Annotated in this window: 49 protein-coding genes and 1 pseudogene (1 of these 50 running past the window's edge); 27 read left to right on the forward strand and 23 right to left on the reverse strand. The window is 72.0% G+C overall.

Annotation, left to right across the window (positions count from 1 at the left end; all coding sequences use genetic code 11):
* Positions 1 to 179 precede the first annotated feature (179 nt).
* Positions 180 to 1,619: an NAD(P)H-quinone dehydrogenase gene (locus tag OG472_RS27640; RefSeq protein WP_401607098.1), complete on the forward strand. Its 1,440-nt coding sequence runs from the start codon at positions 180 to 182 to the stop codon at positions 1,617 to 1,619.
* A gap of 175 nt (positions 1,620 to 1,794) precedes the next feature.
* Entirely contained in the window at positions 1,795 to 2,742 is a 948-nt protein-coding gene (locus OG472_RS27645) for a DeoR/GlpR family DNA-binding transcription regulator (protein ID WP_401607096.1), read from the forward strand.
* A 122-nt stretch (positions 2,743 to 2,864) separates the two neighbouring features.
* Here the strand turns inward: OG472_RS27645 and OG472_RS27650 are convergent, their stop codons facing one another.
* Entirely contained in the window at positions 2,865 to 3,443 is a 579-nt protein-coding gene (locus OG472_RS27650) for a hypothetical protein (protein WP_405942176.1), read from the reverse strand.
* A gap of 194 nt (positions 3,444 to 3,637) precedes the next feature.
* Entirely contained in the window at positions 3,638 to 5,401 is a 1,764-nt protein-coding gene (locus OG472_RS27655; RefSeq protein WP_383565422.1) for an acetyl/propionyl/methylcrotonyl-CoA carboxylase subunit alpha, read from the reverse strand.
* A 539-nt stretch (positions 5,402 to 5,940) separates the two neighbouring features.
* Between OG472_RS27655 and OG472_RS27660 the strand changes: the two genes are divergently transcribed.
* Positions 5,941 to 6,417, forward strand: a complete 477-nt coding sequence (locus tag OG472_RS27660; RefSeq protein ID WP_401607091.1) for a hypothetical protein — start codon at positions 5,941 to 5,943, stop codon at positions 6,415 to 6,417.
* Here OG472_RS27660 and OG472_RS27665 read toward each other — a convergent pair.
* The 4 genes from OG472_RS27665 to OG472_RS27680 all read right to left on the reverse strand — a co-directional run bounded on the left by OG472_RS27665 (position 6,398) and on the right by OG472_RS27680 (position 9,101).
* Positions 6,398 to 7,027: a nucleoside triphosphate pyrophosphatase gene (locus tag OG472_RS27665; RefSeq protein ID WP_383565426.1), complete on the reverse strand. Its 630-nt coding sequence runs from the start codon at positions 7,025 to 7,027 to the stop codon at positions 6,398 to 6,400. The genes OG472_RS27660 and OG472_RS27665 overlap by 20 nt on opposite strands.
* Before the next feature lie 43 nt (positions 7,028 to 7,070).
* Positions 7,071 to 7,205: a morphogenic membrane protein MmpB gene (gene mmpB, locus OG472_RS27670; protein ID WP_257789492.1), complete on the reverse strand. Its 135-nt coding sequence runs from the start codon at positions 7,203 to 7,205 to the stop codon at positions 7,071 to 7,073.
* Positions 7,206 to 7,286: 81 nt separating this feature from the next.
* Positions 7,287 to 7,496, reverse strand: a complete 210-nt coding sequence (locus OG472_RS27675; RefSeq protein ID WP_319725115.1) for an acyl-CoA carboxylase epsilon subunit — start codon at positions 7,494 to 7,496, stop codon at positions 7,287 to 7,289.
* Positions 7,497 to 7,514: 18 nt separating this feature from the next.
* Positions 7,515 to 9,101, reverse strand: a complete 1,587-nt coding sequence (locus OG472_RS27680; RefSeq protein ID WP_401607089.1) for an acyl-CoA carboxylase subunit beta — start codon at positions 9,099 to 9,101, stop codon at positions 7,515 to 7,517.
* 131 nt (positions 9,102 to 9,232) lie between these two features.
* Between OG472_RS27680 and OG472_RS27685 the strand changes: the two genes are divergently transcribed.
* The 5 genes from OG472_RS27685 (at position 9,233) to hutH (ending at position 15,323) form a co-directional block, all read left to right on the forward strand.
* On the forward strand, positions 9,233 to 10,099 hold the full coding sequence (locus OG472_RS27685) for a biotin--[acetyl-CoA-carboxylase] ligase (protein WP_401607087.1): 867 nt from the start codon (positions 9,233 to 9,235) through the stop codon (positions 10,097 to 10,099).
* A 229-nt stretch (positions 10,100 to 10,328) separates the two neighbouring features.
* Positions 10,329 to 11,495: an adenylate/guanylate cyclase domain-containing protein gene (locus OG472_RS27690; protein ID WP_401607084.1), complete on the forward strand. Its 1,167-nt coding sequence runs from the start codon at positions 10,329 to 10,331 to the stop codon at positions 11,493 to 11,495.
* Between the two features lie 148 nt (positions 11,496 to 11,643).
* Positions 11,644 to 12,444 carry an enoyl-CoA hydratase-related protein gene (locus OG472_RS27695; protein WP_361770138.1) on the forward strand — a complete coding sequence of 267 codons (801 nt, stop codon included), beginning with the start codon at positions 11,644 to 11,646 and terminating at the stop codon, positions 12,442 to 12,444.
* A gap of 82 nt (positions 12,445 to 12,526) precedes the next feature.
* The gene (locus tag OG472_RS27700) at positions 12,527 to 13,642 is read left to right on the forward strand and encodes a diguanylate cyclase domain-containing protein (protein ID WP_401607079.1); all 1,116 of its coding nucleotides are present in this window, start codon (positions 12,527 to 12,529) and stop codon (positions 13,640 to 13,642) included.
* Between the two features lie 139 nt (positions 13,643 to 13,781).
* Positions 13,782 to 15,323, forward strand: coding sequence for a histidine ammonia-lyase (gene hutH, locus OG472_RS27705; protein WP_401607078.1), 1,542 nt, complete (start codon positions 13,782 to 13,784; stop codon positions 15,321 to 15,323).
* A gap of 83 nt (positions 15,324 to 15,406) precedes the next feature.
* Here hutH and OG472_RS27710 read toward each other — a convergent pair whose 3' ends face one another.
* Complete coding sequence (locus OG472_RS27710; RefSeq protein ID WP_405831742.1) at positions 15,407 to 15,757, reverse strand: hypothetical protein; 351 nt, start codon at positions 15,755 to 15,757, stop codon at positions 15,407 to 15,409.
* A gap of 146 nt (positions 15,758 to 15,903) precedes the next feature.
* On the opposite strand from OG472_RS27710, the gene OG472_RS27715 reads away from it, so the two are divergent.
* The 3 genes from OG472_RS27715 to OG472_RS27725 all read left to right on the forward strand — a co-directional run bounded on the left by OG472_RS27715 (position 15,904) and on the right by OG472_RS27725 (position 18,729).
* Positions 15,904 to 16,206: a hypothetical protein gene (locus OG472_RS27715; protein ID WP_327415975.1), complete on the forward strand. Its 303-nt coding sequence runs from the start codon at positions 15,904 to 15,906 to the stop codon at positions 16,204 to 16,206.
* A gap of 145 nt (positions 16,207 to 16,351) precedes the next feature.
* Positions 16,352 to 17,611, forward strand: a complete 1,260-nt coding sequence (locus OG472_RS27720; protein ID WP_401607075.1) for an Ig-like domain-containing protein — start codon at positions 16,352 to 16,354, stop codon at positions 17,609 to 17,611.
* 158 nt (positions 17,612 to 17,769) lie between these two features.
* Positions 17,770 to 18,729, forward strand: a complete 960-nt coding sequence (locus OG472_RS27725; RefSeq protein ID WP_405831744.1) for a GNAT family N-acetyltransferase — start codon at positions 17,770 to 17,772, stop codon at positions 18,727 to 18,729.
* Here OG472_RS27725 and OG472_RS27730 read toward each other — a convergent pair.
* Positions 18,719 to 19,636, reverse strand: coding sequence for a helix-turn-helix domain-containing protein (locus OG472_RS27730; RefSeq protein WP_405831746.1), 918 nt, complete (start codon positions 19,634 to 19,636; stop codon positions 18,719 to 18,721). The genes OG472_RS27725 and OG472_RS27730 overlap by 11 nt on opposite strands.
* Positions 19,637 to 19,800: 164 nt before the next feature.
* Here OG472_RS27730 and OG472_RS27735 point away from each other — a divergent pair, with 164 nt between their 5' ends.
* Complete coding sequence (locus OG472_RS27735) at positions 19,801 to 20,847, forward strand: NAD(P)-dependent alcohol dehydrogenase (protein WP_401607069.1); 1,047 nt, start codon at positions 19,801 to 19,803, stop codon at positions 20,845 to 20,847.
* A 41-nt stretch (positions 20,848 to 20,888) separates the two neighbouring features.
* On the opposite strand, the gene msrA is transcribed toward OG472_RS27735, so the two are convergent.
* The 4 genes from msrA to OG472_RS27755 all read right to left on the reverse strand — a co-directional run bounded on the left by msrA (position 20,889) and on the right by OG472_RS27755 (position 25,692).
* Positions 20,889 to 21,551, reverse strand: a complete 663-nt coding sequence (gene msrA, locus OG472_RS27740; RefSeq protein WP_401607066.1) for a peptide-methionine (S)-S-oxide reductase MsrA — start codon at positions 21,549 to 21,551, stop codon at positions 20,889 to 20,891.
* Positions 21,552 to 21,622: 71 nt separating this feature from the next.
* On the reverse strand, positions 21,623 to 22,777 hold the full coding sequence (locus tag OG472_RS27745) for a hypothetical protein (RefSeq protein WP_405831748.1): 1,155 nt from the start codon (positions 22,775 to 22,777) through the stop codon (positions 21,623 to 21,625).
* A complete protein-coding gene (locus OG472_RS27750; RefSeq protein WP_405831750.1) occupies positions 22,774 to 24,378 on the reverse strand; it encodes a M48 family metalloprotease in 1,605 nt (534 codons plus the stop codon). Before OG472_RS27750 ends, OG472_RS27745 begins: the two co-directional genes overlap by 4 nt.
* 207 nt (positions 24,379 to 24,585) lie before the next feature.
* Positions 24,586 to 25,692 carry a hypothetical protein gene (locus OG472_RS27755; protein ID WP_401607060.1) on the reverse strand — a complete coding sequence of 369 codons (1,107 nt, stop codon included), beginning with the start codon at positions 25,690 to 25,692 and terminating at the stop codon, positions 24,586 to 24,588.
* A gap of 75 nt (positions 25,693 to 25,767) precedes the next feature.
* On the opposite strand from OG472_RS27755, the gene OG472_RS27760 reads away from it, so the two are divergent.
* Complete coding sequence (locus OG472_RS27760; protein WP_401607059.1) at positions 25,768 to 26,925, forward strand: cystathionine gamma-synthase; 1,158 nt, start codon at positions 25,768 to 25,770, stop codon at positions 26,923 to 26,925.
* 324 nt (positions 26,926 to 27,249) lie between these two features.
* On the opposite strand, the gene OG472_RS27765 is transcribed toward OG472_RS27760, so the two are convergent.
* The 3 genes from OG472_RS27765 to OG472_RS27775 are packed head-to-tail and all read right to left on the reverse strand — an operon-like array spanning position 27,250 to position 28,502.
* Complete coding sequence (locus tag OG472_RS27765) at positions 27,250 to 27,504, reverse strand: hypothetical protein (RefSeq protein WP_401607057.1); 255 nt, start codon at positions 27,502 to 27,504, stop codon at positions 27,250 to 27,252.
* Positions 27,501 to 27,923 carry a sigma factor-like helix-turn-helix DNA-binding protein gene (locus OG472_RS27770; RefSeq protein WP_401607054.1) on the reverse strand — a complete coding sequence of 141 codons (423 nt, stop codon included), beginning with the start codon at positions 27,921 to 27,923 and terminating at the stop codon, positions 27,501 to 27,503. The genes OG472_RS27765 and OG472_RS27770 overlap by 4 nt, the downstream gene beginning before the upstream one ends.
* A gap of 57 nt (positions 27,924 to 27,980) precedes the next feature.
* Complete coding sequence (locus OG472_RS27775; protein WP_401607052.1) at positions 27,981 to 28,502, reverse strand: MarR family winged helix-turn-helix transcriptional regulator; 522 nt, start codon at positions 28,500 to 28,502, stop codon at positions 27,981 to 27,983.
* Positions 28,503 to 28,766: 264 nt separating this feature from the next.
* Between OG472_RS27775 and ilvA the strand changes: the two genes are divergently transcribed.
* The 3 genes from ilvA to OG472_RS27790 all read left to right on the forward strand — a co-directional run bounded on the left by ilvA (position 28,767) and on the right by OG472_RS27790 (position 32,009).
* A complete protein-coding gene (gene ilvA, locus OG472_RS27780) occupies positions 28,767 to 29,999 on the forward strand; it encodes a threonine ammonia-lyase (RefSeq protein WP_401607051.1) in 1,233 nt (410 codons plus the stop codon).
* A 133-nt stretch (positions 30,000 to 30,132) separates the two neighbouring features.
* Positions 30,133 to 31,155 (forward strand): ATP-binding cassette domain-containing protein, encoded by a 1,023-nt coding sequence (locus tag OG472_RS27785; protein ID WP_405942177.1) that lies wholly within the window; start codon positions 30,133 to 30,135, stop codon positions 31,153 to 31,155.
* Entirely contained in the window at positions 31,152 to 32,009 is an 858-nt protein-coding gene (locus OG472_RS27790) for an ABC transporter permease (protein ID WP_401607047.1), read from the forward strand. Before OG472_RS27785 ends, OG472_RS27790 begins: the two co-directional genes overlap by 4 nt.
* 143 nt (positions 32,010 to 32,152) lie before the next feature.
* Here OG472_RS27790 and greA read toward each other — a convergent pair whose 3' ends face one another.
* Positions 32,153 to 32,650 (reverse strand): transcription elongation factor GreA, encoded by a 498-nt coding sequence (gene greA / locus OG472_RS27795; protein ID WP_030009952.1) that lies wholly within the window; start codon positions 32,648 to 32,650, stop codon positions 32,153 to 32,155.
* Positions 32,651 to 32,779: 129 nt separating this feature from the next.
* A complete protein-coding gene (locus tag OG472_RS27800; protein ID WP_401607044.1) occupies positions 32,780 to 33,193 on the reverse strand; it encodes a DUF4307 domain-containing protein in 414 nt (137 codons plus the stop codon).
* Positions 33,194 to 33,470: 277 nt separating this feature from the next.
* Between OG472_RS27800 and OG472_RS27805 the strand changes: the two are divergent.
* The 3 genes and pseudogenes from OG472_RS27805 to OG472_RS27815 all read left to right on the forward strand — a co-directional run bounded on the left by OG472_RS27805 (position 33,471) and on the right by OG472_RS27815 (position 35,681).
* A pseudogene (locus tag OG472_RS27805) lies at positions 33,471 to 34,476 on the forward strand (RNA-guided endonuclease InsQ/TnpB family protein).
* Between the two features lie 87 nt (positions 34,477 to 34,563).
* On the forward strand, positions 34,564 to 35,445 hold the full coding sequence (gene mca, locus OG472_RS27810) for a mycothiol conjugate amidase Mca (RefSeq protein ID WP_401607041.1): 882 nt from the start codon (positions 34,564 to 34,566) through the stop codon (positions 35,443 to 35,445).
* A gap of 2 nt (positions 35,446 to 35,447) precedes the next feature.
* Positions 35,448 to 35,681 (forward strand): hypothetical protein, encoded by a 234-nt coding sequence (locus OG472_RS27815; RefSeq protein ID WP_383565472.1) that lies wholly within the window; start codon positions 35,448 to 35,450, stop codon positions 35,679 to 35,681.
* Between the two features lie 612 nt (positions 35,682 to 36,293).
* Here OG472_RS27815 and OG472_RS27820 read toward each other — a convergent pair.
* Positions 36,294 to 39,560 (reverse strand): tetratricopeptide repeat protein, encoded by a 3,267-nt coding sequence (locus tag OG472_RS27820; RefSeq protein WP_405831754.1) that lies wholly within the window; start codon positions 39,558 to 39,560, stop codon positions 36,294 to 36,296.
* Positions 39,561 to 39,752: 192 nt separating this feature from the next.
* Between OG472_RS27820 and OG472_RS27825 the strand changes: the two genes are divergently transcribed.
* The 6 genes from OG472_RS27825 to OG472_RS27850 all read left to right on the forward strand — a co-directional run bounded on the left by OG472_RS27825 (position 39,753) and on the right by OG472_RS27850 (position 49,597).
* Positions 39,753 to 40,541: a DUF4344 domain-containing metallopeptidase gene (locus tag OG472_RS27825; protein WP_405942178.1), complete on the forward strand. Its 789-nt coding sequence runs from the start codon at positions 39,753 to 39,755 to the stop codon at positions 40,539 to 40,541.
* Between the two features lie 27 nt (positions 40,542 to 40,568).
* Positions 40,569 to 42,623, forward strand: a complete 2,055-nt coding sequence (locus tag OG472_RS27830) for a thioredoxin domain-containing protein (protein WP_405831756.1) — start codon at positions 40,569 to 40,571, stop codon at positions 42,621 to 42,623.
* 256 nt (positions 42,624 to 42,879) lie between these two features.
* Positions 42,880 to 44,217, forward strand: a complete 1,338-nt coding sequence (locus OG472_RS27835; RefSeq protein ID WP_405831758.1) for a glycosyltransferase — start codon at positions 42,880 to 42,882, stop codon at positions 44,215 to 44,217.
* Positions 44,214 to 45,923, forward strand: coding sequence for an ArnT family glycosyltransferase (locus OG472_RS27840; protein WP_405831760.1), 1,710 nt, complete (start codon positions 44,214 to 44,216; stop codon positions 45,921 to 45,923). The genes OG472_RS27835 and OG472_RS27840 overlap by 4 nt, the downstream gene beginning before the upstream one ends.
* Positions 45,924 to 45,929: 6 nt before the next feature.
* Positions 45,930 to 47,159: a glycosyltransferase gene (locus OG472_RS27845; RefSeq protein WP_405831761.1), complete on the forward strand. Its 1,230-nt coding sequence runs from the start codon at positions 45,930 to 45,932 to the stop codon at positions 47,157 to 47,159.
* 23 nt (positions 47,160 to 47,182) lie between these two features.
* Entirely contained in the window at positions 47,183 to 49,597 is a 2,415-nt protein-coding gene (locus OG472_RS27850; RefSeq protein ID WP_405831763.1) for a galactose oxidase-like domain-containing protein, read from the forward strand.
* A gap of 54 nt (positions 49,598 to 49,651) precedes the next feature.
* Here OG472_RS27850 and trhA read toward each other — a convergent pair whose 3' ends face one another.
* Complete coding sequence (gene trhA / locus OG472_RS27855; protein ID WP_401607018.1) at positions 49,652 to 50,365, reverse strand: PAQR family membrane homeostasis protein TrhA; 714 nt, start codon at positions 50,363 to 50,365, stop codon at positions 49,652 to 49,654.
* 220 nt (positions 50,366 to 50,585) lie between these two features.
* Between trhA and OG472_RS27860 the strand changes: the two genes are divergently transcribed.
* The gene (locus OG472_RS27860) at positions 50,586 to 52,406 is read left to right on the forward strand and encodes a phosphoenolpyruvate carboxykinase (GTP) (RefSeq protein ID WP_383565490.1); all 1,821 of its coding nucleotides are present in this window, start codon (positions 50,586 to 50,588) and stop codon (positions 52,404 to 52,406) included.
* Between the two features lie 225 nt (positions 52,407 to 52,631).
* Here OG472_RS27860 and OG472_RS27865 read toward each other — a convergent pair whose 3' ends face one another.
* From OG472_RS27865 to OG472_RS27880, 4 genes are read right to left on the reverse strand one after another with little or no spacing between them, the layout of a single operon-like run.
* Positions 52,632 to 53,249 (reverse strand): hypothetical protein, encoded by a 618-nt coding sequence (locus OG472_RS27865; protein WP_405831764.1) that lies wholly within the window; start codon positions 53,247 to 53,249, stop codon positions 52,632 to 52,634.
* Positions 53,236 to 54,864 (reverse strand): substrate-binding and vWA domain-containing protein, encoded by a 1,629-nt coding sequence (locus OG472_RS27870; protein WP_405831765.1) that lies wholly within the window; start codon positions 54,862 to 54,864, stop codon positions 53,236 to 53,238. The genes OG472_RS27865 and OG472_RS27870 overlap by 14 nt, the downstream gene beginning before the upstream one ends.
* The gene (locus tag OG472_RS27875; protein ID WP_405831767.1) at positions 54,861 to 56,048 is read right to left on the reverse strand and encodes a toxic anion resistance protein; all 1,188 of its coding nucleotides are present in this window, start codon (positions 56,046 to 56,048) and stop codon (positions 54,861 to 54,863) included. The genes OG472_RS27870 and OG472_RS27875 overlap by 4 nt, the downstream gene beginning before the upstream one ends.
* A gap of 11 nt (positions 56,049 to 56,059) precedes the next feature.
* Positions 56,060 to 57,139, reverse strand: coding sequence for a hypothetical protein (locus OG472_RS27880; RefSeq protein ID WP_401607009.1), 1,080 nt, complete (start codon positions 57,137 to 57,139; stop codon positions 56,060 to 56,062).
* Between the two features lie 143 nt (positions 57,140 to 57,282).
* Between OG472_RS27880 and OG472_RS27885 the strand changes: the two genes are divergently transcribed.
* Positions 57,283 to 57,398, forward strand: partial view of a hypothetical protein gene (locus OG472_RS27885; protein ID WP_383565500.1) — the 5' end (the start) only. It continues 325 nt past the right edge of the window; only the first 116 of its 441 coding nucleotides appear in the window; its start codon is at positions 57,283 to 57,285; the stop codon falls past the right edge of the window.

Here is a 57,398-nt window from a genome sequence, read left to right on the forward strand (position 1 = left end):
CGAGGGTACGGGAGGGGTGGCCGTGACCGCGTGCCCGGATGGCGCACGGATGACGGGACCGGGCGCGAAGCACCTTGAACCGTGCGGGACAATGGGGCACGGAATGCATCCCCCGGGGAGACCCCCCGGAACACCGGCCGGGGCGGCAGCCGGCCGGGTAGACGTGAGGCGGACTTTTCGTGACCCGGATCGTGATCATCGGCGGCGGACCCGGCGGGTATGAGGCTGCGCTGGTAGGGGCCCAGCTCGGCGCGGAGGTGACCGTCGTGGACTGCGACGGCCTGGGCGGGGCCTCGGTCCTGACCGACTGCGTACCCTCCAAGACTCTGATCGCAACCGCCGAGGTGATGACCACCTTCGATTCGTCGTACGAAGAGCTCGGCATCGTCGTCGCGGACGACACCCCGCCGCTGGAGCAGGCCGCGCGCGTCGTCGGCGTGGACCTCGGCAAGGTGAACCGGCGCGTCAAGCGCCTCGCGCTCGCCCAGTCGCACGACATCACCGCCTCCGTCACCCGGGCCGGCGCCCGCGTCGTACGGGGCCGCGGCAAGCTCGGCGGCCCGCAGGGCATCGACGGCACGCGCGACGTCATCGTCACCGCCGCCGACGGCACCGAGACGATCCTGACGGCCGACGCGGTGCTGATCGCGACCGGCGGCCACCCCCGCGAGATCCCAGACGCCATGCCCGACGGCGAGCGGATCCTGAACTGGACCCAGGTCTACGACCTCGACGAGCTCCCGGAGGAGCTCATCGTGGTCGGCTCCGGTGTGACCGGCGCCGAGTTCGCCGGCGCTTACCAGGCCCTCGGCTCCCGGGTGACCCTCGTGTCCTCCCGCGACCGCGTGCTGCCCGGTGAGGACCCGGACGCCGCCGCCGTCCTGGAGGACGTCTTCCGGCGCCGCGGCATGAACGTCGTCGGCCGCTCCCGCGCCGAATCCGCCAAGCGGGTGGGCGACCGGGTCGAGGTCACCCTCTCCGACGGCCGCGTCCTGACCGGCACGCACTGCCTGATGGCGGTCGGCGCGATCCCCAACACCACGAACATGAACCTGGAGGAGTCCGGGGTCCGGCTCAAGGACTCGGGGCACATCTGGACCGACAAGGTGTCGCGCACCTCCGCGCCCGGCGTGTACGCGGCGGGTGACGTCACCGGGATCTTCGCGCTCGCGTCGGTCGCGGCGATGCAGGGCCGCATCGCGATGTACCACTTCCTCGGTGACGCGGTGGCCCCCCTGAACCTGAAGACGGTGTCCTCGAACGTCTTCACCGACCCCGAGATCGCCACCGTCGGCTACACCCAGGCGGACGTGGACGCCGGCAAGATCGACGCCCGCGTCGTGAAGCTCCCGCTGCTGCGCAACCCGCGCGCCAAGATGCAGGGGATCCGGGACGGCTTCGTGAAGCTGTTCTGCCGTCCGGGCACCGGCATCGTCGTCGGCGGCGTGGTCGTCTCCCCGCGCGCGAGCGAGCTCATCCACCCCATCTCGATCGCCGTCGACAACAACCTGACGGTGGAGCAGATCGCAAACGCGTTCACCGTGTACCCCTCGCTGTCGGGCTCGATCGCCGAGGTGGCGCGCCAGCTGCACACGCGGAAGGCCGCCGGGGAGGCGTAATCGGCCCCAACCGCCCCACACCTCAAGGGTGTTGGGGCGGTGCGCCGCCGCGTGGCCGGACGTTCACCCAGAGCTCGGGCCGCGTATACCACTAGTCGCCCTGCCATATGGACAACTTCGGTATTCCGGCGCAAAGAGCTGAAAGCAGACGGTCGTTGGGGTTACTGTCAGTTTCGTGTTCGCTGCAGAACGTCGCCAATTGATCCTCGAAATGGTGCGGGCCAACGGAGCGGTATCGCTCCGGGAGCTCGCCCGCGTCGTCCAGACCTCCGAAGTGACCGTACGGCGGGACGTGCGGGCACTGGAGGCAGAAGGACTCCTCGACCGCCGACACGGCGGTGCGGTCTTGCCGGGCGGTTTCACGCGGGAGTCCGGCTTTCCGCAAAAGTCCCATCTCGCGACGGCGGAGAAGACCGCCATCGCCGATGTCGCGGCCTCCCTCGTGGAAGAGGGCGAGGCCGTCGTCGTAGGCGCGGGCACCACGACGCAGGAGCTGGCCCGCCGGCTCGCCCGCGTGCCCGGACTGACCGTCGTCACCAACTCGCTGCTCGTCGCCCAGGCGCTGGCGCATGCCAACCGGGTGGAGGTGGTGATGACCGGCGGCACCCTGCGCGGGTCCAACTACGCCCTCGTCGGCAGCGGAGCCGAACAGTCCCTCCAGGGGCTCCGGGTCTCCCGCGCCTTCCTCTCGGGCAGCGGCCTGACGGCGGAACGCGGCCTGTCCACGTCCAACATGCTCAGCGCGAGCGTGGACCGGGCACTGGTGCAGGCGGCGGCGGAGGTGGTCGTCCTCGCGGACCACACGAAGCTCGGCACGGACACCATGTTCCAGACGGTGCCGACGGACGTGATGACCCGACTGGTCACGGACGAGCCCCCGCCGCACGACGACCGCGCGGCGACGGAGCTCCAGGCCCTGGCGGACCAGGGAGTCCAGATCACGGTGGCGGGCGCCGCCGCGGCCTCCGGCGGCGACGGCATGCATCCCCGTCGCCCCCGCCGCGACTCCCCCCTCCCGGTCCAGCGCCGGGGCGGCCCGACGGCCCAACTCCGCAGCGCGTCCCCCCTGTCGGACCCGGGCGAACGGGAACGGGCGAGGGTGGCGGACATGCGGCGGCGGTAACCCGCCGGAGGCTCGGGCGCGCCCCGGAAGGAAGAGAGGCCCTGCCGGAAACCGGCAGGGCCTCGATTCGTACCGGCCCCACCGCGAAAATCCGGTGGGGCCGGTGCGCTGTCCCTGCACCTCTACTTGCCGCCCACGCCTCCAAGTACCGTCATGACGGCGTTGCCGCGCACCTTGACGATGCAACCGTCATCCTGAACGACGATGACGAACCCAGTGGCAGGCGATACGACGAGCACGTCGGTCCACATGGAGTAGTCGCGGACGCGAGTGTCGAACGCCTTGACGAAATCGCGGAGATTCGAGGCTTCGACGAAATACGGACCCTGATCCGGGTAGAAGCTCGTGCTGTTCACCACGATGAGGGGGCCTTCGAGGTCGTCGCAGTACGACAGGAAGTCATCCTCGATGGCATCGGCGTCGCGTTCTGTGAGGTCGAAAGGCCTCCAGTCGTCGAGGGGAATGCCGGTCATTCTGTCCGGGTTGTATGCCGTCGATCCGGGGAGGACCGCATCCAGTACCCGTTCCGCGAAGTCCCAGTTGACGTGCCTCGGTGCTGTGGTCATCGTCTTCCCATCGGGGAGGGTTCCGCGCCAAAAATCCGGCTCCCGCACAAGGAAGTCGTCCAGACTGCCGCCGGCGAAGTGGGCGGCGACCTCCAGGAGATCATCTTCATTGGCCACGAGGAAGCGCTCTACCATTGGCGACAGTGAGGTTGCGGACCTGCTTCTGCTGAGCCCAGTTCCGAACCTCGCTGACCTGAACCCATGTACCCGACGAGGTCCTCTGAGGAGCCGGCAGGCGACGCCGGGCACCTGGTAGCGGCTCGCCCCGCACATGACACCGGCCCCCGGGACCCGAAAGGGTCCCGGGGGCCGGCTGCGTCGTGCGGACGTCAGTCCTTGATCTCGCAGATCGTCGCGCCCGAGGTGACGGAGGCGCCGACCTCGGCCGTGAGGCCGACGATGGTGCCGGAGCGGTGCGCGTTGAGCGGCTGCTCCATCTTCATGGCCTCCAGTACGACGACCAGCTCGCCCTCGGTGACCTGCTGGCCCTCCTCGACCGCGACCTTGACGATCGTGCCCTGCATCGGGGAGGCGAGGGTGTCGCCGGAGGCGGCCGGGCCGGACTTCTTGGCCGCGCGGCGCTTCGGCTTGGCGCCGCCCGCGGCGGCCGTGCGGGCCAGGGTCATGCCCAGGGACGACGGCAGGGAGACCTCGAGGCGCTTGCCGCCGACCTCGACGACCACCGTCTCGCGGCCCGGCTCGTCCTCGGTGTCCTCCGCGGCCGGAGCCGTGAACGCCGGGATCTCGTTGACGAACTCGGTCTCGATCCACCGGGTGAAGACGGTGAACGGGCTGCCGTCCGTGGGGGCGAACGCCGGGTCGGCGACGACCGCACGGTGGAAGGGGATGGCCGTGGCCATGCCCTCGACCTCGAACTCGGCCAGGGCGCGGGCGGCGCGCTGCAGGGCCTGCTCGCGGGTGGCGCCGGTGACGATGAGCTTGGCCAGGAGCGAGTCCCAGGCCGGGCCGATCACGGAGCCGGACTCGACGCCCGCGTCCAGGCGGACACCGGGGCCGGTGGGCGCGTTGAACTTGGTGACCGTGCCGGGGGCCGGGAGGAAGCCGCGGCCCGGGTCCTCGCCGTTGATGCGGAACTCGATGGAGTGACCGCGCAGAACCGGGTCGCCGTAGCCGAGCGCCTCGCCGTCGGCGATGCGGAACATCTCGCGGACCAGGTCGATGCCGGCGACCTCTTCGGTGACCGGGTGCTCGACCTGCAGGCGGGTGTTGACCTCCAGGAAGGAGATCAGGCCGTCGGCGGAGACGAGGAACTCGACGGTGCCGGCGCCGACGTAGCCGGCTTCCTTCAGGATGGCCTTGGAGGCGGCGTACAGCTCCGCGTTCTGAGCCTCGGTCAGGAACGGCGCCGGGGCCTCCTCCACCAGCTTCTGGTGGCGGCGCTGCAGGGAGCAGTCACGGGTCGAGACGACGACCACGTTGCCGTGGGAGTCGGCCAGGCACTGGGTCTCGACGTGGCGCGGCTTGTCGAGGTAGCGCTCGACGAAGCACTCGCCGCGGCCGAAGGCGGCGACGGCCTCGCGGACGGCGGAGTCGTAGAGCTCCGGCACCTCCTCGAGGGTGCGGGCGACCTTCAGGCCGCGACCGCCACCGCCGAAGGCGGCCTTGATGGCGATCGGCAGGCCGTGCTCCTTGGCGAAGGCGACGACCTCGTCGGCCCCGGAGACCGGGTCCGGCGTACCGGCGACCAGCGGGGCGCCGGCGCGCTGGGCGATGTGACGGGCGGCCACCTTGTCGCCGAGGTCGCGGATGGCCTGCGGCGGCGGGCCGATCCAGGTCAGGCCGGCGTCGATCACGGCCTGGGCGAAGTCGGCGTTCTCGGAGAGGAAGCCGTATCCGGGATGGATGGCGTCCGCACCGGAGTCGGCTGCGGCCTGGAGGACCTTGGAGATGTCCAGGTAGCTGGCGGCCGGGGTGTCACCGCCCAACGCGAAAGCTTCGTCTGCCGCGCGGACGTGCAGAGCGTCCCGGTCCGGATCGGCGTAGACGGCTACGCTCGCGATCCCGGCGTCCCGGCAGGCCCGAGCAACGCGGACAGCGATTTCGCCACGGTTGGCGATGAGCACCTTGCGCACGATGGCTCCCTCCTTGAAACAAGCTGAGTTTAGGGACAGCCCACACGGCCTTTCGACCCTTCCCCGGTGGTGACCTTGCCCACACAGAGTGTGATGCGAGGCCCGGACCACCCGAGAACCCTTGTGGCGCCCCAGGTCAGGGGGATCCCCGACTGCACAGTAACCCCGTCATGTATCCAAGGTCTCTGTCCCCCCGGTCAGCGGCCCCGGGTGATTCTTTGTCGAGTCCCTACGAACGGCCCACATTTTCTTTGCCGGCGGAACCGGAGTTGTCCACTTGTTTACTGATTGGTAGCCCCGTCGTCCCGCAGGACGATTCGGGACAACACCGTACCCACAGGGGTTGCCGTCCCCGTGCAGGAACCGCGCTCCGGCGGTGCGCCCCGGACGGACGGACCGGACGGCACCCACCGGTGGCCCGGGGAGGGCGCGTTGACGGCCCGTCGAACCCGGGTGGGCGGATGTCTTGCCCGCTGCGCTACCCGTTAGTAGCCTCCAGGCGTCGAACGGGCGTGTGACGTGTGGGGGGTGGGGACGTCGTGCTGCGAAGACTCGTGGCCGGACTGGCCGCGATCGTGCTTGTCGCGGAAGCGGCCGTGCTCGTGCTCGTCCACATCGTGCTGGGCCGGACCACGGCGAACCAGTCGATGTCCATCGCCGGCAGCGATCCGGACGTCATGTCCAAGGCGACCTACGCCATGGGGGCGGGCATGGGCGCCTTCCTCGTGCTGTGCGCCGTCCTCGCCGCCGTCGCCGCGCTCCGCGACCGCTCCCCGGGCCGCTTCGCCCGCATCGTGCTCATCACCGCGGCCGTCACCCACGGGCTGCTGGGCGTACTCGCCGTCGTCCTGGTCGGCTGGCCCGCCTTCGCGGCGACGACGCTGATCCTGTGCCTCCTGGTGCTGACCCTGACGCTCTACGCCGCCCCGCAGGACGGCGACGGCGGCAACGGGAGCACACAGCCGCCGCAGCCGCCCCCGCCCGCGCTCGGGGAGCTCAAGCCCACAGGTCCGTGATGGACACGTCCAGTTCGCCGAGCAGGGAGCGCAGCAGCGGCAGCGAGAGGCCGATCACGTTGCCGTGATCCCCATCGATGCCGTCGATGAACGGCGCCGACAGCCCGTCCAGGGTGAACGCCCCCGCCACGTGCAGCGGCTCGCCGCTCGCCACGTACGCCGCGACCTCGGCGTCCGTCGGCTCGCCGAACCGGACCGTCGTGGACGCCGTCGCCGAGACCTGACGGCCGTCCGCCGTGTCGATCACGCAGTGCCCGGTGCGCAGGACGCCCGCCCGGCCGCGCATCGACTTCCAGCGCGCGGTGGCCTCCTCGGCGTCGGCGGGCTTGCCCAGCGCCTCGCCGTCCAGCTCCAGCACGGAGTCGCAGCCGATCACCAGAGCGCCCGCGGCCTCGTCCAGGCCCGCCACGACCGCCGCCTTCGCCTCGGCCAGCGCCAGGGCCAGCGCGGCGGGCTCGTCGTGGTTCAGGGTGTCCTCGTCGAAGCCGCTGACGATCACGTGCGGGGCGAGCCCGGCCTGGCGCAGCAGGTTCAGCCGGGCGGGGGAGGCGGAGGCGAGGACGAGCTTGCGCGGGTTCGCGGGCTGGGGCGTGGCAGTCATGCCCGCCATCGTAGGCGCGCCGACGACACCCCGGAACACGCCCGGAGAAGGCCTAGAAGTGGCCCACGCCGAGGACGTAGACCACGACGAGCATGGCGAGGGCGAGCACCAGGCTCAGCCGCCGGATCATCGCCTGCGCGTCGCGCATGTCCTTGGGCGGCTCGTTCTTCGGGTCGGACCAGAGCATGCTCCGATCCTGGCCCCGGGAACGGGTGTGGCGCCTGAGTACGGGTACTCAGGCGCCACCCTTCGTTCACATCATCTTCGGCTAACCCGGCCAGTACGTACGGCCCCACGCGCGCGGGCCCGGCTGCGGCAGCCGCCGCCGTGCCACCCGGGCCGGCGTCGACCACTCGTCCGCGACCGGCGGGGCGCCCGACGGTGCCGAGGCCAGCACCGCCGCGCGCGCTTGGACCACCGCCAGTGCGGCGGCCAGCTCCTCCGGGGTCGGATTGCCCTTGACGACCTTGATCACCACAGAGACCTCCTGGAGGGGCTAGAGGGGGATGTTGCCGTGCTTCTTCGGCGGCAGGGACTCCCGCTTGGTGCGCAGCTGCCGCAGCCCCTTCACCACGTGCGCCCGGGTCTCGGACGGCATGGTCACCGCGTCGATGTAACCGCGCTCGGCGGCCGTGTACGGGTTGAGCAGCGCGTCCTCGTACTCGGCGATGAGCCGTGCCCGGGTCTCCTCCACATTCTCCGCCTCCGCGATCGTCCGGCGGTGCAGGATGTTCACCGCGCCCTGCGCGCCCATGACGGCGATCTGCGCGGTCGGCCAGGCGAGGTTCAGGTCCGCGCCGAGGTGCTTGGAGCCCATGACGTCGTACGCGCCGCCGAAGGCCTTGCGGGTGATGACGGTGATCAGGGGAACGGTGGCCTCGGCGTACGCGTAGATCAGCTTCGCGCCGCGCCGGATGATTCCGTTGTACTCCTGGTCCGTGCCCGGCAGGAAGCCCGGCACGTCCACGAAGGTCAGCACCGGGACGTTGAACGCGTCGCACGTCCGGACGAACCGCGCCGCCTTCTCGGAGGCGTCGATGTCCAGGCAGCCGGCGAACTGCATCGGCTGGTTGGCGACGATGCCCACCGGGTGGCCCTCGACCCGGCCGAAGCCGGTCAGGATGTTCGGCGCGAAGAGCGCCTGCGTCTCCAGGAACTCGGCGTCGTCCAGCACGTGCTCGATCACGGTGTGCATGTCGTACGGCTGGTTCGCGCTGTCCGGGATCAGCACGTCGAGCTCGCGGTCGGCGTCGGAGACCTCGGTGTCCGCCTCCTCCGGGAAGGCGGGGGGCTCGGAGAGGTTGTTCGACGGCAGGTACGCGAGGAGCGACTTCACGTACTCGATGGCGTCCTTCTCGTCGCCCGCCATGTGGTGGGCCACGCCGGACGTGCTGTTGTGGGTGCGCGCCCCGCCCAGCTCCTCGAAGCCGACGTCCTCGCCGGTGACCGTCTTGATGACGTCCGGACCGGTGATGAACATGTGCGAGGTCTGGTCGACCATGACCGTGAAGTCGGTGATGGCGGGGGAGTACACGGCGCCGCCCGCGCAGGGCCCGACGATCAGGCTGATCTGCGGGATCACGCCGGAGGCGTGCACGTTGCGGCGGAAGATCTCGCCGTACATGCCCAGCGCGCTGACGCCCTCCTGGATGCGGGCGCCGCCGGAGTCGTTGATGCCGACGAGCGGGCAGCCCGTCTTCAGCGCGAAGTCCATGACCTTCATGATCTTCTGGCCGTAGGTCTCGCCGAGGGCGCCGCCGAAGACGGTGAAGTCCTGCGAGAACACGGCCACCGGGCGGCCGTCGACCGTGCCGTAGCCGGTGACGACGCCGTCGCCGTAGGGGCGGGTCTTCTCCAGCCCGAAGCTGGTGGAGCGGTGCCGGGCGAACTCGTCCAGCTCGACGAAGGACCCTTCGTCCAGCAGCAGGGCCACCCGCTCACGCGCCGTCAGCTTGCCCTTGGCGTGCTGCTTCTCCACGGCACGCGCGGATCCGGCGTGGGTGGCTTCGTCGATGCGGCGCTGCAGATCCGCGATCTTGCCCGCGGTGGTGTGCATGTCGATCGGCTCTGACGGATGTGACATCGGGGTCGCGGCTCCCTGCATGGTGTCAACTGCCTGGTCAATTGATTGACTACTGCTGGCTACTGGTGCGTAGCGTATCGGCGGGCATGGCGCTCGGCAGTGCGGCGTTTGACACACCTAATGTGGCTTGCATGACGCCATCAGATGCATCAGCAGGAGCTTCCGCCGGTCGTTGGTCGAGTCTGGAGCGGCCGCCCCTGAACGCCGAGGGGCTCCGGCGGGCCCTCGTCACCGGGGGAACGCTGTGGAGCTCCCTCGACGTGGTCGCCACCACCGGCTCCACCAACACCGACCTCGCCGCCCGGGCGCCGGAGCTGCCCGAGGGGGCCGTGCTCGTCGCCGAGGAGCAGAGCGCGGGGCGCGGGCGGCTCGACCGGAGCTGGGTCGCGCCGGCCCGGTCCGGGCTGTTCTTCTCCGTCCTTTTCAAGCCGGGCGACGCGGTGCCGCAGGAGCGGTGGGGGTGGCTGACCCTGCTGGCCGGCGTGGCCACCGCGACCGGGCTGTCCCGTGCGGCGGGCGTGGACACCGCACTCAAATGGCCCAACGACCTGCTGGTCACCGTGGACGGCGAGGAGCGCAAGACCGGCGGGATCCTCGCCGAGCGGGTCACCGACGGCGTGGTCGTCGGGATCGGGCTCAACGTCAGCCTCACCGAGGACGAGCTGCCCGTGCCGGCCGCGGGCTCGCTGGCGCTGGCCAAGGCCGCCGTGACCGACCGGGACCCGCTCCTGAGGGCCGTACTGCGCTCCCTGGAGGAGTGGTACGGAAACTGGCGCGCGGCGGGCGGCGACCCCGCCGCCAGCGGCCTCCAGGAGACCTACGCGGCGGGCTGCGCCACCCTCGGCCGCCACGTCCGCGCGGAGCTCCCGGGCGGCCGCACTCTCACCGGAACGGCCGAAGCGGTGGACACCGATGGCCGCCTGGTGATCCGTACGGCCGAGGGACAGCACGAGGCGGTGGGGGCGGGGGACGTCGTCCACCTGCGCTCCGTGCACTGACGGGGCACGACGGGGATGAGGCCGGGCGCGCGGAGAAATGTGTGGAACCAGCATTTCGGGCGGGTACGGCCTCATGGGGCGCCCGGGCGCCCCGGGGGCGGACCGAGCCGCAAAAAGGGGAGGGGGAGTGAGCTACGGCACACCTGCCGTATGGTTTAGGCGATCCCGGTGCTCGTGGTGATCAACCGGTTCGCAGGGCAGTGCGCACGGAATGGACAGGAGGCGGCCCTTGACCGTCGACGACTCTACGTCCAGCGCGTCCGCCGGCGCCGGCGGCTCCGCGTCCGGCCCGGTCACCCCGATCGGCCGTGACCAGCACACTCCGCACCACGAGGTGGACCACACGGCCCAGCCGACGGCGGATCCCCTCGCCATCCGGCTGGAGCAGCTGATCCTCGGGGCCGAGCGCCGGTACACGCCGTTCCAGGCCGCCCGGAGCGCCGGTGTGTCCATGGAGCTCGCCTCCCGTTTCTGGCGGGCCATGGGCTTCGCCGACATCGGGCAGGCCAAGGCGCTGACCGAGGCCGACGTACTGGCCCTGCGCCGGCTCGCCGGTCTGGTGGAGGCCGGGCTGCTGTCCGAGCCGATGGCGGTGCAGGTGGCCCGGTCCACCGGGCAGACCACGGCGCGGCTGGCGGAGTGGCAGATCGACTCCTTCCTGGAGGGGCTGACGGAGCCGCCGGAGCCGGGGATGACCCGTACGGAGGTCACGTACCCCCTGGTGGAGCTGCTCCTGCCCGAGCTGGAGGAATTCCTCGTCTACGTGTGGCGGCGGCAGCTGGCGGCCGCCACCGGGCGCGTGGTGCAGGTCGCGGACGACGACGAGATGGTGGACCGGCGGCTCGCCGTGGGCTTCGCCGACCTGGTGGGCTTCACCCGCCTCACGCGGCGGCTGGAGGAGGAGGAGCTCGGCGAGCTCGTCGAGTCCTTCGAGACGACCGCGGCGGACCTGGTGGCCGCGCACGGCGGCAGGCTGATCAAGACGCTCGGCGACGAGGTGCTGTACTGCGCCGACGACGCGGCGACGGCGGCCGAGATCGCACTGCGGCTGATCGAGACGATGGAGCTCGACGCGCAGATGCCCGAGCTGCGGGTCGGGATCGCCTTCGGCACGGTGACGACCCGGATGGGCGACGTCTTCGGGACCACGGTGAACCTGGCCAGCCGGCTGACCTCCATAGCCCCCAAGGACGCGGTGCTGGTGGACGGGGCGATGGCCGAGGAGCTCTCCCGGTCCGGGGCGGCGCCGGTGTCGGAGAAGGAAGCGGAGAACTCGCCCGACGAGGGGGCGGCCTACCGGTTCGCCCTCCAGCCGATGTGGCAGCGGCCGGTGCGCGGGCTCGGCGTGGTGGAGCCCTGGTCGCTCACCCGCAGGAAGCCCAAGAACCCCGCCTGACGCCCCCCCGGGCCCTCGCCGCCCGGTCCGGCCCCTTCGGCGGCGGGCCGGGGCGCAGCCGTGCCCCGGATCCCGCGGCCTTGACCCGGCGGCCTCCCCGCGCACTAGAGTGCGCTGATAACGCTCGTTAACCGGGAGGGTCGCAGGCATGTCTGAGCAGCGCTTCGGAGAGTTCGTCGCGGTACGTCGGGAGGGCGACGGGCACGTCGCGGAGCTGGCGATGGACCGCCCCAAGGCGATGAACGCGGTGTCGACGGAGATGGCCCGGTCGATCGGCGCGGCCTGCGCGGCGCTCGCCGCGGACCCGTCGGTGCGCGTGGTCGTGCTCACCTCCACCGCCGAGCGGGCCTTCTGCGTCGGGGCGGACCTCAAGGAGCGGAACTCGCTCTCGGACGCCGAGCTGGTGCGGCAGCGGCCGACCACGCGCGGGGCGTACGGGGGAGTGCTGGAGCTTCCGGTGCCGACCATCGCGGCGGTGCACGGCTTCGCGCTGGGCGGCGGCTTCGAGCTGGCCCTGGCCTGCGACGTGATCGTGGCCGACGAGAGCGCGGTGGTCGGGCTGCCCGAGGTGTCGGTGGGCGTGATTCCGGGCGGCGGCGGTACGCAGCTGCTGCCGCGCCGGGTGGGTGCGGCGCGGGCGGCCGAGCTGATCTTCACGGCGCGCCGGGTGGAGGCGGCCGAGGCGCTGTCCCTGGGGCTGGTGGACTCGGTGGTCGCGGCGGGGCAGGACCGGGCCGAGGCCCTGGCCCTGGCGTCCCGGATGGCGGCGAACTCCCCGGTCGGTCTGCGGGCGGCCAAGCGGGCGCTGCGGCTGGGGCACGGGATGGACCTGGCGGCGGGCCTGGAGATCGAGGACGCGGCCTGGCGGACGGTGGCCTTCTCCGGTGACCGGGCGGAGGGCGTGGCGGCGTTCAACGAGAAGCGCAAGCCGAACTGGCCGGGGGAGTAGCCCGCCCGTCCGGCAGGGCCGGGGACGTCTCCGCCGCGGCGTCACACGTACCAAATCGGACAAAACTCCCTAACCTGGGGTGATGGGAGTCGACGGGCGGCTGCGAGCCGTGGTGAGCCTCGCGCAGGCGATGGCCGCGGCCTGCGCGCCGCGGGACAGTGTGCGGGCGGCGGCGCGGGGGGCGCGCACGGCGCTGGACGGCTCCTTCGCCGCGATCTCCGCGTGGGAACGGGAGCGGGGGCGCCTGCGCGTGCTCGTGAACGAGGGCGAGCGGCGGGCCGGGGAGGAGGAGTTCCCCGAGGACGAGTCCTACCCCGTGCACGACTTCCCGGAGATCACCGAGTTCCTCCACGAACGGTGGGTGGGCGGCGGGGGCCCGCACGCCTGGGTCGAGAGCGCCGTCGGCGACCGCCCCGGGCGGCGCGGAGAGGCGCTGCGCCACCGCGGCCGCGGGACCTGCGTGGTCGCGCCCGTCGTGCTCAGCGGGCGGGCCTGGGGCGAGCTGTACGTCGCCCGGGACGAGGGGCTGCCCGACTTCGACGAGGACGACGCCGAGTTCGCCACCGTGCTGGCCGCCGTGATCGCGGCCGGCCTCGCGCAGAACGAGCGGCTGGAGGAGGCTCGGCGCCTCGCCTTCACCGACCCGCTGACCGGGCTCGCGAACCGCCGGGCCGTCGACATGCGGCTCGACGAGGCCCTGGAGGAGCACCGGCGCACCGGGGTGGTGGTCAGCCTCGTCGTCTGCGACCTGAACGGGCTGAAGAAGGTCAACGACACCCTGGGCCACGCCATGGGCGACCGGCTGCTGGAGCGGTTCGGCTCGGTCCTCAGCCTGTGCGGGGCCATGCTGCCCGGGGCGCTGGTCGCACGCCTGGGCGGTGACGAGTTCTGTCTGGTCGGGGTCGGCCCGAGCGCCGACGAGGTGGTCCGGGTCACCGAGGAGCTGTGCACCCGGGCGGCCGGGCTGGAGCTGGGCGAGGGCGTGGCCTGCGGGGTGGCCTCCACCGGGGACCCGATCGGGCCGGTGAAGTCCTCCCGGCGGCTGTTCCGGCTGGCCGACGCCGCCCAGTACAAGGCGAAGGCGGCGCGCTCGACCGGGCCGGTGGTGGCGGGGCGGGACACCGCGGTGGTCCGGCTCGCGGACGCCGCCGCCCAGGAGGCCCCCGGGGAGCGGCGCCGCTTCCGAGGGCGTCAGTGACCGCGCGTGACCGCCCCCGGCCAGGGGTGCGGCTGCCCGCGGGCGGCACTGGGTCGTAAGGGTTACTCGTCGGTCGCGATCGTGACAATTTCCCCTAGTGACATGAAGCGATTCAATCCGTAGGGTGCTGAATATGGATATGCACACTGTTGTGGTCGGGACCTCCGGGACCACTGCCGAGGACGTCATCGCCGTCGCCCGCGGCAACGCACGGGTCGAGCTGTCCGGCGAGGCGCTCGACGCACTCGCCCGCGCCCGCGAGATCGTCGACGCCCTCGCCGCCAAGCCCGAGCCCGTCTACGGGGTGTCCACGGGATTCGGCGCCCTCGCCTCCCGGCACATCAGTCCCGAGCTGCGCGCCCAGCTCCAGCGCAACATCGTCCGCTCGCACGCCGCCGGCATGGGCCCGCGCGTCGAGCGCGAGGTGGTCCGCGCGCTGATGTTCCTCCGGCTGAAGACCGTCGCCTCCGGGCACACCGGCGTACGGCCCTCCGTCGCCCAGACCATGGCCGACGTGCTCAACGCCGGGATCACCCCCGTCGTCCACGAGTACGGCTCCCTGGGCTGCTCCGGCGATCTCGCCCCGCTGTCCCACTGCGCGCTCGCGCTCATGGGCGAGGGCGACGCCGAGGGCCCGGACGGAACCGTCCGCCCCGCCGGCGAGCTGCTCGCCGAGGCCGGGATCACCCCCGTCGAGCTCCGCGAGAAGGAGGGCCTCGCCCTCCTCAACGGCACCGACGGCATGCTCGGCATGCTCGTCATGGCCCTCGCCGACCTCGGCAAGCTGTACACCTCCGCCGACATCACCGCGGCCCTCACCCTGGAAGCGCTGCTCGGCACCGAGAAGGTCCTGCAGCCGGAGCTGCACGCCATCCGCCCGCACCCCGGCCAGGGCGCCTCCGCCGCCAACATGGCCGCCGTGCTGAAGGGCTCCGGGCTCACCGGGCACTTCCAGGAGGAGTCCGCCCCGCGCGTGCAGGACGCGTACTCGGTGCGCTGCGCCCCGCAGGTCGCCGGCGCGGGCCGCGACACCATGGCGCACGCCGCCCTGGTGGCCTCCCGCGAGCTGGCCGCCGCCGTCGACAACCCGGTGGTGCTGCCCGACGGGCGCGTGGAGTCCAACGGCAACTTCCACGGGGCCCCGGTCGCCTACGTGCTGGACTTCCTGGCCATCGCGGCCGCCGACCTCGGCTCCATCGCCGAGCGGCGCACCGACCGGCTGCTCGACAAGAACCGCTCGCACGGCCTGCCGCCGTTCCTCGCGGACGACGCCGGCGTGGACTCCGGTCTGATGATCGCCCAGTACACGCAGGCCGCCCTGGTCAGTGAGATGAAGCGGCTCGCGGTGCCGGCCTCGGCCGACTCGATCCCCTCCTCCGCCATGCAGGAGGACCACGTCTCGATGGGCTGGTCGGCCGCGCGCAAGCTCCGTACCGCCATCGACAACCTGACGCGGATCATCGCCATCGAGCTGTACGCGGCCACCCGCGCCATCGAGCTGCGCCACGGGCTCACCGCGGCGCCGGCCAGCCGGGCCGCCATCGAGGCCGCCCGGGCGGCGGGCGTGCAGGGTCCCGGGCCGGATCGTTTCCTCGCCCCCGACCTGGCCGCCGCCGATGAGTTCGTCCGTACGGGCGGGCTGCTCGCAGCGGTGGAGCCGGTGACGGGTCCGCTCGCCTGACCGCGGACTCTGCCGTACGGCGAAGGGCCGCTCCGGGATCTCTCCCGGGGCGGCCCTTCCCGTTCACCGGGCGCGTGTCCCGTTCACGCGGAGCGTGAGGGGGAGTGGGAGCGGCGTACGGAGAAGGCCACGAACCCGGCCCCGACACCGAGGAAGAGCGTGCCGCCCAGCAGGTAGGGGGTGGTGTCGACGGAGCCGGTGTCGGCGAGCACGACGGACGGCGCCTGTGCGCCCGCCGCTTCGGCCGTTCCCGTGACGGTGCCGGAACCGGAACCGGCTCCGGCGCCGGTCTCCGTGGTGTTCGCGCCGGCGGGCACGCCGGAAAGGCTCTCCGCGGCCCCTGGGGAGGTGGCGCCCGCCGAGGGCACGAACCACAGGGCGGCGAGGAGGGTGGTCGCTCCGAGAGCGGTGAGCAGCGGTCGGCGTGCGGACACGGTGCGATCCCCCTTGTGGCAGCAGCGAATTGGCCGTGTGCGGTGATGCTACGGAAAGGGGCGGGTCGTGGGAAAGTCAGGGCTTCCGCGGGCTTACTCTCCGTCGTATGAACCCTTCTGAGACATCACGTTATGTCCGCCTTCGGGTGGATTTGGTACTTGAGGTGCCGGACGCCCAGGCACTCACCGGAGCCGCGCTCGCGCACATCAAGGCCGACGAGTTCATGCCGGACGAGGAGCGCGGCCACGCCGAGTCCGCCGTCCGCGAGGACGAATCGGAGGCCCTGGCCTACCTCGTGGACCCCACTGACCTGGTCGCCGAGATTCCCGGCGTGGAGCTGGCGCAGGCCTCCTGGAGCAGCGAGCCCGTCGAATACGACCCCGAGTCGATGGAGTGGGACCTGGACGAGGAAGATGGGGACTTCGACGAAGAACCCGACAACGCCTGACCGTGTGGTTGCCCACATCCCAACGGAATGTGGAACCGGCCGGCGCCGTTAACGCGTTGTCAGGACGAGGCAGGGGGGTGCGCCCCCCTGCCCGGCCAACCCCGGGACGGCAGCCGCGGGGTATCCGGCAACGATGGAGTGACGTGTGAGGACGGACAGCAAGCGACGGAGAAGGTCCCTGGCGGCCATATCCGTCGTGCTCGGCGGTGTACTGGTGCTCTCGGCGTGCAACGACGGGGGCGACGACAAGCCGAAGGGCAACGGCGAGGCCAGCAAGTCCCAGGCGGAGGTCGACGCGGCAGCGGCCAAGGACGCGTCGAAGGCGAAGATAACCATCACGCCGAAGGACGGCGCCACCAACGTCGGGCTCAACGACGCCGCCAACGTCGCCGTCAGTGACGGCACGCTCACCCTGGTCGAGCTGAAGACCAGCGAGGGCACGGCCGTGGCGGGCAAGATCGCCGCCGACGGCAAGAGCTGGAAGCCCGACGCGGCCCTGAAGCGCTCCACGAAGTACGCCCTGGCGGCGACGGCGAAGGACGCGGACGGCCGCGAGGCCCACGAGAACGCCTCCTTCACCACCGTCTCCCCCGAGAACAGCTTCGTGGCCTCCTTCGTCCCGGAGGAGGGCCAGACGGTCGGCGTGGGCATGCCGGTCTCGATCACCTTCAACAAGCCGATCAAGGACAAGAAGGCCGTCCAGGCGGGGATCTCGGTCTCCTCCAGCAGCGGCCAGGAAGTCGTCGGCCACTGGTTCAGCCCGCAGCGCCTCGACTTCCGCCCCGAGCAGTACTGGCAGGCGAACTCCACCGTCACGCTGAAGCTGGCACTGGAGGGCGTCCAGGGCGCTCAGGGCGTCCAGGGCGTCCAGAACAAGACCGTCACCTTCAAGATCGGCCGCAGCCAGGTCTCCACGGTCGACACGAAGACGAAGAAGATGACGGTCACCCGGGACGGCGCGGTCCTCAAGACCATCCCGATCTCGGCGGGCTCCCCGGAGAACCCGACGTACAACGGCCAGATGGTGATCTCCGAGAAGTTCAAGGAGACCCGGATGGACGGCTCGACCGTCGGCTTCAAGAACGACGAGGGCAAGGGCGAGTACGACATCAAGGACGTCCCGCACGCCATGCGGCTGTCCACGTCCGGCACCTTCATCCACGGCAACTACTGGGGCTCGGACTCGGTCTTCGGCAGCGTCAACACCAGCCACGGCTGTGTCGGCCTGAACGACGCCCAGGGCGCGAACGACCCGAACCAGCCCGCCGCGTGGTTCTTCGACAACTCGCTCATCGGCGACGTGGTCACCGTGGTCAACTCCCCGGACAAGACCATCAAGCCGGACAACGGCCTCAACGGCTGGAACATGGCCTGGGCCGAGTGGAAGGCGGGCTCGGCCGCCTGACACCGCAGGTGAACCGACCGCAGTCGACGGACGGCGGGGACCTCCAGGGGTCCCCGCCGTCCTGTTTTTCGCGAGGTCCCGGGCGGGGCCGGATGCCGGAGGAGAGGGTGGCCGAAAACCGCTCAGTGCCGCGTCCGGGCCCCGTCTAGGGTCGGGGGATGACGATCCGCTCCCTCGACCTGCCGCCGTCCGACGCCGAGGTCGACGCCTGGCTGGCGGTGCTGACCGCCGCCGTGGCCGCCGACCGGCCGCAGCTGCCCGCGCCCTCCCGCCGGGAGATCGCGGGGCGGCTGTGCGTGCCGCCCGCGCGCGGCCGGCCCGTGCTCTGGGCGGCGGGCGAGGGAGCCGGCGTGGCGGCCCTGCTCCTGTTCACGGACGAGGGCAACACGCACACCGCGTTCCTCGACGTGCTGACCGTACGGCCGCAGGAGCGGCGGCGGGGCGTGGGCACCGCCCTGTGGGCGCAGGTCCGCGGGGAACTGCTCGCGCAGGGCCGGACCTCGGTCGCCGCCCTCGTGGACCTGGGCGGACCGGGGCAGGCGTTCGCCGAGTCGCTGGGCTTCGAGAACGTCCTGCCGATGGCCTGGTACGAACAGGAACTCCCCGCAGGCGAGCCCGCGCCCGTCCCCGCCACCCCCGGCTACGCACTGCACGTCTGGCACGGCCTGACCCCCGACGCCTGGGCACCCGCCCTCGCCACCGCCCACGGGGCGATGGAGGACACGCCGACCGGGGACATGGACGAGCGCATCCAGGTCTGGACGGCGCAGCGCCTGCACGCCCTGCAGCAGCTGACCATCGACCGGGGCGGCGAACCGACCACGGTCGCGGCCGTGACCGCGGCCGGCGAGGTGGCCGCGTACACGGAACTCGTCCTGCCGGACCCGTCCGGTGCACGCGCCGTCCAGCACGACACGGTGGTCACCCCCGGCCACCGCGGCCGCGGCCTCGGCCGCGCCGTGAAACTGCGCATGGCGGCCGAGGCGGCCGCCCGCCATCCCGCGCTGCGACGCATCGCCACGACGGTGGCCGACGCCAACACCCACATGCGCGCGGTCAACGAGGCCATCGGCTACCGCCGCGAGCGCGACGCGGGCATCTTCCAGCTCAAGCTGTAGCCGGCCCCGGGACGGCCTGCGCCGGCCGTCCCGCCGACGGCCGCGCGGGCGGCGGCACGGTCGACTGGGCGTCCCAAGCGGCCAGCAGGCGCAGGGCGTCCGCCGAAGCGGAGCCCGGCGCCGCGTGGAAGGTGACCAGGGACTGCGCCGGGTCGTCCGGGAGCGTCAGCGTCTCGAAGGACAGCCGCATCTCACCCACGAGCGGGTGCCGCAGGACCTTCACCCCGTGCGTCTTGTCCGCCACCGTGTGCGCCGCCCACAGCCGCCGGAACTCCTCGTTCTTCACCGACAGTTCCCCGACCAGCGCCGACAGCTGCTCGTCGTCCGGGTGCTGACCCGCGTACACCCGCAGGTTGCTGACCACCTCGCACGCCCGGCACTCCCACTCCCCGTACAGCTCCGCCGTCGCCGGGTCCAGGAACACCAGCCGCACCAGGTTCCGCTCGGCCGCCGGCAGCGCCCCGAAGTCCCCGAAGACCGCGGCCGCCAGGCGGTTCCAGCCGATGACGTCCTGCCGGTGCCCCACGAGGTACGCCGGTACGCCGTCCATCGCGTCCATCAGCGTCCGCAGCTCGGGCCGCACCTGCTGGGGGCGCTGGGCCTGCCGGCGCCGGCGCGCCTTCGGCCGGGCCAGGTCCGCCAGATGCGCCCGCTCGGTACCGTCCAGCCGCAGGGCCCGCGCGATGGCGTCGAGCACCTCCGTCGACACGTTGTGCCCGCCGCGCTGCTCCAGCCGCGTGTAGTACGCGACCGACACCCCTGCCAGCTGGGCCAGTTCCTCGCGGCGCAGCCCGGGCACGCGCCGGCGGCGCCCGTAGTCCCGCAGTCCCACGTCCTCGGGGCGCAGCCGCGCGCGGCGGGAGCGGAGGAATTCGCCGAGGCAGGCTCGCTGATCAAGCTGGTCCATGCCGCCAGTATCACCGGGCGGCGCGCCGCGGTGCGGGCGTGAGCCTGACCCCGCCAGGGGTAGGTTCGCCGGTCCTAGGCAGGACAGGGGGATGGGTGGACGCCGTCCGGACCGGCAGCGTGGGGTCCACCGCCCGACGCCACCGCTCGAAGGAGCACATCCCCATGTCCGTCACCCAGGTCGCCGCCTACGCCGCCCCCGCCCCCAAGGCCCCGCTGGAGCGCACCACCGTCCCGCGCCGCCCCGTCGGCGAGCACGACGTCCTCATCGACATCAAGTACGCCGGCATCTGCCACTCCGACATCCACCAGGTGCGCGACGGCTGGGGCGAGGGGATCTACCCCATGGTCCCCGGCCACGAGATCGCCGGCGTCGTCGGCGAAGTCGGCGCGGGCGTCACCAGGTTCGCCGTCGGGGACCGGGTGGGCGTGGGCTGCTTCGTCGACTCCTGCCGGGAGTGCGCGTACTGCCTGCGCGGCCAGGAGCAGCACTGCGTCAAGGGCATGACCGGCACCTACAACGCCCTCGACAAGAACGGCGAGCCCACGTACGGCGGTTACTCGACCCACCTCGTCGTCGACGAGAACTACACCGTCCGCATCCCCGACGGCCTCGCCCTCGACGTCGCCGCCCCGCTGCTGTGCGCCGGCATCACGCTCTACTCGCCGCTCAGGCACTGGGGAGCCGGCCCCGGCACGAAGGTCGCGATCGTCGGCATGGGCGGCCTCGGCCACATCGGGGTGAAGATCGCGCACGCGCTGGGCGCGGAGGTCACCGTACTGTCGCAGACCCTGCGCAAGAAGGAGGACGGCCTGAGGCTGGGCGCCTCCCACTTCCACGCCACCGGCGACGAGGCCGTCTTCGAGGAGCTGGCCGGGAGCTTCGACCTGATCCTGTCCACCGTCTCCGCCCCGCTCGGCCTGGACGCGTACCTGGGCCTGCTGAAGGTCGACGGGGCGCTCGTGAACGTCGGCGCCCCGGAGGAGCCGGTCTCCCTCAACCTCTTCTCCGTCATCGGCGGCCGCAAGACCCTCGCCGGATCGATGATCGGCGGGATCGCCGAGACCCAGGAGATGCTGGACTTCTGCGCCGAGCACCGGCTGGGCTCGGAGATCGAGCTGATCAGCGCCGACCGGATCAACGAGGCGTACGAGCGGGTGCAGGCGAGCGACGTGCGCTACCGCTTCGTCATCGACGCCTCGACGATCTGACCGGCCGCCGCGTCACTTCCGCCGGGTCGTTCTCCGCCCGGTCACTCCGCCGCGGCCACGCCGATCGGGCAGGAGACGCCCGTGCCGCCGATGCCGCAGTAGCCGCCCGGGTTCTTGTCCAGGTACTGCTGGTGGTGGGCCTCCGCGGGCCAGAAGGGGCGGTCCGCCGCCGGGAGGACGGCCGTGGTGATCTCGCCGTAGCCCGAGGAGGCCAGGACCTGCTGGTAGGCCGTGCGGGAGGCCTCCGCCGTCGCCTGCTGGGCGGGGGAGTGGGTGTAGACCGCCGAGCGGTACTGGGTGCCGACGTCGTTGCCCTGGCGGAAGCCCTGGGTGGGGTCGTGGGACTCCCAGAACAGCTTCAGGAGGGCCGCGTACGAGACCTGGGACGGGTCGAAGACCACGCGGACGACCTCGGTGTGGCCGGTCAGGCCCGAGCAGACCTCCTCGTAGGTCGGATTCTCGGTGAAGCCGCCCTGGTAGCCGGCCAGCGTGGTCCACACCCCGGGGGTCTGCCAGAACTTGCGCTCCGCGCCCCAGAAACAGCCCAGGCCGAAGTCGGCCACTTCGAGGTGCGCGGGATAGGGACCGGACAGCGGATTGCCGAGCACGGTGTGCTTCTCGGGCAGGGTGAAGAGCGGCTCCGCGCGGCCCGTCAGGGCCTCCTCGCGGGTGGGGAGCTCGGGCGTACGGCGGTACGAGAACATGGATTCCCTCCTTGTGCCAGTGACAACGGAAAGGGGCGGGCCGGGATTCCCGGCCCGCCCCTCCCCGCGCCTCACAGGCCCGGCGTGACCTCGCGCACCGCCCAGTTCCGCGCGAACACGTACCGGGACCGCGGCGAGTAGTACCAGGGCATCGCCCCGATGTACCCGTCGATGTGCCGGAACTGCTCGACCGCCTCCGCGTCCCGGTCCTGCCAGAACAGGAACCAGGCGAGCATGTGCCGCAGCCGGATCGCCCGCCAGTCGGCCGGATCGGCCGCCGCCAGGTCCACGAGGGCCGCGTCGACCGCCGCCGCGACCTCCGGCTCCTTGAAGAACGTCTCCGGCTTGAGGTCCGACTCGCGCAGTTCCTGCTCCACGTACGCCGCCAGCGGCAGCAGGGACAGCAGCTCACCCGGCTTGCCCGACGCGGCCGACTCCCGCGCGAAGGCCAGCGCCAGCTCGTGCGAGCCGCGCCACTTCGCACACCAGTACTGCAGGGCGGTGGTGTGCGCCGTCAGCACCTTGGGGTCGCGGCGGGTGATCTGCGCCCACAGCTCGCCGTACTGCTCGTGCGAATAGCCCAGGCCGTGCCCGATGGGCTGCTCCACCATGTACGGGACCGGGTCCGCCGGATCGGCCATCCGCTGGGCCTCGTGCGCGTCCGCCTGCGCCTTGGCGAGCAGCTCGTGGAAGATCCGGAACTGCTCCTGCGTGGTGCGGCTGCCCGCTTGGCTGCCGCGCACGTTCCACGCCACCTGGATGCTCGTGTCGGCGTTCACCAGTGCCGCGGTCGCGTCGGCGGGCCGGGCCGCGCGCCAGGCCAGCAGCCACGTGTCGTCCTCGGCGGCCACCTCCGACAGGGCGCGGACGCGCTGCCAGCGCTCCTCCCAGTCCGTCCCGCACGCCTCGACGTACGCCGCCCCGGCCTCCCAGTCACCGGAGCGCACCGCGTCGAGCGCGGCCGTACGCCCGGGCGGGACGGGCAGGGCGTTGTCGGTGTCGAGGTCCTCCTCCGCCACGAATCCCAGCGCGACGACCTCGGCCGCCTCCCGCGCCTTCTGCTCGGCCTTGAGGGCGGCGGTGCGGTCGTTCGTGGCCGCTGTCTGCGCCTGCAGGACGGCGACCTCCGCCTCCAGCCGCCTCGCCTTGCGCAGGAAGTAGACCCCCCGCAGGAACTTGTACGCGCCGCCCGCCAGCAGGAGGCCGAGGATGTAGAGACCGATCACGGGGCAAGCACCAGCTTTCGCAGGGATTCGGTGTCGCTCTGGTCCGAGACGGCCGCGTCCAGGGCCAGGCCGAGCTGCTCCTCGAAGCCGTCGGCCGGGTAGACCAGGGCGGCCGACTCGGACCAGGACAGCTGCCAGCGGGCGGCGCCACGGGCCGTCAGTTCGACGCCGACCAGCTGGTTCAGGGCGCGCCGCAGGACCGGGCGGGCGAACTCGCGGGCGGTGCGGCCGGTGGCGGCCGCGGCCTGCTCGGACTTCGGGAAGCGGTCGGCGATCCGCCAGCGCACCGCCGGGTCGGCGTCGAACGCGTCGAGCAGGTCGGCGAGTCCGGGGCCCGCGCCCTCGGCGGCGAAGGCCTCCCGGATCTCCTCCGCGCCCTGGTCGACGTACAGGGTCATGGACTGGTGGACGAGGTCCTCCCAGTCCACCCGCTTGAGCGCGAGGGCCTCGGGGGTGAGGACGGCCTGCTCCAGCGCGGTCAGGGCCCCGTCGGCGTCGGCCAGCAGATCCAGGGCCGGCCGGGCGGCCTGCCCGGCGCGGCCGTCTGCGGGCAGCGCCTCGATGCGGGCCACGCGCTCGGCGAGCGCGGGGTGGGAGTCGTACGGCGAGGTGGGTTCGGTCGACAGCTCCTGGCGCAGCTCGTCCAGATCGGCGGAGCGGGCGTCCAGCAGCCGGCGCAGCCCGCCGAAGACCTGGCCGGGGCGGGGCAGCAGACCGGCGTCGACGCCGAGGGTGGCGTACGAGTTCATGTAGAAGGCGTGCGCCGAGTCGAGGGCGTTCAGTTCGCGCAGTGCGGAGGCGGCGGAGTCGCGGCCGGCGACCTGGACCGAGGCGAGGTCGGCGGCGAGCTCCTGACGGCGGGCGGCGGAGAGGGTGGCGCGCATGTAGAAGTTGCCGTACGCCGTGTAGATCTTGGCCATGCCGCGGTACGTCGCACCCAGGCCGGGGGTGTCGACCATCGTGGCCCGCCTGCCCTTGGCCCTGCGCTTGGCGGCGTGCTTCTCCTGCCGCTCGCGCTCCTTGGCCTGCTTGGCGGCGGAGCGCTCGTGGAAGTAGGCGACGGTGCGGATCAGTTGGGCACGGCCGCGGGCGATCAGCGGGGTGAGGCGGGTGTCGAAGTTGGCGTAGTGGCCCATCTCGTGGGCGAGTACGGCGCGCAGCTGCATCTCGTCCAGGCCCATCATCAGCGGCAGGCCGAGGTAGAGGCGACGGGTCCCGGGCCGCAGGCCCAGCAGCGAGGACTCCTCGCTGACGGCCGCGTTCACGTCCTCGATCAGCACGATCTCGTCGGGCGCGCGGGTGCCGACCTGCCGGGCGACGTCACGCACGGCCTCCCACAGGGCGGGCTCCCGGTCCTCGCTGACGGTGACGGTGATGCCGGCCGGCGGCTCGCTCTTGGGGGTGCGCAGCATGAACATGCCGCGCACGATCGGGATCGCGAGGACGCCGGAGAAGAATACGATCTTGTAAACGATCGGGCCCTGCAGCCAGGTGAAGACGGCGTAGTCGGCGCCCGCGAGGGCCGCCAGCAGGAAGACGCCGAGCAGGTAGAAGCCGGCGAGCAGGACGAGGGCGCGCAAGGCGCGCAGTGAAGCGCCCATTTAGGACAGATCCCCCCACGGGATGAAAGTGGCGCGAAGTGCGTGGCGGGAGTCGAAGGCCGCCGCCTGCCGCATCATGCGGCTCAGCGGTCACTTACAGCAACTTTATTGGCCAGGAGTCCTTCCCGGCCCGTGGGGGTCCCGCGGGGCCCGCCGGGGGCCCCGGAGGGGCACTACCGCCGATGCCCCGCCGACCCGCCGGGAGGGCTACCGGGGGAGGGTCGCCGGCGACCCCCCGTTCGCCTCGTACCCCGCCACCGCCAGCGCCCGGTACACGGCGTACTCCGCCGCCGGGTCCTCCGTGGCCGACCACGGCAGCGCGCCCACGTACCCGTCCACGTGCCGCACCTGCTCCATGGCCTCCGCCCAGCGCTCCATGTTGACCAGGAACATCAGCAGCAGGTGCCGTACGTGCGCCAGCATCGGGTCGTCCTGGCGCGCGGTGTTCACCGCGTACAGCGCGCCCTCCACCGCCCGCGTCACGACCGCGCTCTGGTAGAAGCTGCCGGTCAGGACGATCTCGGGGGTGTTCTCGTACACCGCGAACAGCGGCAGCGCCGCCAGCAGCGAGCCCTGCGGCGCCCGCGCCGCGGCCGCGTGCGTGAACGCGTCCGCCTTCTCCCGCGAGCCGTGCCACTTCGCGCACCAGTAGTGCAGCGCCGCCAGGTGCGCCCCCATGTGCTCCGGCGCCCGGTCGATGACCTCCGCCCACAGGGTGTCGAACTCCGTCTCCGAGTAGGCCAGACCGCGCGCGATCGCCAGCTCCGTGATGTACGGGACCGGGTCCGCCGGCGCCAGCAGCGCGGCCCTGCGGCACGCCTCCCGGGCCTCCTCCAGGATGATCCGGTGATCGGTGGACCCGACCCCGCCCGAGTGCCGCCACGCCTGCTGCACCAGCAGCTCCGCGTGCACCTGCGCGCCGCCCGCGTCCTGCTCCGCGTCCAGCCGCCACGCCTTCAGCCACGGCGCGCCCACGCCCGGCTGCGCCACCAGCTCCAGCGCCGCCGCCCCGCCGAAGGCCTGCACGCGCTGCCAGCGCCGCTCGCCCTCCCGCGGGGTCCCGGCGAGCAGCTGCGAGGCCGCCTGCCACTGGCCGGTGCGCTGCACGTTGTCGAGGGCGTCCATCAGGTCCTGGTCGGGCCCGGGGATCCGGATGTCGAGCTCCTCCTGGCGGTCGAATCCGTAGTTCGCCGGGTCGGCGGCGTCAGGGCTGCCCGGCGCGACCAGGCGGATGCCGCCGCGCCTGCGCCGGACGTACGGACCCACGATGAACACGATCATGAGCATCGCGAACAGCAACCACAGAATCTCCATGCCTCCAGCGAACCAGACTGAGGGGGCCACAGGCCAATAGGGGACCCGAACCCGGGCGGGGCATAGCATCTGACCATGAGCGACGACAGCCACGAGCACCAGAGCTTCGAGACCCGCGCGATCCACGCGGGCAACACGGCGGACCCGCAGACCGGCGCGGTCGTACCCCCGATCTACCAGGTCTCCACGTACAAGCAGGACGGCGTCGGAGGGCTGCGCGGCGGCTACGAGTACAGCCGCAGCGCCAACCCGACCCGCACCGCACTGGAGGAGAACCTCGCGGCGCTGGAGGGCGGCCGTCGCGGGCTCGCCTTCGCGTCCGGACTGGCCGCCGAGGACTGCCTGCTGCGTACGCTGCTCTCCCCGGGCGACCACGTGGTCATCCCCAACGACGCGTACGGCGGCACCTTCCGCCTCTTCGCGAAGGTCGTCTCCCGCTGGGGCGTGGAGTGGTCGGTGGCCGACACCTCCGACGCGGACTCCGTGCGGGCGGCCCTCACCCCGAAGACGAAGGTCATCTGGGTCGAGACCCCCTCCAACCCGCTGCTCGGCATCACGGACATCGCCGTGGTCGCCGACATCGCGCGGACGGCCGGCGCCAAGCTGGTCGTGGACAACACCTTCGCCTCCCCCTACCTGCAGCAGCCCCTCGCGCTGGGCGCCGACGTGGTCGTGCACTCGCTGACCAAGTACATGGGCGGCCACTCCGACGTGGTCGGCGGCGCGCTGGTCACCGCCGACGAGGCGCTGGGCGAGGAACTGGCCTACCACCAGAACGCGATGGGCGCGGTGGCCGGTCCGTTCGACTCGTGGGTCGTGCTGCGGGGCATCAAGACCCTCGCCGTACGCATGGACCGGCACGCGGAGAACGCGGGCAAGATCGTCGAGGTGCTCAAGCGGCACCCGAAGGTCACCAAGGTCCTCTACCCGGGCCTGCCCGAGCACCCGGGGCACGAGGTCGCGGCCAAGCAGATGCGCAACTTCGGCGGCATGGTCTCCTTCCAGGTCGCCGGTGGCGAGGAAGAGGCCGTCGCGGTCTGCGGCCGCACCAGGATCTTCACCCTGGCCGAGTCCCTGGGCGGCGTCGAGTCCCTCATCGAGCACCCCGGGCGCATGACGCACGCGTCGGTGGCCGGCTCGGCGCTCGAGGTTCCGGCGGACCTGATCCGCGTCTCGGTGGGCATCGAGAACGCGGACGACCTCATCGCGGACCTCACCCAGGCCCTGGGCTAACCCCGACACCCCGCCGGGCTCCGCCCGGACCCGGCGGGGGACCCCGGTGCGGGCGGGATTCGGCTCGCCACCGCCTGCCACTTGGCGCCTGGGCCGCGCCAATTCAGCCCCTCCGGCGTTTGAGGAGCGGGGTCTGGGGCGGAGCCCCTGGGGGCACCTCCCAGCGGTAGCTGGGGGAGAAACCCGGCTCCGCCGGGCACCGGGCTCTGCCCAGACCCTCTCCCAGACTTCGTCCGGGGGGACCCCCACTCAAACGCCGGCGGGGCTTGATTCGGCTTGCCGCCGCCTGCCGCTCGGGCCGGGCTGGCCTGGCCAAGGGCGGGGCTACCAGCCCTCCAGGGGTGGGGAGATGCCGCTCGGCGGGGCGATCCAGGGGCGGGTCAGGGAGGCCCAGACCGTGAAGGCCACCGCGGCAGCGAAGAGCACCGCCCACCCCAGCCGGCGCAGCGCCCGCCGACGCCGCAGCAGCCGGTCGCCCCGGGCCGCCGCGCCAGCCGCGAGGCCCGCCGGCACCGTCGGGTACGGCCCCTCCAGCAGCTTTCTGACCTGGGCTTCCTTCCGGTCCGGGAGCCCGCTCACGCCGCCTCCCGGGACCTCAGCGCGGCCACGGCCCCGTTGCACAGCACCCGTACCCGCTCGACCGTCAGCCCGAGCTGCGCCGCCGTGACCTCCTCCGCGACCCCCTCGTAGAGGCGCAGGACGAGGACGAGCCGCTCGGGCGGGCTCAGCCGCGCGAGTACGCCGGTGCCGCCGTGGTGGCGCCAGCCGGTCCGGGCGAAGGCCGCGCACAGCTCCTGGCGGGTGAAGTCGTACGGGTCGTCCCCGCGCAGCCGCAGCCAGTTCGCGTACGTACGGGCCAGCGCGCCCGCCAACAGCCGGCGGGCTGCCTCCGGTTCACCGGTCAGCAGCACCGCGACATGCAGGAGACGCCCTGCCGCGCCCGCGACGAAGGCCTCGAACTCCGCGTAGGAGCCAGCCTGTTGATCAGCCACCCGCATAGTCCACATAGTGCGGGCAGCGGGACCGTCCAGGTCAAGAGGACGGACGGACTCCGCTCAGGAGGCCGGACCGGCTTCGGCCACGGCCGCCATCAGTTCCGACAGCGACAGGTTGAAGCGCGTCAGCAGTCCGGTGAAGGATTCCCGCTCGTCCTCGCTCCAGCTCTCCGTAACCCGGGCCATCAACTCGCGCCGGGAGGAGCGGACCTCCTCCAGCCGCGCCAGCCCGCGCGGGGACAGCGCGAGCACCACGGCCCGCCCGTCCTCGGGGTGCGAGGTCCGCTTGACCAGGCCGCTGTCGACCAGCGGCGCGACCTGCCGGGTCACCGTGGAGGAGTCGATTCCCATGCCGCCGGCGAGCGCCTTGACGCCCATCGGGCCCTCCAGGTCGAGCCGGTTCAGCAGCAGGTAGGCGGCGCGGTCCATGGAGTTGCGGGCCTGGCCCACACCGCCCAGGCGGGTCTGCTCGGCGCGGCGGGCGAAGACGGCCACCTGGTGCTGGAGCGCGTCGAGGAGACCGCCTCCGGCGGGCGCGTCTGCCGCCGCGGGCAGGTCGGAATTGGCCGGGGTGGAAGGCATGGCCGTGGGCTCTCTTCGCGTGGGTCCGACAAGGATGGGGGACAGAGTACGCGGCCGTGCGGCGGCTCGTACGCCTCGTACGAGAACTGATACGGCCCGTCCGGGCCGCCGTCCCGCCCGCGTCCCGGATGGCGAGATTTCGCCCCTCCCCGGAGTCCTCCCCGAGGTCCCCCTCGAGGCGCCTTCGAGGCCCGCCCCGGCTCCCTGCGGAGCCTCTCCCTCCGCTTCGAGCCGCGCCGCCCGCGGGGCTGCGAGACTGGCCGCATGAACTACCGCGTGCCCCAGCCCGTCCCGCAGGTCATCCTCGACGACGTCCGGGGGGCTCAGAAGATGCTCTCCGGCGTCTCCCGGGTCACGCCGATGGAAGGCAGCCGGCACCTCTCCTCGCTCACCGGGTCCCCGGTCCACTTCAAGTGCGAGAACCTCCAGCGCACCGGCTCCTTCAAGCTGCGCGGCGCCTACGTCCGCATCGCGGGCCTGCGCCCCGAGCAGCGGGCCGCCGGCGTCGTCGCGGCCAGCGCCGGCAACCACGCGCAGGGCGTGGCGCTGGCCTCCTCCCTCCTCGGGGTCCGCTCCACCGTGTTCATGCCGGTCGGGGCGCCGCTGCCGAAGGTGGCCGCGACCCAGGAGTACGGCGCCGAGGTGCGCATGCACGGGCAGGTCGTCGACGAGACCCTCGCGGCCGCCCAGGACTATGCGGACCGCACGGGCGCGGTGTTCATCCACCCCTTCGACCACCGCGACATCATCGCCGGCCAGGGCACGGTGGGCCTGGAGATCCTGGAGCAGTGCCCGGAGGTGCGGACCATCCTCGTCGGGATCGGCGGCGGCGGTCTCGCGGCCGGTGTCGCGGTCGCGGTGAAGGCGCTGCGGCCCGACGTGCGGATCGTCGGCGTGCAGGCGGCGGGCGCGGCCGCGTACCCGCCCTCGCTGAGGATCGGCCACCCCGTCTCGATCGACGACCCCAACACGATGGCGGACGGCATCAAGGTCGGCCGCCCCGGCGACGTCCCCTTCAAAATCATCGGCGAGCTGCTCGACGACGTGCGCACGGTCTCCGAGGACGCCCTCTCCAGCGCCCTGCTCCTCTGCATGGAACGGGCGAAGCTGGTGGTCGAACCGGCAGGGTGCAGCACGGTCGCGGCCCTGCTCAGCGAGCCCGAACTGTACGGCGGAGGCCCGGTGGTGGCCGTCCTGTCCGGCGGCAACGTCGACCCGCTGCTGCTCCAGCGGATCCTGCGCCACGGCATGGCGGCGGCGGGCCGGTACCTGTCCCTGCGGCTGCGCGTGGCCGACCGCCCCGGCGCCCTGGCCGGACTCCTGGGGGTGTTGTCAGTGGTGGATGCGAACGTACTCGATGTGAGCCACGTACGGACCGACCCGCGGCTGGGGCTCACGGAGGTGGAGGTGGAGCTGCACCTGGAGACGAAGGGCCCGGAGCACTGCGCGGAGGTGGCGCGGAAGCTGCACGCCGCGGGATACAAGGTGATGAGCTAGACGGCGGACGCCGTCGGGGTGCCGGCATCACCCGCTCGGCCGGGCGAGACCCATTCGGCGCTCATAGGATTTGCGTAGAAAAGCCCCGAAAGGCCCTAATTCTACTGGCCCGATTCACACTGGGAGAATCCATATGCCAGGCGCTATCCACGCCGAAGGTCTGGTCAAGACCTTCGGCGATGTACGGGCTCTGGACGGCGTGGACCTCGATGTCCCCGAAGGCACCGTCCTGGGTCTGCTCGGCCCCAACGGTGCGGGCAAGACCACGACCGTGCGCGTCCTGACCACCCTCCTCCAGCCCGACAGCGGCAAGGCCGTCGTCGCCGGCATCGACGTACTCAAGCACCCCAACGAGGTCCGCCGGGCCATCGGCCTCTCCGGCCAGTTCGCCGCCGTCGACGAGTACCTGACCGGCCGCGAGAACCTCCAGATGGTCGGCCAGCTCTACCAGATGAAGGCCAGGGCCGCGAAGGCCCGGGCCGACGAACTGCTCGAACGCTTCAACCTCGGCGACGCCGCCGACCGCACCGCCAAGACCTACTCCGGAGGCATGCGCAGGCGCCTCGACCTCGCCGCCGCCCTCGTCGTCAGCCCGCCCGTCATGTTCATGGACGAGCCGACCACCGGACTCGACCCCCGCAACCGCCAGCAGCTGTGGGGGATCATCCAGGAACTGGTCGCCGGCGGCACCACCCTGCTGCTCACCACCCAGTACCTGGAGGAGGCCGACCACCTCGCCCACGACATATGCGTGGTCGACCACGGCAAGGTCATCGCCCGCGGCACCTCCGACCAGCTCAAGGCCCGTACGGGCGGCGAGCGCGTGGAGGTCGTCGTCCACGAGCGGGACCACATCGCCACCGCACGCGAGGTGCTCGCCGGCTTCGGCAAGGGCGAGACCACGGTCGAGGAGCACACCCGCAAGCTGACCGTGCCGGTGTCGGGCGGCGCCAAGCTGCTCGCCGAGGTCATCCGGGAACTGGACGGCCGCGGCATCGAGATCGACGACATAGGCCTGCGCCGCCCCACCCTCGACGACGTGTTCATCTCCCTCACCGGCCACGCGGCCGAGCAGGCGGGGGCGGACGAGAGCGGCGACGGCGACGGCCGCGAGGGCAAGGGCCGCAAGGCGGCCCGGAAGGAGGCGGCGAAGTGACCCTCACCTCCCCGACATCGGGCATCACGGCACCCCGCCCGCGCGGCGGCCTCGTCCAGGGCGTCAACGACTCCCTCGTGGTCGCCAAGCGGAACCTGATCCGCATGTCCCGGATCCCGGAGATGATCATCTTCGGCGTGATTCAGCCGGTCATGTTCGTCGTCCTCTTCAGCTACGTCTTCGGCGGCTCCATCAGCGTCGGCGGCAGCACCTCGCCCGCCGCCTACCGCGAGTTCCTGATGGCCGGCATCTTCGCCCAGACCGTCACCTTCGCCACCGCGGGCGCCGGCGCGGGCATCGCGGACGACATGCACAAGGGCCTGATCGACCGCTTCCGCTCCCTGCCCATGGCCCGCGGCGCGGTCCTCACCGGGCGCACCCTCGCCGACCTCGTCCAGACCACGCTCACCCTCTTCGTCCTGGCGGTCGTGGCCCTGATCGTCGGCTGGCGCACCCACACCAGCTTCGGCGAGGTCCTGGCCGGCTTCGGCCTGCTGCTCCTGCTCGGCTACGCCTTCTCCTGGATCGGCGCCCTGATCGGCCTGTCGGTGCGCACCCCGGAGGCGGCCACCTCGGGCGGGCTGATCTGGCTCTTCCCGCTCACGTTCATCTCGAACGCCTTCGTCCCCTCCGAGAACATGCCGCCCTTCCTGCGGACCATCGCGGAGTGGAACCCCTTCAGCGCCACCGTCCAGGCCTCCCGCGAGCTCTTCGGGAACCTCCCGGAGGGCTACCCGGTCCCGGACGCGTGGCCGATGCAGCACCCGATCACGGCGTCCATCCTCTGGTCGCTGCTGATCATCGTGGTCTTCCGGTCCCTCGCGGTCCGCAAGTACCGCTCGGCGACGGTGTAGGCCCGCGGGCCCTTACGTGGGGTGCCCGTACGTACGTCCGTACGGGCGTGCCCGCTCCGCACGACGATGCCCGGCCGGGAGAACCGAACCCGGCCGGGCATCGTGCGTGAAGCGGGAAAACAGAGAATGGAGACCGAGGGTGATCAGCCGGTGAAGGGCTTGACGTCCAGGATCTTGACCGAGGCCTTCTTGCCGTTCGGCAGCTCGTACTCGGCGTCCTCGCCGATCGCCTTGCCCAGCACACCGCTGCCCAGCGGGGACTGCGGGGAGTAGGTCTCGAAGTCCGAGGACGCGTACTCGCGGGAGGCCAGGAGGAACTCCATGGTGTCGTCCTCGTCGCCGTCGAAGGCGATCTTGACGAGCGTGCCGGGGGCGACGACGCCGTCGGACGCGGGCGCGGTGCCGACCTTGGCGTTCTCCAGGAGCTGCGTGAGCTGGCGGACCCGGAGCTCCTGCTTGCCCTGCTCCTCCTTGGCCGCGTGGTACCCGCCGTTCTCGCGCAGGTCGCCCTCCTCGCGGGCGGCTGCGATCTTCGTGGCGATCTCCGTGCGGGCAGGACCAGAGAGGTAGTCCAGCTCCGCCTTCAGCTGGTCGTACGCCGCCTGGGTCAGCCAGGTGACGCTTTCGCTCGTCTGGGTCACGGGTGCTCCTCGTCGGTACAGGGGACTACAAAGCCGCCAGCGGCGGACGAAACCACGAGCCTAACAATTCGGGAAGAAAAGGGGGAGGACCCCAGAGGCTCATTGCCCCGTCGGCCGCGTCGTCAAGCCTCAGCGGGCGGAACCCGCCGGCTGGCAGCCGACCAGCTCGATCATCGTGGCACGGCTCGTCGTCCTGAGGGAGACGACCTCGTCCACCCGGCTCTCGGGCTGGGCGAAGGTGAAGTCGGCGCGGCCCACCTCGCCGTGCCCCTTGTCCTGCGAGCTCAGGGAGCAGACCCCGGTGACCGAGGCATCCTTGCGGACCTCCAGGTGCACCTTGACCTCGGTGTCCGAAATCACCTGGAACTTGATCACCTCGGCGCTCACGCTCTGCCCCGCGACGTAGTCCCAGCCGATCCAGCCGACCACACCCAGCAGCACGGCACCCAGCGCCGACCCGACGATCTTGAGCTTCCGGTCCGCACGCTCGTCCGCCGACCGGCCGTACCGGCCCTCGGGCAGTCCCTCGCGCACCGCGCTCATGATCGTTTCCTCTCGGTGGGGGCATCCCGTCCCGCCCCGGTCCGGTCGCCTGGTATCTGGAGCATGCCATGGCCCTGCGACCCGAGAGGAATCGGATCGACGTCGAACGCGCGATGCAATTTTTCGTTCACTCGTTCGTTTGGGGTGGTCGGGCTTGCCGGGACACCGGCGGACGGCCGCCCTTAAGTTCGTCACGTGACGGCATGGACGGGAGGCGGAGAGGCGGGGCTCCCGGTTCACCTTCCGGCTTCGTGCGTCGTCCACGGCCACGTCGGCCCTGCTCGCGGAGTGGGGCCGGACCCGGTGGGTGTGGAATCAGTGCGTCGCCGGGTCTCGGGCGGCGCACAAGGCTGGGAAGACCTCTGGTCCGGCACGGCTGGACGGCTTGCTGACTGGCTGGTGGGGTGAGCACGAGTGGCTGCGCGGCGGAGCTTCTGTACCGCAGCAGCAGCTCATCCGGGACTTCGCCAAGGCGCGTACCAAAGCCTGAGGATGGTCGTCTGCACCTGGCGGGCGGCATATCGCTGTCGGTGGTTTGGTCGCGACAGCTGCCCTCTGATCCCTCCAGCGTCCGCGTCTACCAGGACGGTCTCGGCCACTGGTACGCGTCCTTCGTCGTCCAGGCCCGGCCACAGCCACTCCCCGAAACGGGTGCGGCGATCGGTATCGACTGGGGCGTGAAAGATACCGCGACCACCACCAGCGACTCTCATGACCTCCCGCATCCGGAACACGGGGAGAAGGCGTCCGGGAAGCTGGCCGGGTACCAGCGGATGATGGCCCGCCGGAAGCCCGCGCGCGGCACGGTCATGTCGAAGGGCTACCGCGCGGCGAAGCGGCAGGCCGCGAAGGTACACAAGAAGGTCGCACGGCAGCGCCAGGACACCGCCCGCAAGTGGGCCAAGCGCGTCGTGACGGACTTCGATCGGATCGCGGTGGAGGACTTCCGCCCGAAGTTCCTCGCCAAGTCGACCATGGCCCGCAAGGCCGCCGACGCAGGCGTTTCGGCGACCAAGCGTGAGCTGATCAACATGGCGCGCAAGCACCGGCGCACGATCCACTTGGTGCACCCTGCGCACACCACCATGGACTGCGGGCGGTGCGGGGCGAGAGCCAAGCACGCACTGCCGCTGTCGGAACGTACCTACACCTGCACCGCGTGCGGAGCCGTCTCACCCAGGGACAAGAACTCCGCGCACGTGATGTTGGTCCGGGCTGGTCTCAACCCGGCTGGCGCCGATCGCGTGAGACTCGACCGTCAGCAGGGCGATCGAGCAGCGTGAGTCAGGAATCCCCCCTCGTCGTCGATTGCTGAGAGGAGGAGTCAATATAGAAGCCGACCGTCGCGCCGAATCGCAGAGGATCCTGTCTTGACCGAGCAGCTTCGACTGATGGCCGTCCACGCCCACCCCGACGACGAGTCGAGCAAGGGCGCGGCCACCATGGCCAAGTACGTGTCCGAGGGGGTTCCGGTGCTGGTCGTCACCTGTACCGGTGGCGAGCGCGGCTCCGTGCTGAATCCCAAGCTCCAGGGCGACAAGTACATCGAGGAGAACATCCACGAGGTGCGCGCCAAGGAGATGGACGAGGCGCGCGAGATCCTCGGCATCGAGCAGGAATGGCTCGGCTACGTGGACTCCGGGCTTCCGGAGGGTGACCCGCTGCCGCCGCTGCCCGAGGGCTGCTTCGCGCTCGCGGACGTCCACGAGGCCGCCGGGGAACTGGTGAAGAAGATCCGCGCCTTCAAGCCGCAGGTCGTCACCACGTACGACGAGAACGGCGGCTACCCGCACCCCGACCACATCATGACCCACAAGATCACGATGGTGGCCTTCGACGGCGCGGCCGACACCGAGAAGTACCCCGAGGGCGAGTTCGGCCCCGCCTACCAGCCGCAGAAGCTCTACTACAACCAGGGCTTCAACAAGCCGCGCACCATCGCCCTGCACGAGGCACTGCTCGCGCGCGGCATGGAGTCCCCCTACGGGGAGTGGCTGGAGCGGTGGAAGGAGTTCGAGCGCAAGGAGCGGACCCTGACCACCCACGTGCCCTGCGCGGACTTCTTCGAGATCCGTGACAAGGCGCTCATCGCGCACGCCACGCAGATCGACCCGGACGGCGGCTGGTTCCGCGTTCCCATGGACGTCCAGAAGGAGGTCTGGCCCACCGAGGAGTACGAGCTCGCGAAGTCGCTCGTCGACACTTCCCTCCCCGAGTCCGACCTCTTCGCGGGCATCCGGGAGAATGCGTAGCTATGAGCGCTACGCAGGCAGCACTGACCCAGCTCCTCCCGCTGGCGGGTGACACCTTCGACAAGAACAAGGTGACGCCCGGCATCCTGGGGTTCATCGTGTTCGCGGCCCTCGCCCTGGGGGTGTGGGCCCTGATGAAGTCCATGAACCGGCACATGGGCCGGGTGAACTTCCAGGAGGCCCCCGAGCCGGCGGCCCCGGCCGCAGCCCGGGGCGAGGACGCCTCCCGGGCGTAGCCCCGCCCGCTGGTCGCAACCGCCGCCCGCGAAAATCGCGCGGGCGGCGGGCCTCGCCGTACGTACGGCCCTGCGGGCCGCGCGGACCGCGTTGCCGTGCGGACCGGTCGGCCCGGCGCCCGTCCCGGCCCGCCGCACCGCCTTACCGGGCGCACCGGCCCCGCCGCGCTTACGCCTTGCCCGGGCCACGCCTGGCCCGGGCGTGCCGGTCCGCCGTGCAGCGCTTGGCCGTGTGTCGCCGCCGCGCGGACTTCCTTGCCGGGCGCACCGGCGCGCCGGGTGCACCGTTCCGCCGCGCGCACGCCTTGCCCAGGCCACGCCTTGCCCGGTCGCGTCGGCCCGCCGTGCAGCGCTTGGCCGGGTGTCGCCCGACGCACGGACTTCCTTGCCGGGCGTCCCGGCCCCGCCGCGCGCACTGGCGGCCGGGTTGTACCGCTCCGCCGCGCGCACGCCTTGCCCGGGCGCGTCGGCCCGCCGCGCAGCGCTTTGCCGGGCGTCTCGGCCCGCCTATGCCGGCCGGCCTCGTCGGGTGTGGGCTTACGCCCCGTGAGGGCCCGCTCCGCCGGGTTCGCGCCCGGACCCCGGCGGTGAGGCGTCGGCGCCGGTGGTCGCTCAGTCCGCCGGCGGGACGCCCATGATCTCCCGCGAGTGCAGGTTCGGGACCAGGCCGAGCCGCCACGCCTGCCAGCCCTCCGACGGGTCCACGCCCCGGCCCAGGATCACCCCGTACGTCTCCAGGCAGTCCTCCAGCCGGCCGTCCCGCGCCGGATGCGCCGACTGCGCCAGCCGGGCCAGCTCGGCCCGCGCCTCCTCCGGGGCGCCCGGCACCGCGTACGGCAGCATCGTGCACCGCAGGAAGCGGGCCCAGTCCTCCCCGCGCCGGTCCCCGTACGAGATGAACAGCCGGACCGCCTCCTCGCACAGGCCGACGGCCTGCGACAGCCGCCCGTTGCCCGCGTCGATCACCGCCAGCTCCAGGCACGTCCACGCCTCGCCGTGGGCCAGCCCGATCCGCCGGAAGTCCGCCCGTGCGTCGACGAGCAGCTGGCGGGCGAAGCCGGAGTTGCGCAGGTTGCCCGTCTGGGCCGCACGCTGGTCGCGCGTCACCCGGCCCGAGTGGTGGCGCGCGTGGGCCAGCCCGTACACGTCCCGCATCCGCGAGAACATCGTCCGGGCCCGCTCCAGCTCCCGTACCGCCCGGTCGCGCTCGCCGGTCTCCTCCAGGGCCTGCCCGAGGTAGTACTGCGTCCACGCCTCGCCGCGCGCGTCCTCCGCCTCCCGGTGCCGGGCCAGCGCCTCCCGCAGCCGTTCCACCGCCGGACCCGGATCCCCGTCCACCACCCGGGCCCGGCCCAGCTGGGTCAGCGCCCAGGCCTGGCCGCGGTCGTCGCGGGTGCGCCCGTACAGGTCGAGGGCCAGACGCAGTTCCTCCTCCGCCCGCGCCACGTCGCCGAACCGCAGGTGCACCTGGCCCAGCTGGAAGTGCGCCCACGCCTCGCCGTGCACGCTCTCGCTCTCCCGGTGCAGGGCCAGCGAGGCCTCCAGCAGTCGCGTCGCCTCCGCCAGGTGCGCCAGGTCCCGCTCCACCGCCGCCAGCGCGTGCAGGCCCCACGCCCGGTCGCCCGCCAGCTCCGGCGGTTCCTGGAGCACGAGCGCCTCGCGGATGCGTGCCGCGGCCTCCGGCAGGTTGCCCTGGTGGTGCAGGGTGATGCCGAGGGAGACCAGGGCCATCGCCGCCCCCGCCTCCTGGTGGGCCTCCATGTACTGGTCCACCACCGAGGTCAGCGTGGTGCGCGCCTTGTCGAGCTCGCCCAGCTGGCGCGCCGCGATACCGGTACGCCACTGCACCGACCGCACCAGCCGCCCCTGCTGCCCCTGCTGTCCTTCCAGCCCCTTCTGGCCTGCCTCCACGGCCTGGGTGAGCTCGTCGATCTCACCGAGCCGGTACAGGTCCCCGCGCAGCAGGCAGAAGTCGCACAGCGCGCCGAGCAGGTCGAGCACCGCCTGCTGGTCCACCCCGTCCGAGTGCCGCAGCGCCGCCGTGATGAAGCTCGACTCGTCGTCCAGCCAGCGCAGTGCCGCGTCCAGCGAGACGAAGCCGTGGCCGCCGAACTGGTTCGCCCGCGTCGACATCTTCCCGTCGACCATCCGGATCACCGAGTCCGCGAGCTGCGCGTAGTTGCGGATGAGCCGTTCGTGCGCCGCCGCGGCCGCGGCCCGGTCCTCGTCCGCGGCCAGCCGCCGTGCCGCGTACGCGCGCACCGCGTCGTGCATCCGGAACCGCTGGCCGCGCACCCGCTCGATCAGCCCGGCCTCCCACAGCTCCTCCAGCGTGCGCAGTGCCGCCTGCTCCGGTACGTCGGCCAGCGCGGCCGCCGCCGCACCGCCGAGGGAGGCCCGCCCGGCCAGCGGCAGGCGCCGCAGCAACTGCCGCGCGGGTTCGGCGAGGCGGGCGTCGGCGGCGCGCAGGGCGGCCTCCACCGGGTGCGCGGCGCCGTCCGCTGCCGGTACCGCGCCGTCACGGACCAGCGGGGCCAGCATCCGCAGGGCCAGGGGCAGCCCGCCGCTCAGCCCGACCACTTCGGCAGCGGCGCGCTCCCGCGCCTCGGCCCCGGCCGGGGCCGCCCCGACCAGCTCCGCCCCGACGAGCTCCGCCGCCTCGTCCGCCGCCAGCCGCTCCACCGGCAACTGGTACACCCACGCCGGCAGGTCCGCGGGCAGCTCCAGCGGCTCCCGCGCCGTCACCAGCACCAGGCTCTCGGAGCGCTCCGGAACCAGCACCCGCACCTGCGCCGCGTCCACCGCGTCGTCCAGCAGCACCGTCACCGGCAGCCCCTGGAGGTGCTGGTGGTACAGCTCGCCCAGGCGCCGCACCTGCTGCTCGGCCGAGGCGCCCTCGCGGAACAGCAGCTGCTCGCGGGGCGCCCCCAGCCGGTTCATCAGGTGCAGCAGGGCCTCCCGCGTCGACAGCGGGGCCCCGCCGGGCTCCCCGCCGGTGGACCCGCCCCGCAGGTCCACCACGCACGCGCCCCGGAACTGGTCCCGCAGTGCGTGCGCCGCCCGCAGTGCCAGGGCCGTGCGGCCCACCCCGGGCTCGCCGTGGAGCACGACGACCACCGGGCGGGTCTCCGTGCTGGCGCGTGCCGCCTGTACCCACTGGGCGATCCGGGTCAGCTCGGCGCGCCGGCCCGCGAACGGGCCCGCCGGTTCCGGGAGCTGGCCGAAGGAGTGCTCCAGCGCACTGCGCCGCCGGGCCTCCGCGCTGCGGTCCGTGCCGCGCAGCAGCGGAGTGGCCAGGGCCGCGGGCCGGGCCGCCGGCCGCGCCGCGCGCGCCGCCGTGGCCACCGCGCGCTGCTGCTCCAGGAAGGGACGGATCCCGCGTACCTCCAGCGCCGACAGCCACTGCAGTTTCAGCTGCTCCGGCCCGCCGGGGCGGCCCAGTTCGCCGGCCCGCCGGTTCGCGGCCGGCAGGTGCAGGGCCGTCACCTTCGCCACCGTGGCGACCGCGCCCGCGATGCCCACGACGGCGCCGACGGTCAGGGCCGTGCCGGCCGCGACACCGAAGGACAGGTCCGCCCCGATGGCGGCGGCCGCGGCGACCGCCGTCACGAGCGCCGCCGTCGAGGTGTTGCCCCGGCGGAAGGCCTCGCCGAGCGACTCGTCTCCGGCCGCCGCCTCGTCCAGGGCCCGTACGTACGCCTCGTACTCGGGCGCCGCACTCGCGGCGAGCGCGTCCAGGGCTTCCTTGCCCCGCGCCAGCAGCGCGGCTCTGTCCACCGCCGCGCCCGCCGCACCCTGGGCACCCGCCGCCCGGCGGGCCGCCTCGTCCACGGCCCGTCCCAGCAGCTGCTCGGCCTCACCTCGATGGCTGTCCCGCATCGGCATCCCCCTCAGAGAGCTCCGGTCGGTCGATTCCCAAGTGTCGTGCGTGAGAGACGCGAACGCGAGGGAATCTGAGCGAGATCAGAGCTAACTGGAGTGAAAGGGACCGTAATTGACGGACCCTGAGAAGCTCCGGGCGTGGGCCGGGAGGGCCGCCGCGGCCGGTGCCGGGGCCCGTACGCTGGACCGGTGATCCGACGGTGGGGGACCCTGGCGCTGTGCGCGGCCGCGCTGCTGCCGGTGTCGGCCGGATGCGTGCCGCAGGGGCCGGCGCCGGTGGACGGTTTCGAACTGCGCTACGAGAAACCGGCGGCCGCCGACCGGGCCGAGTACCGCTTCCTGCGGGACCGGGCGGTCGCCGACCCCGTGCTCGCCGACCTCAACGGCCATCTCGTCCTCCCGTACGGGATCACCGTCGTCGCCCGCTCCTGCTCCGGCGAGGGAACCGGCTACGACCCCGCCGCACACCGCATCGAGCTCTGCTACGAAGACCTGGCCGAGGAACGCGCGCTGTTCGAGCGGTCGGGCTCCCCCACCTCCGACGAGGAACTCGCCGAAGTCGTACGGGAGACGCTCTACCACGAGGCCGGCCACGCCCTCGTGGACGTGCTGGACCTCCCGGACAAGGGGGCCCGCGCCGAGGAGGACGCCGCCGACGACTTCGCCCGGCTGATGCTGCTGCGCGGCCGCCCGGAGGGCGAGGAGACCCTCCTGACCGCCGCCCGCGCCTACGACCTCGCGGCGGCCGCCCCCGCCCCGGCCCCGGAGGTCCCGATGGACCCCGAGGGCCTCGAGGAGGCCGAGGACGAACACGCCCCGCCCGCCGCCCGCGCGGAAGCCCACCGCTGCGCCGTCCACGCCGAGGCCCCCACCCGCCACCCGTCCCTCGCCACCCCGTCCCGCGCGACCTGCGCCGTCACCTGGCCCCGCACCCGCGACGCCTGGAACCGCGACCTGGCCCCGATCCTGCGGCGGTGATCCGATCCCGTGCGGCAGGATGGGATCATGCCGAACCGCCTCGCGAACGAGACCTCGCCGTACCTGCTCCAGCACGCCGACAACCCCGTCGACTGGTGGCCGTGGTCGCCCGAGGCCTTTGCCGAAGCGCGGGAACGCGGGGTGCCCGTCCTGCTGAGCGTCGGCTACAGCAGCTGCCACTGGTGCCACGTGATGGCGCACGAGTCCTTCGAGGACGAACTGGCCGCCGCCTACCTCAACGAGCACTTCGTCAACATCAAGGTGGACCGCGAGGAGCGCCCCGACGTCGACGCCGTCTACATGGAGGCCGTGCAGGCCGCCACCGGGCAGGGCGGGTGGCCCATGACCGTCTTCCTCACCCCGGACGCCGAGCCGTTCTACTTCGGGACCTACTTCCCGCCCGAGCCCCGGCACGGGATGCCCTCCTTCATGCAGGTCCTCGAAGGCGTGCGGACCGCCTGGGTGGGGCGGCCCGAGGAGGTCGCCGAGGTCGCGCAGCGGATCGTACGGGACCTGGCCGGGCGGGAGTTGGACTACGGGAAGGCCGGCACCCCCGGGCCCGAGGAGCTCGCGCAGGCGCTGCTCGGGCTGACGCGGGAGTACGACGCCGTGCGCGGCGGGTTCGGCGGCGCGCCGAAGTTCCCGCCGTCCATGGTGCTGGAGTTCCTGCTGCGCCACCACGCCCGCACCGGGTCCGAGGGCGCGCTGCAGATGGCCGCCGACACGTGCGAGGCCATGGCCCGGGGCGGCATCTACGACCAGCTCGGCGGCGGGTTCGCGCGGTACTCCGTGGACCGGGAGTGGGTCGTGCCGCACTTCGAGAAGATGCTCTACGACAACGCGCTGCTCTGCCGGGTCTACGCCCACCTGTGGCGGACCACCGGGTCGGACCTCGCGCGCCGGGTCGCGCTGGAGACCGCCGACTTCATGGTCCGGGAACTGCGCACCGACCAGGGCGGCTTCGCCTCCGCGCTGGACGCCGACAGCGAGGACCCGGTCAGCGGCGCGCACGTGGAGGGGGCGTACTACGCCTGGACCGCCGCCCAGCTGCGCGACGTACTGGGGGAGGCCGACGGTGAACTGGCCGCTGCCTACTTCGGGGTGACGGAGGAGGGGACCTTCGAACACGGGAAGTCCGTGCTGCAGCTCCCGCAGGACGGGCCCGTGGTGGAGGCGGGCAGGCTCGCCGGCATCAAGGAGCGGCTGCTGGCCGAGCGGGGCGGGCGGCCCGCGCCCGGCCGCGACGACAAGATCGTCGCCGCCTGGAACGGGCTGGCGATCGCCGCGCTCGCCGAGTGCGGGGCGTACTTCGAGCGGCCGGACCTGGTGGAGCGGGCCACCGAGGCCGCCGATCTGCTGGTGCGGGTGCACCTGGACGGCAAGGCGCGGCTCGCCCGGACCAGCAAGGACGGTCACGTCGGCCCGAACGCCGGGGTGCTGGAGGACTACGGCGACGTCGCGGACGGCTTCCTCGCGCTGGCGTCCGTGACGGGCGAGGGCGTCTGGCTGGAATTCGCCGGGTTCCTCGTCGACCTGGTCCTGGACCAGTTCACGGCCGAGGACGGGTCGTTGTACGACACGGCGCACGATGCCGAGCGGCTCATCCGCCGGCCGCAGGACCCGACCGACACGGCCGCCCCGTCCGGGTGGACGGCCGCCGCGGGCGCGCTGCTGTCGTACGCCGCGCACACCGGGTCGCAGGCCCACCGGACGGCGGCCGAGCGGGCGCTCGGGGTGGTGCACGCGCTCGGTCCGCGCGTGCCGCGCTTCATCGGGCACGGGCTGTCGGTCGCCGAGGCGCTGCTGGACGGGCCGCGCGAGGTGGCGGTCGTCGGGCATCCGGAGGATCCGCTGCTCGCGGTGCTGCACCGGACGGCGTTGCTGGGAACGGCTCCTGGTGCGGTGGTGGCGGCGGGTCTGCCGCGTGCGGCGGACGGCAGCGGCGGCGAGTTCCCCCTTCTTGCCGAGCGCACACTCGTGCGCGACCTTCCGACGGCGTATGTCTGTCGACATTTCGTCTGCGCGCGGCCTACGACAGATCCGGTCGAACTGGCGGAGCAGTTGGGCACGGTTCGCCCCTGAACCGGTCGGAGTACCGTCAATTCCGGTTGTCGTACACCAGTTCAGAAACGCGCCAGTTATCTGTGCTGCGCCTGAATGTCATGTTCACTGCCTAATCTCGTGTCGTTCGTGAGTCACCGTTTCGGCAGTCACCGGGATGGCGCACTGGGGGGTGCGCGCAAGGGGGAAGCGGGAGCAGCGGGCCGGGGGGCCCGCCGTGCGCTCCCGGGGGGAATGCTGATCGCCGCCGGGGGGCGGCGGGTCTGTGGGGGACATTTTGTACACATCTGTGTTCATTGTTGTCATTTCGCTGGCGCTCTTCTGGATGGCCGCATTCACGCTCTGGTGGCAGATGCACGCGTGGCGGACCCCCGAGGTACTCGCCTCAACCCGCTTCGACCGCCCCGACGGGGAGGGCCGCCTGGCCTTCTCCCTGCTGCTGCCCGCCCGCCACGAGCAGGCGGTCCTGGAACACACCATCGACCGGCTCCTGGAGTCGAGCCACACCGACTACGAGATCATCGTGATCGTCGGGCACGACGACCCCGAGACCGCAGCCGTCGCCGAACGGGCCGCCGCCCGCGAGCCGGCCCGCGTCCGGGTCGTCGTCGACCACCACGAGACGAAGAACAAGCCGAAGGCCCTCAACACCGCCCTGCCGTCCTGCCGCGGTGACATCGTCGGGGTCTTCGACGCCGAGGACCAGGTCCACCCCGAGCTGCTCGCCCACGTCGACCACGCCTTCCGCTCCACCGGCGCCGACGTGGTCCAGGGCGGGGTCCAGCTCATCAACTTCCACTCCAGCTGGTACAGCCTGCGCAACTGCCTGGAGTACTTCTTCTGGTTCCGCTCCCGGCTGCACCTGCACGCCGAGAAGGGCTTCATCCCGCTCGGCGGCAACACCGTCTTCGTCCGCACCGAGGTGCTGCGCGAGGCCGGCGGCTGGGACCAGAACTGCCTCGCCGAGGACTGCGACCTCGGGGTGCGCCTGTCGTCGGTCGGCAAGAAGGTCGTCGTCGCCTACGACTCCGACATGGTGACCCGCGAGGAGACGCCCGGCTCGCTGATCAGCCTGCTCAAGCAGCGCACCCGCTGGAACCAGGGGTTCCTCCAGGTGTACCGCAAGAAGGACTGGCAGCAGCTGCCGGGACGCGGCCAGCGCTGGCTCGCCCGCTACACGCTGATGACGCCCTTCATGCAGGCCGCGTCCGGTGTGATCATCCCGATCAACTTCGCCGTCGCGGTCTTCCTCGACGTACCGGTCGGCATCGCGATCATCACCTTCCTCCCCATGATCACGGCGATGGTGACCTTCGTCTTCGAGATCGTCGGCCTGCACGACTTCGGCCGGCAGTACGGCCTGCGCGTCCGCTTCGTGCACTACCTCAAGCTCGTCGTCGGCGGCCCCTTCTACCAGGTGATGCTCGCGGGCGCCGCGATCCGCGCCGTCTGGCGCGAGCAGCGCGGCCGCAACGAGTGGGAACTGACGAGCCACACCGGCGCCCACCTGACGGCCGCGACCGCCGCGACCGCCGTGAGTGCGATCCCCGCCGCCGCCTCCGCCTCCCCCTCAGCCTCCGCCTCCACCGCGATCCGAGAGGACAGCCGCCAGTGACCGCCACCCTGCCCACGGCCACTGATCCCAAGCCGGAGACCCTCACCGTCCCCGCCCAGCGCAGCCCCGCCGGGGGACTCGGCGTCCGCCCCGCCGCTCCCGTCCGGCCGCTCGTGCGGTTCCGCTCCTCCCGCCCCGACCTGCTGCTGTGCGGGGCGCTGCTGCTCGTGATCCTGCTCGTCCAGGGCTGGAACATCACCGACTTCCCGACGCTGAGCGACGACGAGGGCACCTACCTCGCCCAGGCGTGGGCCGTCCAGCAGGGCGACGGCCTCGCCCACTACACGTACTGGTACGACCATCCGCCGCTCGGCTGGATCCAGGTCGCGGGCCTGACGTACCTGCCGTCCCTCTTCGTGCCCGACTGGATGACCGTCGCGCCGATGCGGTTCTCGATGCTCGCCGTCTCCGCCGCCGGCTCCGTGCTGATGTACGTCCTCGCGCGCCGGCTGTGGCTGCCGCGCTGGGCGGCCGGGCTGGCGATGGCGCTCTTCGGGCTGTCCCCGCTCGCCGTCGTCCTCCAGCGCGAGATCTTCCTCGACAACCTCGCCGTGATGTGGATGCTGCTGGCGTTCTGCCTCGCCGCGTCGCCGAGCCGGCACCTGTGGCACCACTTCGGGTCCGGGCTGGCGGCCGCCACCGCCGTCCTGACCAAGGAGACGATGCTGGTGGTGCTCCCGGCGCTGCTGGTGACGATGTGGCGGCACAGCCACCGCGACACCCGCAAGTTCGCCGTCACGGGAGCCATCACCGCCTGCGCGCTGATCGGGCTCTCGTACCCGCTCTACGCCCTCCTCAACAGCGAACTGCTGCCCGGCTCCGGACACGTCTCGCTCATCGACGGCATCACCTACCAGATGAGCCGCCCCGGCTCCGGCTTCATCCTCGACGCCGGGACCGGCTCGAACGGCGTGCTGCGGTCCTGGCTGTACTACGACACCGTCCTGCCCCTCGGCGGGCTGGCCGGCGCCCTCCTGCTGCTGGCGACCCTCCGCTGGTCGGTCACCGCCCGCGCGCTCGCCGGCCCCGCGCTCGCCGCCGTCATCCTCGCCGCCGTCGCGATGCGGCCCTCCGGCTACCTCCCGGCGATGTACGTGATCCAGGCGCTGCCGTTCCTCGCCCTCGTCCTCGCCGGGGGCGCGGCGAGCATCACGCACGCCGTGCTGCGCCGCCGCCGCGGCCCGGGGGAGCGCAGGGCGCAGGTGTGGGCGCGCTGGGCGGTGCTCTGCGTCCTCGCCGCGTCCGCCGCGGTGTACGTGCTGCCGCGCTGGTACGACGGCAACCGCACGGCGCTCACGGCCGACGCGAACGCCCCGTACCGGCAGGCCGCGGCCTGGCTCGGCAGCGAGGTCGAGGATCCGGCACGGACCAGGGTGCTGCTCGACGACGCGCTCTGGCTGGACGCCGTGCACCACGGCTTCGAGCCGGGTCCGGGCGCCATCTGGTTCTACAAGGCCGACCTCGACCCCGCCGTCACCAAGACCCTGCCGCGCGGCTGGCAGGACATCGACTACGTGGTCTCCTCGCCCACGGTGCGCCGCGACGCGGTGGACCTGCCCACCGTGAAGGCCGCGCTGGAGCATTCGAGCGTGGTGGCCGTCTTCGGGTCGGGCGAGGACCGCATCGAGATCCGCCGGACCGACCGGACCGCCGGGACCGACAGCGCCGCCGGGACCGACCGCGCCGACCGCACGAGTGGGAGCTGAGTCACCATGAGCGAGGACCTGTGGTCCCTCCATGCCCCGATCGATGCGGAGCTTGCCGCTCCGCAGGCCCTGACCGGCAGCGTCACCCTGATCATCCCCACCTTCAACGAGTCCGGGAACGTGGCCGAGTTGCTGCGCCGGCTCGGTGACGCCCTCCCCGACCACCTGCCCTGCGCGGTGCTGTTCGTGGACGACTCCACGGACGACACCCCCGCCGCCATCGAGAAGGCGGCCGCCGACCACCCCTTCCCGGTGTCGGTCCTGCACCGGGAAGTGGCCGAGGGCGGCCTCGGCGGCGCCGTCGTCGAAGGGGTGAAACGGGCGGACACCGACTGGATCGTCGTCATGGACGCCGATCTCCAGCACCCGCCCCACCTGGTGCCCGAACTCGTCGGCGAGGGGATGCGCACCGGCGCCGACCTCGTGGTCGCCTCCCGCTACATCAGCGGCGGCAGCCGGGCCGGCCTCGCCGGGAGCTACCGCATCGCCGTCTCCCGCGGCGCGACCTGGCTGACCAAGGGGCTCTTCCCGCGGGCGCTGCGCGGGATCAGCGACCCGATGAGCGGCTTCTTCGCGATGCGCCGCTCGGCCGTCACCGCGGACGCGCTGAAGCCGCTCGGCTACAAGATCCTGCTGGAGCTGGCGGTGCGCTGCCGCCCGGGCAAGGTCGCCGAGGTGCCCTTCGTCTTCCAGGACCGCTTCTCGGGGGAATCCAAGTCGACCGCGCGCGAGGGCATGCGCTTCCTCACCCACCTCGCCTCGCTGCGCTCCGCGACCCCACTGGCCCGCATGATCGGTTTCGGGCTGATCGGGCTCTCCGGCTTCGTCCCGAACCTGGGCGCGCTGTGGCTGCTCACGGGCGCCGGGATGCACTACCTCCCCGCCGAGATCATCGCCAACCAGGCGGGGGTCCTGTGGAACTTCCTCCTCATCGAGACCCTGCTCTTCCGCGACCGCCGCCGGCACCGCCACTGGGCGGACCGGGTCGGGCGTTTCGCCCTGCTGGCCAATGCCGATCTGCTGCTGCGCATCCCGTTGATCGCGGTGTTCGTCGCCAGGTTCGGGATGGAGGTGCTGCCCGCCACCGCTCTCGCGCTGGTCACCACCTTCGTGCTGCGCTTCGCGGCCACCGAGGCCCTCGTCTATCTGCCGCGCACGTCGCGCGGCTCGCGCACGCCGGGCCAGTCGCGCACCCCGGGCGCCCCGCTCAAGACGGGCCGCCACTCCAGGAGTTGAGCCGCACAGAAGGGATCCTTTCCATGCGTCTGACGATCCGGCGGAGGGCCGGGCGGCGGGCCGCCCTGCTCGCCGTCGGGGCGATGACCGCGGGCCTGCTGCTCACCGCACCGCAGCAGGCCACGGCCGGTCCGCCCAATCTGCTCTCCAATCCCGGCTTCGAGACGGCCGGCCCGGCCGGCGCCGACATGCCGTCCTGCTGGTCCAAGTCCGGCTGGGGCGACAACGACTTCTCCTTCGCCACCGTGGCCGAGGCGCACACCGGCACCAAGGCGATGAAGGTCTCCCTCACGCGCCGGGTGGAGGGCGACCGCAAGGCCCTGGTCACCGAGAACAGCACCTGCGCCCCGACCGTCACGCCGGGGAAGCAGTACGACCTGTCCGCCTGGTACAAGTCGGACACCCCCGACGTGTCGGTGACGGTGTTCCGCCGCGACACGACGGCGGGCTGGCAGTACTGGACCGACCTGCAGAACCCGCCCGTCAGCGCCGCCTGGGCGCGCACGGAGGTCCGTACGCCGGCCGTGCCGCCCAACACCGACAAGATCGCGTGGGGCCTGTCGGTCTACGGGGTGGGCACGCTCACCACCGACGACTACGCGCTGGAGGAGGTGGGCGCGGTACCGCCGCAGCCGGCCTGCTCGGGTACGGCGGAGGAGTGCGCCAAGGGCAAGTGGGAGGTGATCCCGGCCAAGAACCCGGTGCGTTCGATGCACGCCGTCGTGCTGAAGAACGGCAAGGTGCTGCTGATCGCCGGCTCGGGCAACGACATCGCCCAGTTCAACGCGGGCACCTTCACCTCGGCCGTCTACAACCCGGCGAACGGCACCTTCAAGACGATCCCGACGCCGGTGGACATGTTCTGCGCGGGCCACGTGCAGCTGGCGGACGGCCGGGTGCTGGTGATGAGCGGCAACAAGGGGTACCCGTCCGGCGACGGCAGGATCGGCTACCAGGGGCTCAAGGACAGCTACGTCTTCGACCCGGTGACCGACGCCTACACGAAGACGAACGACATGAACGGCGGGCACTGGTACCCGTCGGCGACGATCCTCGGCAACGGTGACGTGATCTCCTTCGGCGGGCTGAAGGAGGACTCCACGGGCAACGTGACCGCCGAGAAGTTCTCGGCGGCGCAGAACAAGTGGCTGCCGATGAACGAGGTCAACCAGACCTGGTCGTACTGGGGCCTGTACCCGTCGATGATCCTCATGCAGGACGGGCGGCTCTTCTACTCGGGCAGCCACACCTTCGGCAACGGCACCCAGGGCACCGGCGCCTCGGTCTACAACTACGACGCCAACACCATCACCGACGTGCCGGGCCTGCGGAACAAGGACCAGCGCGACGAGTCGGCGAGCGTGCTGCTGCCCCCGGCGCAGGACCAGCGGGTCCTGACCATCGGCGGCGGCAACAACGAGACCAACCCGGCCGCGAACCGGATCACCGACATCATCGACCTGAAGAAGCCCAGCCCCGGCTACACGGCCGGCCCGGACCTCCCGCAGGGGCTGGTCGACACGGGCACGGGCAAGCGGCCGCAGACCGGGGCCGAGGGCAAGATGTACGTCTCGGCGGTGCTGCTGCCGGACGGCAAGGTGCTGGAGACCGGCGGCGCGCTGCACGACCGGGCCGACCCGGTCTTCGAGGCCTCCTTCTTCGACCCGACGACCAACACCTACCAGCCGGGCCTGGCCACCGACCCGATCCCGCGGACCTACCACTCGGCGTCCTTCCTGATGCCGGACGGCAGGGTCATGTCGGTCGGCGACAATCCGGGCAACGGCACCTACAACCACAACGTGTCGATCTACACCCCGCCCTACCTCTTCAAGGGCGCCCGCCCGCAGATCACCTCGGTGATCGACACGCAGTGGGTGTACGGGGACACGCAGCGGATCACCGTCAACCGCCCGATCGCCAAGGCGGAGCTGATCCGTCCGGCGGCGGTCACCCACTCCTCGGACCCGAACCAGCGGTTCGTGGACCTGCCGATGACCGTCAACGGGAACAACATCGACCTCAACGTCACGAGCAACCCCAACCTGGCGCCGCCCGGCTGGTACATGCTCTTCGCGGTCGACGCGAACGGCGTCCCGTCGCTGGCGACCTGGGTGCACCTGGGCGGCCCGGCCGCCCTGGCGGCCGCCCAGGAGCAGCCGTCCGCGCACGAGCACTCCTTCGCGGACAAGCTGGGGCCCGCCAAGCAGAACCCGGCCAAGCGGGACTCCGTACCGGTCGCGCCCAGCGTGGCCGGCTGCGACCGGCACTACGGGACGGTCAACGTGTGCGTGCCGACCCGCTTCCCGGCCGAGGTGAAGGAGACGGCCAGGGCCCGCTGTGACTGGCTGGCCTCGCACCAGTACCCGAAGCGGCTGAAGGTCAACGGCAGCGACCCGCTGCGCCTCGACCCCGACCGCGACGGCTACGCCTGCTGAACGCAACGGGAAGGGGCCCGGCCGCGCACTCGCGGCCGGGCCCCTTCGCCGGGTTCAGTGCTGGTACGCGGCGAGCGAGATGCCGACGTAGTGGGCCACGAAGGCCGCGAGGGTCAGGGAGTGGAAGACCTCGTGGAAGCCGAAGAAGCGGGGTGAGGGATTGGGCCGCTTCATGCCGTAGATGACCCCGCCCACGCTGTAGAGGAGGCCGCCGACGATCACCAGGACCAGGACGGCGATGCCGCCGCTGCGCATGAAGTCGGGCAGGAAGAAGACCGCGGCCCAGCCCATGGCGATGTAGCACGGGGTGTAGAGCCAGCGCGGGGCGCCGACCCAGAAGACGCGGAACGCGATGCCGGCGGCGGCCGCGATCCACACCGCCCACAGCAGGGTCCGCCCGGTGGAGGGCGGGAGCAGCAGGACGGTCAGCGGCGTGTAGGTGCCCGCGATGATCAGGAAGATGTTGGCGTGGTCGAGCCGGCGCAGGATGGCCTCGCCGCGGGGCCCCCAGGTGCCCCGGTGGTAGACGGCGCTCACGCCGAAGAGCAGGCAGGCCGTGAGGACGTAGACCCCGCAGGCCACCCGTGCCCGGGTCGAGTCGGTGAAGGCCATGAGCGCCAGGCCGGCGATGACCACGGCGGGGAACATCCCGAGGTGCAGCCAGCCGCGCAGCAGCGGCTTTTCCTCCAGGGCGGTCTCGGCCGCCTCCAGGGCCTCGACTACCGGTGTGGCCTCGGCGGCCGGGACGGCGGCGGGGTCAGAAGTCATGGTCGCCATGCTACCTACGGGTCCGTAGGTTTCCGCCGATCGTCTTTACGGAAGATTGACGGACGTGGCAATGCTCACGTGAGAGGCCCTCTGGACATATGCGCACATCCACCGGATGATCAGATGAGTGCGGTCGGCACCGGATGAGCGGAGCGCGAAGCGTCCGGGTCGCAGCCCCCACGGGGCAAACACCAAACACACCCCTCAACAAGGAGCAATCGTGGCGCGCGACAACGCGGCTCCCACCATCCCTACGACTCACCAGGAGCTGATCTCCTGGGTGGACGAGATCGCAGCCCTCACCCAGCCGGACCGCGTCGTCTGGTGCGACGGCAGCGAGGGCGAGTACGAGCGCCTGTGCGAGGAGCTCGTCGCCAAGGGAACGTTCAAGAAGCTCGACGAGACGAAGCGCCCGAACTCGTACTACGCCGCCTCCGACCCCTCCGACGTCGCGCGCGTCGAGGACCGGACCTTCATCTGCTCCGAGAAGGAAGAGGACGCGGGCCCGACCAACCACTGGAAGGCTCCTTCCGAGATGAAGGAGATCTTCGCGGGGGAGCAGGGCATCTTCCGCGGCTCCATGAAGGGCCGGACGATGTACGTCGTCCCGTTCTGCATGGGCCCCCTCGGCTCCGAGCTCTCCGCGATCGGCGTCGAGATCACCGACTCCGCCTACGTCGCCGTCGCCATGCGCACCATGACCCGCATGGGCAAGCCCGTCCTGGACGAGCTCGGCACCGACGGGTTCTTCGTCAAGGCCGTCCACACCCTCGGCGCTCCGCTCGCCGAGGGCCAGGAAGACGTGCCGTGGCCGTGCAACACCACCAAGTACATCTCGCACTTCCCGGAGAGCCGCGAGATCTGGTCCTACGGATCCGGCTACGGCGGCAACGCCCTGCTCGGCAAGAAGTGCTACGCCCTGCGCATCGCGTCCGTCATGGCCCGCGACGAGGGCTGGCTCGCCGAGCACATGCTGATCCTCAAGCTCACCCCGCCGCAGGGTGAAGCGAAGTACGTCGCGGCGGCGTTCCCGAGCGCCTGCGGCAAGACCAACCTGGCCATGCTGGAGCCCACGATCCCCGGCTGGACCGTCGAGACCATCGGCGACGACATCGCCTGGATGCGCTTCGGCGAGGACGGTCGCCTCTACGCGATCAACCCCGAGGCCGGCTTCTTCGGCGTCGCGCCCGGCACCGGCGAGCACACCAACGCCAACGCCATGAAGACCATGTACGCGAACACCGTCTTCACCAACGTCGCGCTCACCGACGACGGCGACGTGTGGTGGGAGGGCATGACCGAAGAGGCGCCCAAGCACCTCATCGACTGGAAGGGCAACGACTGGACTCCGGACTCGGAGACCCCGGCCGCCCACCCCAACGCCCGCTTCGCCGTCCCGGCCTCCCAGTGCCCGACGATCGCCCCCGAGTGGGAGGACCCCAAGGGCGTCCCGATCTCCGCGATCCTCTTCGGCGGCCGCCGCGCCTCCGCCGTGCCGCTGGTCACCGAGTCCTTCGACTGGAACCACGGCGTCTTCATCGGCTCGAACATCGCCTCCGAGAAGACCGCCGCCGCCGAGGGCAAGGTCGGCGAGCTGCGCCGCGACCCCTTCGCCATGCTGCCGTTCTGCGGCTACAACATGGGCGACTACATGGCCCACTGGGTCAAGGTGGCCGCGGACAAGGACCAGGCCAAGCTCCCGAAGATCTACTACGTGAACTGGTTCCGCAAGAACGACGCGGGCAAGTTCGTGTGGCCCGGCTTCGGCGAGAACAGCCGCGTCCTGAAGTGGATCGTCGAGCGCCTCGACGGCACCGCCGAGGGCGTCGAGACCCCCATCGGCATCCTGCCGACCAAGGACTCCCTCGACCTCGACGGCCTGGACCTCCCGGCCGCCGACCTCGACTTCCTCCTCACGGTCGACAAGGAGGTCTGGCGCGAGGAGGCCGCCCTGGTCCCCGAGCACCTGAACACCTACGGCGACCACACGCCGAAGGAACTGTGGGACCAGTACCACGCGCTCGTCGAGCGCCTGGGCTGAGCCCGAGCCCGACAACGGGCCAATGAACGTGGGAGCCCCCGACCAAGCGGCGCCCACCGCTGTGGGAGCCCCCGACCAAGCGGTTCCCACCGCACCACCGGCCCGGGTGCACGAACACCCGGGCCGGTAAACGAGAGGGCGCCCGGCGGGATTTCCCGCCGGGCGCCCTCCCGCGTCCGCCGACCGCTGTTCCGCGGCCCCGTCGCGGATCCGGCAGCAGCCGGATCAGGACCGGCCGCGGTCCTCCAGGTAGGTCGTGTGCGTCTGCTGCCGCAGCGCCTCCGCCTCGCGGAGGGTCGCCGTCACGCGTTCCGCCTCCTCGAAGAGCGCCGCCAGCTGCCGCTCCAACTGCTGCTCGGGGGAATCGCCGCCGGGCGAGAGCCGCGCCCACCACCGGGTCCGGTTGTAGGTGTCCACGCACTCCGGCACGTCCTGCCGCACCGCCCGGGACACCGTGTGCACCGACTCCGCATCAGCGGCCAGGACCTCCGCCACCCACCCCGGATCGAGCAGGGCCTCGTAGAACTCCAGGAGCTCGGCGAGCTTGCCCGCGGCGGCCGCCGGCAGCTCCACCTCCGCCAGGTACACGCGCAGCCGCCCGAAGTCCTCCCGTACGACCCCGAGTTGCTCGGCGGGGTCCGGGTGGTGCGGCGGCGCCACCCGCTCCGGCGGGGCGATCAGCGCGCCCGCGCCGTACAGCCCGGCGACCACCAGCGGCCAGTACGCGCCCGCCACCCCGGCCAGGGTGAGGACCAGCCCGGCCACCCCGCAGGCGGAGCCCGCCAGGTTCTTCTTCGACTCCAGGTAGCCGAGCACCCGGCCGCCGGGCCTACTGGTAGCCACGGATCTCCTCGAAGGCTCCGGCCAGCGAACCGCCCCCAGCTACCGCTGGGGGGACCCCCACACCGGTGGCGTCGAAGAGCCGCCCGCCGGTCAGTTCGGTGATGTGGGTGAGCTCCTTGCGGTCCGAGTCCCCGAACAGCACCGCGAAGACCGGGGTCTGCTTCTGCGCCTCGGGCAGGGCCGCGTAGAAGGAGTCGAAGTGCCTGGCCCCGACCCCCTCGGTGTTCTCCCCGTCCGTCATCAGCACGATCGAGGTGAACGCGTCCGCGCCGCCCTTGCCGAGGTGCTGGTAAGCCGCCTCCAGGCTGCCGTAGACCGCCGTACCCCCCTCCGGCTCCAGCGACTTCACGTCGCCCCGGATCGCGTCCAGGGCCGGCCCCGGGTTGCCGGGCTCGACGACGTGCGTGCGCACCTTCTTCACCTTCGACCCGAAGGGCAGCAACGTCACCTCCTCACGGTCGCGGAACCGCTGCCCCGTGCCCGAAGTCCCGCTGCCCGTCAGATCGGTGAGCGCCGACTTCAGCCGCCCGATGCGGTCCTCCTCGCCCATCGAACCCGAGGTGTCCAGCACGTACACCGTCCGCGAGGGCCGGCGCAGCTCGTTCTCGTACGAGGCCAGCAGCCCGTCCGCGACCGAACGCGAGCCCGGGAAGGGCAGCTCGTGCCGCTTCTCGGGATCCAGCCCGGCGGCCGGCGTCACCCCGGCCGCGACCGGCCGGCGGAAGGTCTGCTCGGTGATCGCCTTCTGCGCCTCGGGGCCGCGCAGGTAGTCCGTCAGCGCCCGCCCCGCATCGCGGGCCCCCTCCGGGGCCGAGGTCAGCAGGGTCAGCGGGTAGTGCGCGGTGACCACGCCGTCGCGCGGCCGGATCACCGTCAGCGGCGCCTTCACGTCCTTCGCGTCCCGGTTCATGGACAGCAGCACCGACTCGTAGTTCACCAGCGCGTCCACGTCACCGCGCCTGCCGTACGCGGTCGCCAGCCAGCCGGAGGAACCCGAGGTCAGCTTCTGCCCGGCGAAGAACTCCTTCAGCTTGGGCTGGGCCGTCTTCACGTCGGCCTCGCTCAGCGCCGCCTGCGCGCCCGACAGCCCCGACGCCACCGAGACCAGGGCGGAGAAACCGGAGTTGGAGCGCACCGGGTCCGTCATCCCGTACGTCAGCTTCCCGCCGGCCACCGCCTCGTGCACCGCCGACCAGGTCACCTCGCCGGGCTTCCAGCCCAGCCGGGCCAGCGCCTCCGGCTTCACGCCGACGGCCACCGGCGATGACATCACCGGGGTCTCGCTGGACAGCTTCCCGGCGGCCTCGGGCCGCAGCCGCAGGTAGTCGTTGGAGGACAGCCAGATCGCGTCGTACTTCCCGTCGGCCTTCCCCGAGGCGATCTGCTCGACCGCGTCCAGGGTCCCGGACGCGGTCAGGTCGACCGTGACCCCGGTGGCGGCCTTCGCGGCCTTCAGCACGGGCTCCATGTCGGAGAGCTCACTGGAGGCCAGCACCCGCAGGTGCCCCTCCCTGTACCTCGACTCCGCAGGCCTGGCCGGGCCCTCGGAGGTACAGGCCGTCGCCGTGGCGAGCGTGGCGAGTGCGATCAGCGCACCGGTCCAGCCCCGCCTCACCGGGCACCGCCTTCGAGCGCGCTCGCGGTGCGGGTGCGGGCCAGGTACGCCGAGGCGGTCTGCAGCTCCCCGGCCAGGGACTCCACGGTCGCGGCCATGTTCTCCGCGGCCTGCACCTTGAAGGTGTCGATCGCGTCGAGCGTCTTGTAGATCTGGGCGAAGGCCGTCCGCAGGGTCTCCGCCCCCACCGCCGGATCGGCCGCGATCCGCTGGATCTCGCCGCTCTGCGTGGACAGCATCTCCGCGTTGCCCCGGATCAGGTCCTCGGTGGTCCCCTTCAGGGCGTTGACCTGCTCGATCACCTTGCGCTGGTTGTCGAGGGCCGCGGCCAGCATGACCGCGATCCGCAGCGCCGAGACGGTGGTGGTGGCGGCCCGGTCCACGCCCTTGATCAGCTCGTCGTTGTTGCGCCGGACCACGTCCATCGCCAGGTAGCCCTGCGCGCAGACGGCCAGTTGGGTCAGCAGGTCCTGGTGCTTCTGCCGGACCGGGAAGAGCACGTCCGCGCGCAGCGCGTCGGCCGCCTGCGGGTCGGTGTGCTCCGCCTCGGCGATCCGCTGCCCGACGGCCCCGTCCAGGGCCTCGGTGAGGACGGCGTACTCCTGGAGCTTGCCCATGGTCTCCCACAGGCGGGCCCGCTCGGTGTGCAGGGCCGCGTTGTCGCGGCGCAGCTCGTCCTGGCCGCTGCGCAGCGAGCCCACGATCTTGTTCAGCGTGGCCTGCGAGGAGGCGTACTTCGCCACGTGGTCGCGGAACCTGTTGCCGCCCGGCAGCTTCGCCAGCAGCTTCCCGAGCCCCTTGCCGGGGGTGTCCCGCGGGTCGAGGTCCTCGACGGTGCGGCGCAGTTCGACGAGGGAGCCGGCGACGCGGGCCTGGGCGTCGCCGCCGCCGTCCGCGCCGAGGGAGCGTACGGTCCGCTCCAGCATCCGGTTGGACTGCTGGGCGGCGCTGCGCATGTCGGCCGCGCCGAGCCCGGCGATCTCGCCGATGCGGTGCGCGAACTCGGGGGAGCGGGTGTCGATCCCGGCGAGCGAGCCGACGTACTCACCGGCCCGGCGGGCCATCTCGTCGTGTACGCCGTCCTGCAGCGGGACCAGCCCGGAGGCCTGCTCGCGGCGGACGGGCGGGACCGGCTCGGGCGCGCTGAGGACGAACGTGCCGTCCTCGGGAGGTGTCAGTGTCATGGTGTGGGCCCCTAACCCTTGGCGCGCTGGGCGAGCGCCATGAGGATCTTGACGGTGGGTGTGCCGACCTGGCGGATCCCGGTCAGCCCAGGGTTGAGGTAGCCGGCGTGCGGTGCGGTCGCGGCGGTGAACTCGGGCACGCCGTCCTGCGGGCGGAACCCGCGCTGCACGGCCAGCTCGCGCAGCCTCGGATCGGTGGTGAGGAGAGTGCCCAGCTCCTTCGCCTGCTCGGTGAGCGGGACGAAGGTGTGCGCCGTGTTGACGGTGGTGTCCGGGTAGAGCACGACCATGTCGCCGGGGTTCTGGTGCTGGAGCAGCAGGGAGGCCACCTGGGACTCGTACACCAGGATCAGCGGTTCGCCGCTGCCGCTGATGAAGGCCCGGAACGGGTCGTCGGTGCTCTGTTCGAGGGCGCCCTGGACGGAGATCAGCTTGCGCATCAGCGGTGCGGTGCGCTCGATCCCGGCGTCGTCGGCGACCACGCTGTTGCCGTTCGCGACGTTGGAGGTGGCCGCGAGGAAGAGGGCCCCGGAGTTGGAGGAGGCCGGGTCGGTGGTCTTGACGAACAGGGTGCCGGTCAGCTCGGTGTGGGCGGAGGAGCCGGGCAGCTGCTGCCACGTGCGGTCCTCGGCGGCGGCCTTGAGGAAGGGGCCCATGAGCAGGGTCCCGAGGTTCTTGCCGGTCATCTTGGCGAGGCCGTTGTCGGCCAGCACCTTGGCGGCGTTGGCGCGGGCGATGACCACGAGCGGGGAGTAGAAGGGCTTGGTCTCCTGGGCGCCCTTGACTCCGGCGGCGGCCGCGACCTCCTTGGCGGGTTCACTGCTGCTGGGGAAGGCGAAGTCGAACTCCTTGAGGGCGAGTTGGTCCATCGCCCAGGAGCCCGAGGTCTCCGTCTTCACGGTGTAGCCCTTGTCTGCAAGGGCCTTGACGACGTCGGGGTCGCGGAAGAATTCGGACTTCTCCGAGCCGATGACGCCACGCACGGTCTTCGTTGCCGTGGTTTCTGGGTGATCCTGCCCCTGGAAGGCGACGACGTAGAGCACGCCGCCGATCAGGAGGAGGCCCAGGACGATTCCTAGGATGCGTCTCACGGGTGCAGCGTGCTCGCGGAAACCCACATTCCGCGCTGAGTTGAATGAACGTCAGGTGTCCAGGCGGTCCCACTTCGAAATGCTGTGTGAGCCCGTGGGTGCTGGTGGGCGGGGCGGTGGCCCGGGAGGATCGGGGCATGGGCGTGAGCGCGTTGAAGTGGCAGGGCTGGCTGGTCGGCCTGGTGACGCTGGCCGGGCTGCTGGTGTTCGCCCCGCTGGGCCTGTACGTGTGGGCGAGCGGCGGCGAACCCCCCGAGGC

The organism is Streptomyces sp. NBC_00207 (genome assembly GCF_045160965.1).
In the GTDB taxonomy this organism is placed as follows: Bacteria; Actinomycetota; Actinomycetes; order Streptomycetales; family Streptomycetaceae; genus Streptomyces.

Excerpts from the sequence above, each read along its gene's own strand:
- OG472_RS27725 (WP_405831744.1), top strand. The coding sequence starts at position 17,770 with ATGACGATCCGCTCCCTCGACCTGCCGCCGTCCGACGCCGAGGTCGAC.
- OG472_RS27685 (WP_401607087.1), top strand. The coding sequence starts at position 9,233 with ATGACGCCATCAGATGCATCAGCAGGAGCTTCCGCCGGTCGTTGGTCG.
- OG472_RS27800 (WP_401607044.1), bottom strand. The coding sequence starts at position 33,193 with ATGAGCGCGGTGCGCGAGGGACTGCCCGAGGGCCGGTACGGCCGGTCG.
- OG472_RS27700 (WP_401607079.1), top strand. The coding sequence starts at position 12,527 with ATGGGAGTCGACGGGCGGCTGCGAGCCGTGGTGAGCCTCGCGCAGGCG.
- OG472_RS27695 (WP_361770138.1), top strand. The coding sequence starts at position 11,644 with ATGTCTGAGCAGCGCTTCGGAGAGTTCGTCGCGGTACGTCGGGAGGGC.
- OG472_RS27845 (WP_405831761.1), top strand. The coding sequence starts at position 45,930 with ATGAGCGAGGACCTGTGGTCCCTCCATGCCCCGATCGATGCGGAGCTT.
- OG472_RS27680 (WP_401607089.1), bottom strand. The coding sequence starts at position 9,101 with ATGTCACATCCGTCAGAGCCGATCGACATGCACACCACCGCGGGCAAG.
- OG472_RS27735 (WP_401607069.1), top strand. The coding sequence starts at position 19,801 with ATGTCCGTCACCCAGGTCGCCGCCTACGCCGCCCCCGCCCCCAAGGCC.
- OG472_RS27820 (WP_405831754.1), bottom strand. The coding sequence starts at position 39,560 with ATGCGGGACAGCCATCGAGGTGAGGCCGAGCAGCTGCTGGGACGGGCC.
- OG472_RS27875 (WP_405831767.1), bottom strand. The coding sequence starts at position 56,048 with ATGACACTGACACCTCCCGAGGACGGCACGTTCGTCCTCAGCGCGCCC.
- trhA (WP_401607018.1), bottom strand. The coding sequence starts at position 50,365 with ATGACTTCTGACCCCGCCGCCGTCCCGGCCGCCGAGGCCACACCGGTA.
- OG472_RS27650 (WP_405942176.1), bottom strand. The coding sequence starts at position 3,443 with ATGGTAGAGCGCTTCCTCGTGGCCAATGAAGATGATCTCCTGGAGGTC.
- ilvA (WP_401607051.1), top strand. The coding sequence starts at position 28,767 with ATGAACTACCGCGTGCCCCAGCCCGTCCCGCAGGTCATCCTCGACGAC.
- OG472_RS27665 (WP_383565426.1), bottom strand. The coding sequence starts at position 7,027 with ATGGCGGGCATGACTGCCACGCCCCAGCCCGCGAACCCGCGCAAGCTC.
- OG472_RS27770 (WP_401607054.1), bottom strand. The coding sequence starts at position 27,923 with ATGCGGGTGGCTGATCAACAGGCTGGCTCCTACGCGGAGTTCGAGGCC.
- OG472_RS27755 (WP_401607060.1), bottom strand. The coding sequence starts at position 25,692 with ATGGAGATTCTGTGGTTGCTGTTCGCGATGCTCATGATCGTGTTCATC.
- mmpB (WP_257789492.1), bottom strand. The coding sequence starts at position 7,205 with ATGCTCTGGTCCGACCCGAAGAACGAGCCGCCCAAGGACATGCGCGAC.
- OG472_RS27730 (WP_405831746.1), bottom strand. The coding sequence starts at position 19,636 with ATGGACCAGCTTGATCAGCGAGCCTGCCTCGGCGAATTCCTCCGCTCC.
- msrA (WP_401607066.1), bottom strand. The coding sequence starts at position 21,551 with ATGTTCTCGTACCGCCGTACGCCCGAGCTCCCCACCCGCGAGGAGGCC.
- OG472_RS27750 (WP_405831750.1), bottom strand. The coding sequence starts at position 24,378 with ATGGGCGCTTCACTGCGCGCCTTGCGCGCCCTCGTCCTGCTCGCCGGC.
- OG472_RS27775 (WP_401607052.1), bottom strand. The coding sequence starts at position 28,502 with ATGCCTTCCACCCCGGCCAATTCCGACCTGCCCGCGGCGGCAGACGCG.
- OG472_RS27830 (WP_405831756.1), top strand. The coding sequence starts at position 40,569 with ATGCCGAACCGCCTCGCGAACGAGACCTCGCCGTACCTGCTCCAGCAC.
- OG472_RS27815 (WP_383565472.1), top strand. The coding sequence starts at position 35,448 with ATGAGCGCTACGCAGGCAGCACTGACCCAGCTCCTCCCGCTGGCGGGT.
- OG472_RS27760 (WP_401607059.1), top strand. The coding sequence starts at position 25,768 with ATGAGCGACGACAGCCACGAGCACCAGAGCTTCGAGACCCGCGCGATC.
- OG472_RS27785 (WP_405942177.1), top strand. The coding sequence starts at position 30,133 with ATGCCAGGCGCTATCCACGCCGAAGGTCTGGTCAAGACCTTCGGCGAT.
- OG472_RS27850 (WP_405831763.1), top strand. The coding sequence starts at position 47,183 with ATGCGTCTGACGATCCGGCGGAGGGCCGGGCGGCGGGCCGCCCTGCTC.
- hutH (WP_401607078.1), top strand. The coding sequence starts at position 13,782 with ATGCACACTGTTGTGGTCGGGACCTCCGGGACCACTGCCGAGGACGTC.